Source organism: Arthrobacter sp. Y3225209 (assembly GCF_059090685.1).
The window spans coordinates 1-46,240 of sequence record NZ_JBNHFW010000027.1 but is presented as its reverse complement, the minus strand read 5'-3'; the positions used below and the strand labels follow the sequence as shown (position 1 = coordinate 46,240).

General features: G+C 66.9%; 45 protein-coding genes. 36 read left to right on the top strand and 9 right to left on the bottom strand.

Translation table 11 applies throughout. From position 1 onward, the window contains the following. The 5 genes from AC5RVB_RS13810 to dapF all read left to right on the top strand — a co-directional run. Window positions 1-375, top strand: a 375-nt coding sequence (locus AC5RVB_RS13810) for an aggregation-promoting factor C-terminal-like domain-containing protein (RefSeq protein ID WP_494142935.1), incomplete at its 5' end; no start/stop codon positions are given. Between the two features lie 100 nt (window positions 376-475). Next, window positions 476-1,282, top strand: a complete 807-nt coding sequence (locus AC5RVB_RS13805; protein WP_227904462.1) for an aggregation-promoting factor C-terminal-like domain-containing protein — start codon at window positions 476-478, stop codon at window positions 1,280-1,282. A 55-nt stretch (window positions 1,283-1,337) separates the two neighbouring features. Next, on the top strand, window positions 1,338-2,858 hold the full coding sequence (gene miaB, locus AC5RVB_RS13800) for a tRNA (N6-isopentenyl adenosine(37)-C2)-methylthiotransferase MiaB (RefSeq protein ID WP_494142934.1): 1,521 nt from the start codon (window positions 1,338-1,340) through the stop codon (window positions 2,856-2,858). Window positions 2,859-2,865: 7 nt separating this feature from the next. Further along, window positions 2,866-3,807, top strand: a complete 942-nt coding sequence (miaA, locus tag AC5RVB_RS13795) for a tRNA (adenosine(37)-N6)-dimethylallyltransferase MiaA (protein WP_227904466.1) — start codon at window positions 2,866-2,868, stop codon at window positions 3,805-3,807. Window positions 3,808-3,842: 35 nt separating this feature from the next. After that, window positions 3,843-4,769 carry a diaminopimelate epimerase gene (gene dapF, locus AC5RVB_RS13790; protein ID WP_227904609.1) on the top strand — a complete coding sequence of 309 codons (927 nt, stop codon included), beginning with the start codon at window positions 3,843-3,845 and terminating at the stop codon, window positions 4,767-4,769. Here dapF and AC5RVB_RS13785 read toward each other — a convergent pair. Next, on the bottom strand, window positions 4,766-5,383 hold the full coding sequence (locus tag AC5RVB_RS13785) for a class I SAM-dependent methyltransferase (RefSeq protein ID WP_227904468.1): 618 nt from the start codon (window positions 5,381-5,383) through the stop codon (window positions 4,766-4,768). The two genes, dapF and AC5RVB_RS13785, sit on opposite strands and share 4 nt — an antisense overlap. A 183-nt stretch (window positions 5,384-5,566) precedes the next feature. Here AC5RVB_RS13785 and hflX point away from each other — a divergent pair, with 183 nt between their 5' ends. Continuing rightward, the gene (gene hflX / locus AC5RVB_RS13780) at window positions 5,567-7,150 is read left to right on the top strand and encodes a GTPase HflX (RefSeq protein ID WP_227904471.1); all 1,584 of its coding nucleotides are present in this window, start codon (window positions 5,567-5,569) and stop codon (window positions 7,148-7,150) included. After that, window positions 7,143-9,194 carry an ATP-dependent DNA helicase gene (locus tag AC5RVB_RS13775; protein ID WP_494142933.1) on the top strand — a complete coding sequence of 684 codons (2,052 nt, stop codon included), beginning with the start codon at window positions 7,143-7,145 and terminating at the stop codon, window positions 9,192-9,194. The genes hflX and AC5RVB_RS13775 overlap by 8 nt, the downstream gene beginning before the upstream one ends. 114 nt (window positions 9,195-9,308) lie before the next feature. On the opposite strand, the gene lexA is transcribed toward AC5RVB_RS13775, so the two are convergent. Continuing rightward, entirely contained in the window at window positions 9,309-10,058 is a 750-nt protein-coding gene (gene lexA / locus AC5RVB_RS13770) for a transcriptional repressor LexA (RefSeq protein WP_227929054.1), read from the bottom strand. A 486-nt stretch (window positions 10,059-10,544) separates the two neighbouring features. Here lexA and AC5RVB_RS13765 point away from each other — a divergent pair, with 486 nt between their 5' ends. The 8 genes from AC5RVB_RS13765 to AC5RVB_RS13730 all read left to right on the top strand — a co-directional run bounded on the left by AC5RVB_RS13765 (window position 10,545) and on the right by AC5RVB_RS13730 (window position 16,697). Next, a complete protein-coding gene (locus AC5RVB_RS13765; RefSeq protein WP_227929019.1) occupies window positions 10,545-10,910 on the top strand; it encodes a LysM peptidoglycan-binding domain-containing protein in 366 nt (121 codons plus the stop codon). A gap of 181 nt (window positions 10,911-11,091) precedes the next feature. Beyond that, on the top strand, window positions 11,092-12,192 hold the full coding sequence (locus AC5RVB_RS13760; RefSeq protein WP_494142932.1) for a histidinol-phosphate transaminase: 1,101 nt from the start codon (window positions 11,092-11,094) through the stop codon (window positions 12,190-12,192). A 115-nt stretch (window positions 12,193-12,307) separates the two neighbouring features. Beyond that, complete coding sequence (gene hisB / locus AC5RVB_RS13755; protein WP_227929021.1) at window positions 12,308-12,925, top strand: imidazoleglycerol-phosphate dehydratase HisB; 618 nt, start codon at window positions 12,308-12,310, stop codon at window positions 12,923-12,925. Further along, complete coding sequence (hisH, locus tag AC5RVB_RS13750) at window positions 12,922-13,560, top strand: imidazole glycerol phosphate synthase subunit HisH (protein WP_227904481.1); 639 nt, start codon at window positions 12,922-12,924, stop codon at window positions 13,558-13,560. Before hisB ends, hisH begins: the two co-directional genes overlap by 4 nt. Window positions 13,561-13,565: 5 nt before the next feature. Beyond that, complete coding sequence (locus AC5RVB_RS13745) at window positions 13,566-13,724, top strand: hypothetical protein (protein ID WP_227904483.1); 159 nt, start codon at window positions 13,566-13,568, stop codon at window positions 13,722-13,724. Window positions 13,725-13,747: 23 nt separating this feature from the next. Further along, entirely contained in the window at window positions 13,748-14,497 is a 750-nt protein-coding gene (priA, locus tag AC5RVB_RS13740) for a bifunctional 1-(5-phosphoribosyl)-5-((5-phosphoribosylamino)methylideneamino)imidazole-4-carboxamide isomerase/phosphoribosylanthranilate isomerase PriA (protein ID WP_227904486.1), read from the top strand. A 2-nt stretch (window positions 14,498-14,499) separates the two neighbouring features. Continuing rightward, window positions 14,500-15,348 (top strand): SseB family protein, encoded by an 849-nt coding sequence (locus tag AC5RVB_RS13735; RefSeq protein ID WP_227929022.1) that lies wholly within the window; start codon window positions 14,500-14,502, stop codon window positions 15,346-15,348. 35 nt (window positions 15,349-15,383) lie between these two features. Further along, complete coding sequence (locus AC5RVB_RS13730; RefSeq protein WP_227904490.1) at window positions 15,384-16,697, top strand: MFS transporter; 1,314 nt, start codon at window positions 15,384-15,386, stop codon at window positions 16,695-16,697. Window positions 16,698-16,783: 86 nt separating this feature from the next. Here the strand turns inward: AC5RVB_RS13730 and AC5RVB_RS13725 are convergent, their stop codons facing one another. Then, a complete protein-coding gene (locus tag AC5RVB_RS13725; protein WP_423723770.1) occupies window positions 16,784-17,212 on the bottom strand; it encodes a DUF1844 domain-containing protein in 429 nt (142 codons plus the stop codon). 409 nt (window positions 17,213-17,621) lie between these two features. Between AC5RVB_RS13725 and infC the strand changes: the two genes are divergently transcribed. The 4 genes from infC (at window position 17,622) to AC5RVB_RS13705 (ending at window position 20,617) form a co-directional block, all read left to right on the top strand. Next, window positions 17,622-18,617 carry a translation initiation factor IF-3 gene (gene infC / locus AC5RVB_RS13720; protein WP_494142931.1) on the top strand — a complete coding sequence of 332 codons (996 nt, stop codon included), beginning with the start codon at window positions 17,622-17,624 and terminating at the stop codon, window positions 18,615-18,617. Window positions 18,618-18,722: 105 nt separating this feature from the next. Next, a complete protein-coding gene (rpmI, locus tag AC5RVB_RS13715) occupies window positions 18,723-18,917 on the top strand; it encodes a 50S ribosomal protein L35 (protein WP_146363238.1) in 195 nt (64 codons plus the stop codon). Window positions 18,918-19,038: 121 nt separating this feature from the next. Continuing rightward, window positions 19,039-19,686, top strand: coding sequence for a 50S ribosomal protein L20, sunset domain variant (gene rplT, locus AC5RVB_RS13710; RefSeq protein ID WP_227904492.1), 648 nt, complete (start codon window positions 19,039-19,041; stop codon window positions 19,684-19,686). A 22-nt stretch (window positions 19,687-19,708) separates the two neighbouring features. Beyond that, entirely contained in the window at window positions 19,709-20,617 is a 909-nt protein-coding gene (locus tag AC5RVB_RS13705) for a TrmH family RNA methyltransferase (protein ID WP_494142930.1), read from the top strand. Window positions 20,618-20,632: 15 nt separating this feature from the next. On the opposite strand, the gene AC5RVB_RS13700 is transcribed toward AC5RVB_RS13705, so the two are convergent. Continuing rightward, window positions 20,633-21,847, bottom strand: a complete 1,215-nt coding sequence (locus AC5RVB_RS13700; RefSeq protein ID WP_227904497.1) for an MFS transporter — start codon at window positions 21,845-21,847, stop codon at window positions 20,633-20,635. A 195-nt stretch (window positions 21,848-22,042) separates the two neighbouring features. On the opposite strand from AC5RVB_RS13700, the gene AC5RVB_RS13695 reads away from it, so the two are divergent. After that, on the top strand, window positions 22,043-22,540 hold the full coding sequence (locus tag AC5RVB_RS13695) for a (deoxy)nucleoside triphosphate pyrophosphohydrolase (RefSeq protein ID WP_494142936.1): 498 nt from the start codon (window positions 22,043-22,045) through the stop codon (window positions 22,538-22,540). On the opposite strand, the gene AC5RVB_RS13690 is transcribed toward AC5RVB_RS13695, so the two are convergent. Both AC5RVB_RS13690 and AC5RVB_RS13685 read right to left on the bottom strand, forming a co-directional pair. Further along, window positions 22,537-23,568 (bottom strand): Rv2578c family radical SAM protein, encoded by a 1,032-nt coding sequence (locus tag AC5RVB_RS13690; RefSeq protein ID WP_227929025.1) that lies wholly within the window; start codon window positions 23,566-23,568, stop codon window positions 22,537-22,539. The two genes, AC5RVB_RS13695 and AC5RVB_RS13690, sit on opposite strands and share 4 nt — an antisense overlap. A gap of 34 nt (window positions 23,569-23,602) precedes the next feature. Next, complete coding sequence (locus AC5RVB_RS13685; protein ID WP_227929026.1) at window positions 23,603-24,028, bottom strand: hypothetical protein; 426 nt, start codon at window positions 24,026-24,028, stop codon at window positions 23,603-23,605. A 177-nt stretch (window positions 24,029-24,205) separates the two neighbouring features. Between AC5RVB_RS13685 and pheS the strand changes: the two genes are divergently transcribed. Next, window positions 24,206-25,282: a phenylalanine--tRNA ligase subunit alpha gene (gene pheS / locus AC5RVB_RS13680; RefSeq protein ID WP_227904504.1), complete on the top strand. Its 1,077-nt coding sequence runs from the start codon at window positions 24,206-24,208 to the stop codon at window positions 25,280-25,282. Next, on the top strand, window positions 25,283-27,823 hold the full coding sequence (gene pheT / locus AC5RVB_RS13675) for a phenylalanine--tRNA ligase subunit beta (protein WP_494142929.1): 2,541 nt from the start codon (window positions 25,283-25,285) through the stop codon (window positions 27,821-27,823). 81 nt (window positions 27,824-27,904) lie between these two features. On the opposite strand, the gene AC5RVB_RS13670 is transcribed toward pheT, so the two are convergent. Both AC5RVB_RS13670 and AC5RVB_RS13665 read right to left on the bottom strand, forming a co-directional pair. Next, a complete protein-coding gene (locus AC5RVB_RS13670) occupies window positions 27,905-28,249 on the bottom strand; it encodes a TfoX/Sxy family protein (protein WP_227904508.1) in 345 nt (114 codons plus the stop codon). Between the two features lie 71 nt (window positions 28,250-28,320). Next, on the bottom strand, window positions 28,321-29,283 hold the full coding sequence (locus AC5RVB_RS13665) for a quinone oxidoreductase family protein (RefSeq protein WP_494142928.1): 963 nt from the start codon (window positions 29,281-29,283) through the stop codon (window positions 28,321-28,323). A gap of 109 nt (window positions 29,284-29,392) precedes the next feature. Between AC5RVB_RS13665 and argC the strand changes: the two genes are divergently transcribed. The 11 genes from argC (at window position 29,393) to AC5RVB_RS13610 (ending at window position 40,441) form a co-directional block, all read left to right on the top strand. Further along, window positions 29,393-30,424: an N-acetyl-gamma-glutamyl-phosphate reductase gene (gene argC / locus AC5RVB_RS13660; RefSeq protein WP_494142927.1), complete on the top strand. Its 1,032-nt coding sequence runs from the start codon at window positions 29,393-29,395 to the stop codon at window positions 30,422-30,424. Then, the gene (argJ, locus tag AC5RVB_RS13655; RefSeq protein ID WP_227929029.1) at window positions 30,424-31,608 is read left to right on the top strand and encodes a bifunctional glutamate N-acetyltransferase/amino-acid acetyltransferase ArgJ; all 1,185 of its coding nucleotides are present in this window, start codon (window positions 30,424-30,426) and stop codon (window positions 31,606-31,608) included. Before argC ends, argJ begins: the two co-directional genes overlap by 1 nt. A gap of 13 nt (window positions 31,609-31,621) precedes the next feature. After that, complete coding sequence (argB, locus tag AC5RVB_RS13650; RefSeq protein ID WP_227904519.1) at window positions 31,622-32,548, top strand: acetylglutamate kinase; 927 nt, start codon at window positions 31,622-31,624, stop codon at window positions 32,546-32,548. Beyond that, on the top strand, window positions 32,541-33,806 hold the full coding sequence (locus AC5RVB_RS13645; RefSeq protein ID WP_494142926.1) for an acetylornithine transaminase: 1,266 nt from the start codon (window positions 32,541-32,543) through the stop codon (window positions 33,804-33,806). Before argB ends, AC5RVB_RS13645 begins: the two co-directional genes overlap by 8 nt. Continuing rightward, window positions 33,803-34,768, top strand: a complete 966-nt coding sequence (gene argF, locus AC5RVB_RS13640) for an ornithine carbamoyltransferase (protein WP_227929032.1) — start codon at window positions 33,803-33,805, stop codon at window positions 34,766-34,768. The genes AC5RVB_RS13645 and argF overlap by 4 nt, the downstream gene beginning before the upstream one ends. Continuing rightward, complete coding sequence (locus AC5RVB_RS13635) at window positions 34,765-35,301, top strand: arginine repressor (protein ID WP_227904528.1); 537 nt, start codon at window positions 34,765-34,767, stop codon at window positions 35,299-35,301. The genes argF and AC5RVB_RS13635 overlap by 4 nt, the downstream gene beginning before the upstream one ends. Window positions 35,302-35,399: 98 nt before the next feature. Then, a complete protein-coding gene (locus tag AC5RVB_RS13630) occupies window positions 35,400-36,608 on the top strand; it encodes an argininosuccinate synthase (protein WP_227904530.1) in 1,209 nt (402 codons plus the stop codon). 4 nt (window positions 36,609-36,612) lie between these two features. Further along, window positions 36,613-38,070 carry an argininosuccinate lyase gene (argH, locus tag AC5RVB_RS13625; RefSeq protein WP_494142925.1) on the top strand — a complete coding sequence of 486 codons (1,458 nt, stop codon included), beginning with the start codon at window positions 36,613-36,615 and terminating at the stop codon, window positions 38,068-38,070. 84 nt (window positions 38,071-38,154) lie between these two features. Further along, entirely contained in the window at window positions 38,155-38,673 is a 519-nt protein-coding gene (locus AC5RVB_RS13620; protein ID WP_494142924.1) for a pyridoxine/pyridoxamine 5'-phosphate oxidase, read from the top strand. A 145-nt stretch (window positions 38,674-38,818) separates the two neighbouring features. Further along, entirely contained in the window at window positions 38,819-39,682 is an 864-nt protein-coding gene (locus AC5RVB_RS13615) for an SRPBCC domain-containing protein (RefSeq protein ID WP_494142923.1), read from the top strand. 111 nt (window positions 39,683-39,793) lie between these two features. Then, the gene (locus AC5RVB_RS13610) at window positions 39,794-40,441 is read left to right on the top strand and encodes a DNA-3-methyladenine glycosylase (RefSeq protein ID WP_227929036.1); all 648 of its coding nucleotides are present in this window, start codon (window positions 39,794-39,796) and stop codon (window positions 40,439-40,441) included. 71 nt (window positions 40,442-40,512) lie between these two features. Here the strand turns inward: AC5RVB_RS13610 and AC5RVB_RS13605 are convergent, their stop codons facing one another. Further along, window positions 40,513-41,505, bottom strand: coding sequence for an aldo/keto reductase (locus AC5RVB_RS13605; protein WP_494142922.1), 993 nt, complete (start codon window positions 41,503-41,505; stop codon window positions 40,513-40,515). A 228-nt stretch (window positions 41,506-41,733) separates the two neighbouring features. On the opposite strand from AC5RVB_RS13605, the gene AC5RVB_RS13600 reads away from it, so the two are divergent. From AC5RVB_RS13600 to tyrS, 3 genes are all read left to right on the top strand, one after another. Beyond that, on the top strand, window positions 41,734-42,288 hold the full coding sequence (locus tag AC5RVB_RS13600) for an adenine phosphoribosyltransferase (RefSeq protein WP_227929038.1): 555 nt from the start codon (window positions 41,734-41,736) through the stop codon (window positions 42,286-42,288). A gap of 158 nt (window positions 42,289-42,446) precedes the next feature. Further along, window positions 42,447-44,714 (top strand): HelD family protein, encoded by a 2,268-nt coding sequence (locus AC5RVB_RS13595; RefSeq protein ID WP_494142921.1) that lies wholly within the window; start codon window positions 42,447-42,449, stop codon window positions 44,712-44,714. 13 nt (window positions 44,715-44,727) lie between these two features. Beyond that, window positions 44,728-46,050, top strand: coding sequence for a tyrosine--tRNA ligase (gene tyrS / locus AC5RVB_RS13590; RefSeq protein ID WP_279326972.1), 1,323 nt, complete (start codon window positions 44,728-44,730; stop codon window positions 46,048-46,050). The last annotated feature ends 190 nt before the right edge of the window (window positions 46,051-46,240 follow it).

Genomic DNA, 46,240 nt, shown 5'->3' with positions numbered 1-46,240 from the left:
CCCGTCGCGCCTTCGCCGGCCCCGGTGGCGCCGGCTCCGGCGCCTCCCGCACCCGTAGCACCGGTGAACGATCCGGCGGGAGCACAGAACTACGCCGCGGGCAGAATGGCGAGTTTCGGGTGGGACGGGAACGAGTTCCGTTGCCTGGTCAATCTCTGGAACCGCGAGTCGAACTGGCGCACCAACGCCGCCAATCCCTACAGCGGCGCCTACGGCATTCCGCAGTCCCTGCCCGGCAGCAAAATGGCAACCCACGGTGCTGACTGGCAGACGAACTATCGGACGCAGATTAACTGGGGGCTGGACTACATCAAGTACAGGTACGGATCGCCCTGCGCCGCCTGGGCTCATTCCGAAGAGGTCAACTGGTATTAACCCCGGCGTTCTGCCCCGCCCACGCCAGCCGGATGTTGTCAAGAGCTGCCGTTACCGTTTTGAGACTATTCCCAGAAAACTCCGGTAGCGTCCAGCGCTTGTGACTTCACTTGATTCTTCACGCCGCGAACAGACCCGTATCCGCCGCGCCCTGCGCCGGCGCCGCCGCCTTCGGGCGGGAGCCGCCGCCACCCTCGGATCGGTAGCCGTACTCGGGGTGTCCGGTGCGGCCCTGGGAACGGCTGCCGGCGCCAGCCTACGATCTTCGGCCGGGGTGCAGCTGGTGAGCCTGGCTGTACCGCTGCTTGCTTCCGAAGACACCCCGGACCCCGCCGGCTATGGCCCGGCATCCGGCTCCGGGCAGAGCGAGCCATCGGACGACCGCGGGAACGACGGCGGCGCCCCCGCCTCCGGGGACGAAGCCGTGGAGACCGGTGCTCCGGCGGCTGAAGCTGCCGGGGAACCCGGCACGGGAAATCCCGGCACCGACCAGACTGAGGCAGCGGCGGCAGCGGCGGCAGCAGCCGCCGAGGCAGAAGCAGCTGCAGCCGCGGAAGCTGAAGCCGCGGAGGCCGCGGCCCGCGCCGCCACCCCCGTGGATGATCCCGCCGCCGCGAAGGCCTATGCCGCCTCCGCCCTGGCACAGCGCGGCTGGGAGGCATCCCAGCTGAGCTGCCTGGATACGCTCTGGACCAAGGAATCGGAATGGCTCACTAGCGCCACCAATGCCAGCAGTGGAGCGTACGGCATTGCGCAGTCCCTGCCGGCGGAGAAGATGGCATCGGCCGGAACCGACTGGCAGACCAGTTACCGGACGCAGATCAACTGGGGCCTGGACTACATCTCCTCGCGCTACGGCACACCCTGCAGCGCCCTGAATTTCCACTACGCCAACAACTGGTACTGAGAATAATCCGCGGCGGTATTCGGGGCCGGAGCATGGGTGGACGTACCCTAGGAGGGTGAGTGTGACTGTTTCTTCCCCTGCCCCCGATGCACTGCAGCCAAGCCCGCGCACCTATCAGGTCCGCACCTTCGGCTGCCAGATGAATGTGCACGATTCCGAACGTATCTCCGGCCTGCTCGAAGACGCCGGATATGTTGCCGCCGACGGCGACCAGGCGGACATCGTGGTCTTTAACACCTGCGCAGTCCGCGAGAACGCAGACAACAAGCTCTATGGAAACCTGGGGCTCCTGGCGCCCGTCAAGGAACGCCGCCCGGGGATGCAGATTGCCGTGGGAGGGTGCCTGGCACAGAAGGACCGCGAGACCATCCTGCGCAAGGCGCCCTGGGTCGATGCCGTCTTCGGCACCCACAACATCGGCTCGCTGCCTGCCCTGCTGGAGCGGGCCCGGCACAACGCCAAAGCGGAACTGGAAATCCTGGAATCCCTGGATGTCTTCCCCTCCACGCTGCCCACCAAAAGGGACTCGGTGTACTCGGGCTGGGTGTCCATTTCCGTGGGCTGCAACAACACCTGTACGTTCTGCATTGTCCCGTCCCTGCGCGGCAAGGAACGCGACCGCAGGCCGGGGGAGATCCTGGCTGAAATCAAGGCACTGGTGGACGACGGCGCCATCGAGGTGACCCTCCTGGGCCAGAACGTGAACTCCTACGGCGTGGAATTCGGCGACCGCGGCGCCTTCGCGAAGTTGCTGCGTGCCTGCGGCGAGATCGAGGGCCTGGAACGGGTCCGGTTCACCAGCCCGCACCCGGCAGCCTTCACCGATGACGTCATCGAGGCGATGGCCGAAACGCCCAATGTTATGCCCCAGCTGCACATGCCGCTGCAGTCCGGCTCCGACAAGGTCCTCAAGGACATGCGCCGCTCCTACCGGTCCAAAAAGTTCCTCGGGATACTGGACCGGGTCCGTGAACGCATGCCGCACGCCGCTATCTCCACCGACATCATTGTGGGCTTCCCCGGGGAAACCGAAGAAGACTTCCAGGCCACCCTGGACGTGGTGGAGCAGTCCCGCTTTGCCACCGCGTTTACCTTCCAGTACTCCAAACGCCCGGGCACCCCGGCGGCTGACCTGCCGGACCAGCTGCCCAAAACGGTGGTGCAGGAACGCTTTGAACGGCTCACCGCCCTGCAGGACCGCATTGCCGCCGAGGAGAACGCCAAGCAGGTTGGCACCACCGTTGAGGTCATGGTGACCGCCGGTTCGGGGCGCAAATCGGAAGAAACCGGCAGGCTTTCGGGCCGGTCCCGGGACCAGCGCCTGGTGCACTTCTCCGTGCCCGAGGGCGCCCCGGTTCCCCGTCCGGGTGACCTGGTAACGGTTCCGGTCACCGCGGCCGCTGCCTTCCACCTGATTTCAGACCCGGCAACCGCGGCGGATTACTCACTGCGCCGGTCCCGGGCAGGAGACGCATGGGACAGGGTCCAGGCGGATTCCTGCGGTGTTCCGGCAGGGCCCGCGGGCACCCGCAAGGGCGTGTCGCTGGGCATGCCTGTCCTGCCGCCGCGTTCCTGAGGCACCCATGAACTCTGCGCAGCCGGCCGGGCTGCCGGTCATCGCCGTCGTCGGACCCACCGGATCGGGGAAATCCGATCTGGGGGTGGCCCTGGCACTGGAACTGGGCGGCGAGGTGATCAACGCCGATTCCATGCAGTTCTACCGTGGTATGGACATCGGCACCGCCAAAATCACCGAAGCCGAACGGCGCGGCGTGCCGCACCACCTGCTGGACATCATGGACGTCACTGAGGAAGCCAGTGTTTCGGCGTTCCAGACGCAGGCACGTGAGCTCATCCGGGACATCAGTGCCCGCGGCAGGTTCCCCATCCTGGTGGGCGGTTCCGGGCTGTATGTCCGCGCGGCTCTGGACGTGCTGGAATTCCCCGGCACCGATCCGGCAGTCCGTGCCCGGATTGAAGCCGACCTGGAAACGCTGGGACTGCCGGCGCTCCGGGCCCGGCTGCAGGAAGCGGACCCGGTTTCGGCAGAACGGATCAGTGACGCGCGGCGGGTGGTCCGGGCGCTGGAAGTCATCGAACTGACCGGCCGCCCGTTCAGTTCCTTTATGCCGGTGCGCGAGTACGTGCGGCCAACCATCCAGCTCGGACTGCGGGTGGAGCGTCCCGTCCTGCATGAGCGCCTTGCCCGCCGCGTGGATGCCATGGTGGAGCAGGGCCTGCTGGAGGAGGTCCGCCGGCTGGAGCCGCAGGGACTGCGCTCCGGCCGGACCGCGTCGCGGGCCCTGGGGTATGCCCAGTTCCTGGCGGTACTGGACGGGAAGTTATCCGTGCCGGACGCGGCAGACGCTACGGTGGTGGCCACCAGGCAGTTCGCCCGCCGCCAGCTCACCTGGTTCCGTGCCGATCCGCGTATCACCTGGCTGGACCATGACGACCCGCAACTGCTCCACCGGGCAACCGAGGCCGTCCGCGGGTGGGGCCGGCCCAGTATCCTTGGTGAGTGACCAATACTTCTGCTGCTTCGAGCCCTGCCGCTTCCCTGTCCGCTTCCGGCCTCCCGGCGTCCCTCGCCGGACTTCCCTTCGCGAAGGGGCACGGTACCGGAAACGATTTTGTCCTCATCGCCGACGTTGACGGTTCCCGGAACCTGACGGCTGACGAGGTTGCAGCGGTCTGCGACCGGCACCGCGGGGTCGGGGCCGACGGGTTCATCCGGGCGGTCCGCTCCGAATTCGTCGCCGAGGGCCGAGCCCTGCTGGAGACGGCGCCGGAGGCGGAATGGTTCATGGATTACCGCAATTCCGACGGCAGTGTCTCGGAGATGTGCGGCAACGGAGTGCGAGTATTCGTCCACTTCCTGCTTGAAGAACACCTGCTGGAACTCGGCGAGGGGGAGAGCCTGGCCATCGGCACCCGTGCAGGGCTGAAGACGGTGAGCCGCATCTCCGGCGGCTACGCCGTGGACATGGGACCGTGGGAATTCATCTACCCGGACCACGCCGCTGCGAAGGCCATGGACGCCGTCGTAAACGCCGGGGGACTCGAGGTGCCCCGCCCGGGGCTGTCGGTGAATATGGGCAACCCGCACACCGTGGTTGCCCTCGCCGAACTCAGCGAACTTGCCGGCACCAACCTGACCGCGCCGCCGTCGGTACAGCCCGAACCGGAGCACGGCACCAACGTGGAATTCGTAGTCCCCGCGGAGCCGCTGGTTGAAGACGGCGTGGGCCTGGTGACCATGCGCGTACACGAACGCGGCGTGGGGGAGACCCTGTCCTGCGGCACCGGTGCCTGCGCGGCTGCCGTGGCCGTCCGTTTCTGGGCCGGCGCCCAGGCTCCGGACAGCTGGGCAGTAACCGTCCCGGGCGGCGTCGTCGGCGTCCGGTTCCTGGCCGGCCCGGAAGGCCGCGAACACGTGGAACTCAGCGGTCCGGCAGTGCTGGTGGCCCGGGGGATGCTGCTCTAGGCAGCGTCGGAGCGGTGCACCTTCAGGATCCTGAAGGTTTTTGCGGTGCTGTGCCGGGTTACGGCGAACCCGGCCGGCAGCGCTTCGGCCAGCCAGCGCTGCAGCGAATCCGACCCGAGGTTTTTCTGCACCACCAGCCAGGCAGTGCCGCCGGAAGCCAGCCGCGGCAGCCAGAGCATCAGCAGGGCATGCAGCTCTTCCTTGCCAATCCGGATGGGCGGGTTGGACCAGATGGTGTCGAAGCGGACGTCCGGGTCCACGTCCTGCGGCAGGGAAGTAAGGACGTTGTCGCAGCCCAGCGCCGCCGCATTGTCCCGTGTGAGGCCGAGGCTGCGTTCATTGACGTCCACCGCGTAGATCCGGGCCGCGGGGGAGCGCAGGGCCAGCGTCAGGGCTATGGGGCCCCAGCCGCAGCCAATATCCAGCAGGTTGCCCGTGGCCGGGGGCGCGGGGACTTCCTCCAGGAGGACGGCGGTGCCCTTGTCAATGCCGTCGGGACTGAAGATTCCGCCGGCGGTCTGCAGCACCCGTTCGGACCCGGCAAGGGTGACGCGCAGGGGCTTGCGGACCTCGGGTCCGGACGGAGTGGAAGAGAAATAGTGGTCTGAACCCATAACAGTCCAGATTAGTCGCTGTGCGGGTCCGCTGCGGAATTTCCGCGGCTCCGCAGCCGTTGTAAGGAACAGTGCAGAGGCTGGAAATCCATTGCGGTGCCGGCAGGTTTCTGCTGAGAATGGTGGCCCGGGAAATGTCCGTTATCTGGCCTACCATGTTAAGTACATCCTCATAAGGAGATTATGACCATCAACAACTCCCGTGCCCTGAATTCCGGGGACGGCTCCGCAGCAGGTTCCACGCCGGAACTGAGTCCCGCGGACATCCAGGGCGTCATCGACAGGATCCTCTCGAAGGAAAGTGCGGTTGAAACCAAAACCGCGTCCGGCAGCGACCAGCGCCGCGGACGCGCACTGGCACTCGCGGAATCCGGTGAAGAACACTCCGTCCACGACGGTGAACAGCAGGATCTGGAGGAACGCCGCGCACTGCGCCGCGTCGCCGGCCTTTCCACCGAACTCGAAGACGTTACTGAAGTCGAATACCGCCAGCTTCGGCTGGAACGGGTTGTCCTGGCCGGACTGTGGAGCGAAGGCACCGCTGCCGACGCCGAAAACTCCCTGAAGGAACTCGCAGCACTGGCAGAGACCGCCGGCTCCGAGGTCCTGGACGGGATCATCCAGCGGCGCCTGAAGCCGGACCCCGGCACTTTCCTCGGTTCCGGCAAGGCACAGGAACTCAAGGACATTGTGATGGCCACCGGTGCCGACACCGTGATTGTGGACAGCGAGCTGGCCCCGTCACAGCGCCGCGGCCTGGAAGACATAGTCAAGGTCAAGGTCATTGACCGTACCGCCCTGATCCTGGACATCTTTGCCCAGCACGCCAAGTCGCGTGAGGGCAAGGCGCAGGTGGAACTGGCACAGCTGGAATACCTGCTTCCCCGCCTGCGCGGCTGGGGCGAGTCCATGTCCCGCCAGGCCGGCGGCCAAGTGGGCAGCGCAAGCGCCGGCATGGGCTCGCGCGGACCCGGTGAAACCAAGATCGAACTGGATCGGCGGAAGATCCGCACCCGCATGGCCAAGCTCCGCCGCGAAATCGCCGGCATGAAGCCGGCCCGGGAAACCAAGCGGGCCAACCGGCAGCGCAACGCCGTCCCCTCCGTGGCCATTGCCGGCTACACCAACGCAGGCAAGTCCTCCCTGCTCAACCGGCTGACCGACGCCGGGGTCCTGGTGGAGAACGCCCTGTTCGCCACCCTGGACCCCACCATCCGCAAGGCCCAGACCGAAGACGGTATCGGCTACACACTGGCGGACACCGTCGGTTTTGTCCGGTCCCTTCCCACCCAGCTGGTAGAGGCTTTCCGCTCCACCTTGGAGGAAGTGGCAGACGCCGATCTGATCCTGCACGTGGTGGACGCATCGCACCCGGACCCTGAAGGACAGATAGCCGCGGTCCGCACGGTGCTGGCCGAGGTGGATGCCCGCAAGGTGCCGGAGATCATCGTCCTGAACAAGGCCGACGCCGCCGATCCGTACGTGCTGGAACGGCTGCGCCAGCGCGAGAGCCGCCACGTGGTGGTTTCCGCACGCACCGGGGAAGGGATCCCGGAGCTGCTGCAGGCTATTTCCGAAGGAATTCCCCGCCCCGGAGTGGACCTGGAACTGCTGGTGCCCTACGAGCGCGGCGACGTCGTCTCCCGTCTGCACCAGCAGGATGCGGAGATTCTTTCCATGGAGCACGGGGAAACGGGGACCCGGCTGCACGTTATGGTTCGTGAGGGCCTGGCTGCCGAACTGGAGCCGTTTGTCGCCCATGCGTAAAAAGGGCGACACTCAGGGGCCGGAACAGGTCCTGGATCTGCTGGACACCGCAGTCTCGGCCATGGGCGGCCAAAACCGCCCGGGCCAGCATGAGATGGCCCGTCAGGTGGCTGAGGCCATCGAGACGGGCGATCACCTGCTGGTCCAGGCCGGAACCGGCACCGGCAAATCCCTCGCCTACCTCATTCCGCTGATTGCGCACGCGCTTGAAAGCGATAAGCCGGCGCTGGTTTCCACCGCCACGCTGGCCCTGCAGTCCCAGATTGTGGGACGGGACCTCCCGCGACTGCTGAAGACCCTCGAGCCCAAGCTGCCCCGTGAGGTGGACGTAGCGCTGCTCAAGGGCCGCAGCAACTATGTCTGCGTTCATAAGACCGGCGGCGGTTTCCCGGACGAGGACGACGACGCCGGCACGCTCTTTATGCTCGGTGAGGACCAGGCCGTGCCGCACCCTGCGCCTGCTTCCGGACCGACGTCGGCCCTGGGCCGCGATGTTGTCCGGTTGCGGGAGTGGGCCCAGGAAACAGAGACCGGGGACCGGGACGAGCTGCTTCCCGGTGTCAGCGACCGCGCCTGGCGGCAGGTTTCAGTGACTTCCATGGAATGCCTGGGCGCGCAGAAATGCCCGGTGGCTGAAGAGTGCTTTAGCGAACGGGCGCGGGCCAAGGCGGCAGTAGCTGATCTGGTGATCACCAACCACGCCATGCTTGCCATTGCCGCCTTCGAAGGCCTGGCCGTGCTGCCCGACTACGACGTAGTGGTCATTGACGAAGCGCACGAACTCCAGGACCGCGTCACGGGAGCCGTCACCGGACAGCTCTCCGGCACCATCATCGCCGCAGCGGTAGCGGCCGCCCGCAAACACACCTCCGCGAGCCTTGAGCCTCTTGCTGCGGCCGGGCGTGCCTTCGACCAGGTCTTTGCGCCGGTACCCTCGGGCCTGCTGGCCGCCGGCCTGTCCGAGGACCAGGAAATGGTGCTCGGCCATGTCCGAGAATCCACCCGGACGGCGCTGTCGGATTCCAAACCCGAAGGCCCGGATGCAGTGGACGGCGGGCGGCAGATGGCCCGCTCACGGCTGCTGGCTGTGCAGGAAATGTGCGAACGCATCCTCGATGCCGGCAATTCCGGCGAGGTCGTCTGGGCATCGCGGACGAGCACTTTTGCGCCCGGCGCCGGCTACACCGCGCCCGAAGAGGATTCGCCGCCCGTCATCAACGTGGCCCCGTTGTCCGTGGCAGGCCGGCTGCGGGAGGGACTCTTCGACGGGCATACCGTGGTCCTGACCTCGGCGACCCTTGCCATCGGCGCCGAGTTCGGCCCCGTGGCCGGCGCGCTGGGACTCCTGGGTGCCGGTGCCCCGAAATGGACGGGCACCGACGTCGGCAGCCCTTTCGACTACCCCCGCCAGGGTGTGCTGTACGTGGCGAAGGACCTGCCCAAACCGGGACGTGGAACCTCGCCGGAACAGCTCGACGAGATTGAGGCCCTGATCAAGGCCTCCGGAGGCGGTGCGCTGGGACTGTTCTCCTCCCGCCGGGCGGCCGAGGAAGCCGCCGAGGCGCTGCGTTCCCGCGTGGATTTCCCCATCCTGTGCCAGGGTGAATCCACCATGTCCGCCCTGGTCAAACAGTTTGCGGAGGATGACGAGACCTGTCTGTTCGGCACCATGTCCCTCTGGCAGGGTGTTGACGTTCCGGGAGCCTCCTGCCGGCTGGTGATTATGGACCGGATCCCGTTCCCGCGCCCGGATGATCCGCTGATGACCGCCCGCACCCGTGCCGTGGCCAAGGCGGGCGGCAACGGCTTTATGAGCGTTTCCGCCACCCACGCCGCCGTGCGGCTGGCACAGGGCGCCGGCCGGCTGATCCGGGCTTCCGGCGACAAAGGCGTGGTTGCGGTGCTTGATTCCCGCCTGGCCACCGCCCGGTACGGCAGCTTCCTGCGGGCAGCCCTGCCGCCCTTCTGGGCCACGACCGACCGGGCCGTGGTCCTGCAGGCACTGCAGCGGCTCGCCGGGCAGCCAGCGGACGCGGGAAGATGACCCGGCTGGACCAGTCGATATGCGCGCGGATAAACACGTGCCGTTAAACAGCAGTGCCCCGGCCGGTAGCCGGGGCACTGCTGTTTAGTCCCTGTGGGTATTTCGGTCTGGAGCCTAGAGGGAACGCATAACCGATACGACTTTGCCCATGATGGTCGCTTCGTCGCCCAGAATCGGTTCGTAGCGCGTGTTCTGCGGCAGCAGCCAGGTGTGCCCGTTGCGCTGGCGGAACGTCTTGACCGTGGCCTCGTCCTCCAGCAGGGCCGCGACGATGTCACCGTTCTCGGCGGTGGGCTGGCGCCGCACCACCACCCAGTCGCCGTCGCAAATGGCCGCATCGACCATGGAGTCACCGGCAACCCGGAGCATAAACAGGTCACCGTGACCCACGAGTTGGCGGGGCAGGGGAACCACTTCTTCAACCTGCTGGTCGGCAAGGATGGGCCCGCCTGCGGCGATCCGTCCCACCAGGGGCACCATGGCCGTGTCGATTGCCGTGGTGAGGTCTGCCACCGCGCCGCCTGAGCCGGCCACGCCGGTAGCGGACCCGTCCTGCGCGGAGCTTTGACGTGTGACGGCATTGCCGGAACCGGAGGTGCCTGCGGACTCAGCGCCGGGGGCCTCGCCGTTACGGGAGGAACCGGCATCGCGCAGCAGCAGCGGAACCAGGATCTCCATGGCCCGGGGGCGCTTGGGGTCGCGGCGGATGTAACCGAGTTTCTCCAGCTGGCTCAGCTGGTGGGTGACGCTGGAAAGGCTCGCCAGACCGACAATGTCGCCTATCTCGCGCATGGACGGCGGGTAGCCGTTGGTGCTAACCGAACGCTGGATGGTTTCCAGGATCTTGGTCTGGCGCGCAGTCAGGCCCTTGGAGCGGCCTGCCGGCGCGGCAGGGGGAGGGGTGCTGCCATTGGAAACAGTCCTGCGGGCCACGTCGGCTTCCCTTCACGGACGGCCCGCGGTTGCGGGCCGGTTGGTTCTGGCGGTTCTGGCGGTTTGAATCTGGCGGTCTGGTTCTGTCCGGGCGGTGCTGCAGCCCGGTCTTTGTCCGGTCCCGGCCGTTTTGTCAGAGGCGGATGGTTAGTTGGTTCCAGCCGCTTCCGATGGGTTCAACGCTAGGGGAGCGCAGCACGTTTATCAAACATATATTCGAGCGAGTCTCGACATTGTTCGTAGATAAGTGCTAGAAATGTTCGAGTACAACTTAGAACATACGTTCGAGTCCGGGCTGCCGACACCTCGGTGGCTCCACCAGATGTTCGAATGCAGTTTCGAGCCGCAGTGTTTCCTCCCGTGCTTATTGCGGGCGGACGGCGGCAGCTCTGCGCTTCGGACCGGAAAGGTATTGACATGTCAGTACACGTACTTCCCGCTGTTCCTTCTGCAGCCGCACCCGCTTTATCCCAGGCACCTCTGCGCCTCACCCGCCGGGGCCGGCTTCTCCTGGTTGGAGCACCGCTGATGCTGACCTCGGCCGCCCTGCTGGTCTTCATTGGATTCTTCACCGCACCCGCCATGGCCTCGGGCAACTCCCCGGAGCAGACCCGCACTATCCAGGTGAGCGTTTCGAACGGGGAATCCCTGTGGTCTCTCGCCACGGAATTCGCCCCTGACCGGGATCCCCGCACCGTAGTTGCCGACATCGTGGAACTGAACAACCTGGATGATGCCACTGTGCCGGCCGGCCGCCAGCTCTACATCCCGGTGACGCGCTGACCTTCGGGAACCGGGCTCCTGCGTGCTGCATGCGGGAGCCGTCCCCTGCCTCAGGCTCGCGGACTGGTCTTTATCCGGGGACCGGTCTCCGCCTAGGGAGCGTTCTTCATGGAGGGACTTAGAAGTGCAGGCAGGCGGCCCGGATTCCGGAACTGTCCCCGCAGCGCCTTAAGCTGTACTGGTGAGTGAACAGCTGGAAAACCTGAACCGACTTCCCCTGCGCGATGACCTCAGAGGCCTGACGCCCTATGGGGCCCCGCAGCTGGATGTGCCGATCCTGCTGAACGTCAACGAAAACACCCATGGACTGCCCGAGCACGTGCGCCGGGCCATCGTTGCCGAAGTGGAGTCCGCCGTCGGCGGGCTGAACCGCTACCCGGACCGAGAATTCACGCAGTTGAGGGAAAACCTGGCACGGTACCTCGGCCACGGGCTGGTGCCGGAGAACATCTGGGCAGGCAACGGTTCCAATGAGGTTCTCCAGCAGATCCTGCAGGCTTTCGGCGGTCCCGGCCGGACGGCCATGAGCTTCCCGCCCACCTACTCCATGTACCCGTTGCTTGCCAGCGGTACCGGCACCGCCTACGTCACCGGCACCCGGGAAGCGGATTTCTCCCTGACCCCGGAATCGGCCGCCGCGCAGATTCGTGCCCAGGCACCGAACATCATCATTTTGTGCACGCCGAATAATCCCACGGGAACGGCCCTTGGCCTGGACGTCATCGAAGCTGCCTACGAAGCGGGCGAAGCGTCCAACGCCATCGTGGTGGTTGATGAGGCCTACGCGGAGTTCTCCCACGCCGATACCCCCAGCGCCCTGCAGCTGCTGCCGGGACGGGAACGCCTGATCATTTCCCGCACCATGTCCAAGGCCTTTGCCCTGGCCGGGGCTCGGATCGGATACCTGGCTGCAGCACCCCAGATTGCGGATGCCCTGCGCCTGGTCCGGCTGCCCTACCACCTCTCGGCCATCACCCAGGCCACGGCCAACGCCGCGCTGACCCATGCCGATGCCCTCCTTTCCAATGTGGAGGACATTAAGGGCCAGCGTGACCGGATCGTGCGGGAGCTGACGGACCTCGGACTGGACCCCGCACCCTCGGACGCAAACTTCGTGCTCTTCGGCGGCATGGAGAACCCCCGCGCTGTCTGGGAAGGCCTACTGGAAGCCGGCGTCCTGGTTCGGGACATCGGCATTGAGGGCCATCTCCGCGTCACGGCCGGTACGGAAGCTGAAACGGATACCTTCCTTACCGTGCTGCGGTCCCTGCTTCCGGCCTGAACGGCCCGCCGTCCGCGGCGGCCACGATTCCGGGACCCGGCCGCACCGGGACTAAACTGAGAACCTGCCGGAGCTTTGTCCATTGCTCCGACCCCGACCTTCCTGAAGGAACCCCATGACTGTGGAGACCGCTACCGGACGCACTGCCCGCCTTGAGCGGACCACGAGTGAATCGTCCGTCCTCGTTGAACTGGACCTGGACGGCACCGGCCGCGCAGACATCAGCACCTCCGTGCCGTTCTACGACCACATGCTGAACGCGCTGGCCAAGCACTCCCTGATGGACCTCACCGTCCGGGCCACCGGCGACACGCACATCGATGTCCACCACACGGTCGAGGACATTGCCATCAGCATCGGCGAGGCACTCAAGACCGCCCTGGGCACCAAGGCAGGCATCCGCCGGTTCGGCGAGGCTACTGTTCCGCTGGACGAGGCGCTGGCCCACGCCGTCGTCGACATCTCCGGACGCCCCTACCTGGTGCATTCCGGCGAACCGGCCGGACAGGAATACCACCTGATCGGCGGGCACTTCACCGGCTCGCTTACCCGGCACGTGTTTGAAGCCATCACCCTGCACGCCCAGATCTGCCTGCACATGCGGGTGCTGGGCGGGCGGGACCCGCACCACATTGTCGAAGCGCAGTTCAAGGCCTTCGCCCGCGCCCTTCGCGCCGCCGTGGAATCGGATCCGCGGGTAGAGGGAATTCCGTCCACGAAGGGCGCCCTGTGAGTGCCCGCAACGTCACGGTCCTGGACTACGGCTCCGGAAACATCCGCTCAGCCGTCCGCGCCCTTGAGCATGCCGGTGCGAACGTTACCCTCAGCGCCAGGCCCGACGACGTCCTGAACGCGGAAGGGCTCGTGGTCCCCGGCGTCGGTGCCTTCGCGGCCGTGATGCAGGGACTCAAAGACGTGGATGCCCTCCGCATGATCGGCCGCCGGGTTGCCGGCGGGCGCCCGGTGCTGGGTATCTGCGTGGGCCTGCAGGTCCTCTTCGAGGAGGGCGTGGAACACGGCGTCCGCACCAAGGGCATGGGCGAATGGCCCGGAGTGGTGGAGCGGCTTGCTGCCGACGTCGTGCCCCACATGGGCTGGAACACCGTGACACCGCCGGAAGGTTCAGCGCTGTTCGAGGGCCTCGAGGACGAACGGTTCTACTTCGTGCACAGCTACGGCGTGCAGAAGTGGGACTTCGACGTCACCCAGCCTGCCATGCGCCCGCCCCAGGTCACCTGGGCGGACCACGGCGGACCCTTTATTGCCGCCGTTGAGAACGGCGCCCTGTCAGCCACCCAGTTCCACCCGGAAAAGTCCGGCGAAGCCGGCGCTGCGCTGCTGAACAACTGGCTGAAGACACTGGGCTAGCGGCTATGTGGAGCATTGTTCTTATGGGCCTGGCCGGTCTGCTGATTGGCGGTGCGGTGTCCTTCCGCAGCCAGGGCATGTCCAAAATTATTGTTATCAGTTTCTGGGTTTTGGCCGGAATGGCCCTGCTGGGTGCCTACCTGCTGACCCTTAACCTCTCCTGACCCCACCACCGAAAGCACAAGAGATGCCCTTCAGCGAAACCCCCGTCCTTGAACTCCTGCCCGCCGTTGATGTGGCTGACGGCCAGGCCGTGCGCCTTGTGCAGGGCGAAGCCGGCAGCGAGACCAGCTACGGCGATCCGCTGGATGCCGCCCTTGCCTGGCAGAATGACGGCGCGGACTGGGTCCATCTGGTGGATCTGGACGCCGCCTTCGGCCGCGGCTCCAACCTGGACCTGCTCAGCCGCGTGGTGAAATCCCTGGACATCAAGGTGGAACTGTCCGGCGGCATCCGCGACGACGAGTCACTGGACAAGGCCCTGGAACTCGGTGCGGCACGCGTCAACCTCGGCACCGCTGCACTGGAGAACCCCGAGTGGACCGCCAGCGCCATTGCCCGCTACGGCCAGGCCATCGCCGTCGGCCTCGATGTCCGCGGCACCACGCTGGCGGCACGCGGCTGGACCAAGGAAGGCGGCGACCTCTGGGAGGTGCTGGCCCGCCTGGAGGAAGCCGGCTGCCCGCGCTACGTGGTCACGGACGTGACGAAGGACGGCACGTTGCGCGGACCGAACATCGAGCTGCTGCGCGAGGTGCTGAAGCGTACCGACCGCCCCGTGGTGGCTTCCGGCGGCATCTCGAGCCTGGATGACCTGGCAGCCCTGCGCGAGCTGGTTCCCCTGGGCCTGGAAGGAACCATTGTGGGCAAGGCGCTCTACGCCGGTGCCTTCACCCTGCCGCAGGCCTTTGACGTCGCCGGGCACCCGGACCGCTGAGAATGGCTGCTCGCGAACTGCCCGGACATATCGCTGCGGCACTGGCCGGTGCCGGCGGCCCCACTGATTCGGCGGGGCAGCCGTGGGCAGGCCGGGACCTGGCCGGTGAGGGAAATCCGCTCCACAATTTCGACAGCGATGACGGACGGGCCAATCCCGGTTACGTGGACGCCGTCGCCAAGCTGATCGCCGGCACCGGCAGTGAAGCGGAGGTGGTGGCCTCCCTCGCCACCGCCCGCGTGTTTGTCCCGATTGTGGCCGTGCTCGGCGAGGAAACCGAATCCGAGCACGGACTCACGGCCGATAAACAGGCGGACATGGCGCTGGTCACCCTGACCGCGCCGGACGGGCGCAAGGCACTGCCGGTATTCACGTCGGTTGAGGCACTGGAACGCTGGCACTCCGAAGCCCGGCCGGTGGCCGTGTATACGCCGCGGGCAGCGCTCTCCGCTGTTTCGGAGGATGCCCAGCTGCTGGTGGTCGACCCGGGAGCGGATTTCACTTTTGTGGTCCGCCGCCCGGCCATGTGGGCGCTCGGCCAGCAGCGCGACTGGGTGCCGTGTTACACCGACCCCGCCCTGGTGGAGATGGCCGAAGCGGCCGCCGGGCCGGACCCGCAGATCCTGGCGGTAACGCTGCAGCAGGGGCAGGGCACCGCCTCCAGGACCGCCGACGGAACACCGGTGGGCGGGGGAGGGGCCGGCCCGGAGCTTAGAATGATTCTCCAGCTTGCGCCCGGACTTGGTCCGCAGGACATCCAGGCCATTGTGGCCGCCCTGCAACAGCGTTTGACTGCCAACCCCGAGTTTGTTGAGCGCGTGGATTCCCTGGACATCAAAATCACCCGCTGACCCGTCAGGCGTAACCCCGCCGGAAGAGAACTGCCGTGAATTTTGGTCTGTACCGCGAAATGCTGCGGATCGCACCGATCCGCCGCCTGCTGATAGTCGGAATGATCGCCCGGTTTCCGCATTCCGCGGCGGGCGTCCTGCTCACCCTGCATGTAGTGAACACCATGGACCGGGGCTATGCGGCCGCAGGTGCCGTGGCAGCCGTGGTCACCATCGGCATCGCCGTGGGCGCTCCCTGGCGGGGACGGCGGGTGGACACCATTGGGCTCCGGAAGGCCCTGATCCCGTCGGTCATCGCCGAGGCAGTGATCTGGAGTACGGCCCCGCACGTGAGCTTTGAGTGGCTGCTGGTCCTTGCACTGGTGGGCGGAGTGTTCACCCTCCCGGTCTTCAGTGTGGTCCGCCAGTCCCTCGGTGTGCTGGCCACCGGCGAACAGCGGCGTACCGCCTTTGCGCTCGACTCCATCGCCACCGAGCTCATCTTTATGATGGGCCCCGCGCTGGGGGCCGTGATTGCCACGCAGATATCCTCCGTGATCGGGCTGACCGCGGTGGGACTTTCCGCGGCCGTGGCCGGGCTCCTGCTGATCTGGTTCAACCCGCCCACGCGTTCCCCGGAACCTGAGAAGGCTGTGACCGCAGTTGACGAGCAGGAGGCTGCGGCGGCCACCGCTGTGGCGGTGGCGCCGGCAAATATCCAGGAAGCGCCGATGGAGCTTACCGGTGCGGGCCTGCCCGACGGCCCGCAGAATATGTTCGAGCGGCTGCGTCACGGAGTGGCCGGGAACTTCACCTGGTTCAGCCCGGCAGTGGCCGTGGTGTTTGCCGTTGCCATAGGTGCAGGGCTTTTGCTCTCCAGTACCGACGTCGGGATTGTGGCCTCGGTGGAAGCCGGCGGAAATCCCTCCGAGGTCGGCATCGTTTTCGTGGCCTGGTGTGCCGCCTCAGCCATTGGCGGGATTGTCTACGGCGCCATGAAGCGCCGCTTCTCGCCGATGTCCCTGCTGCTGACCATGGCGGTGCTGACCATGCCGATGGCCTTCGCCACGGACACCCTGAGCCTGGCCCTGCTATCCATTCCCGCAGGCCTGCTCTGCGCCCCGGTACTTTCTGCAGCCTCGGAGCGGGTGGCGGATCTGGTGGCCGAGAACCGGCGCGGTGAAGCCATGGGCTGGTACGGCTCCTCCATGACGGCCGGTACCGCACTGGGTGCGCCCGTGGCGGGCCTGGCCATTGACGTGATCGGGCCCTGGTCCGGTTTCCTGCTGGCCGGCGGCGCTGCAGCGGTGCTGGTGCTGGCAACGCTGTCCGCCCGCCGGCTGTTCCTGCGTTCCGCACCCGTCCGCTAGGCCTGCCATGCCGGCCCGGGCATAAAAACGCCCGAAGAGCTTCACCAGGTGAGGCTCTTCGGGCGCGCTAAGGGGTGCGGAGCGGGTTAGCTGACGGGGCCGGTGAATTTCTCGCCCGGGCCCTTGCCCGGCGCGTCCTGGATTACCGACGCTTCGCGGAAGGCAAGCTGCAGGGAACGCAGGCCGTCACGCAACGGTCCTGCGTGCTGGCTGCCGATTTCCGGCGCGGCAGCCGTGACAAAGCCGGCCAGGGCGGTGATCAGTTTCCGTGCCTCGTCCAGGTCCTTGAGGGCCTCGGCGTCGTCGCCTTCGGCCAGGCCGCACTTGACGGCTGCTGCGCTCATCAGGTGGACCGCCGCCGTCGTAATGACCTCGACGGCCGGAACCTCGGCGATGTCGCGCATCTGGTCGGCGACTTCCTGCTGTGCAGCTGCAGCGGTTTCGGACTCTTCGGTTGTTCCGGGGAAGGAGTGGCGGGTTGCTTCCCCTGCCGGATTGCTCTGTGGGGTACTCATACTGGTAAGCTTGTCACAGACCGACTGGTTGTCGTTACTTTCAATGCCCTCTACGGGCGGGATGAAAATCACACTTTCTCCTGAAGGCGGCGTAACCGGTATGCAAGCGGAGTCCCCTCCCACCCGCGTCAGCCTGACTGCCTGTAAAGGCCGCAGAGTTGCCGGGTTCAGGTCGGCCCCGACGGGCCAGCAGCAGGAAAGTCCACGGACTTCCCGAAGCGGCTGAACCGTTCCGGGAGCTAACTGCCTCGAACCGGCTTCGAGACAGTTACCGCCGACCCTCCTACGGGCCTCCGATTGCGCTTGCAATTGGGGGCCTTCTTCAGTTGCAGGCGGTAGCCGTTTTGAACAACACAGGAGCTGCAACATTAGCGAGCCAAGAATCAATGATCGGATCCGCGTCCCCGAGGTGCGGCTGGTAGGTCCGGCAGGTGAGCAGGTAGGCGTGGTCCGCATTGAGGACGCACTCCGCCTTGCAGCCGAGTCCGACCTGGATCTTGTTGAGGTAGCACCGCAGGCAAAGCCCCCGGTGTGCAAACTAATGGACTTCGGCAAGTACAAGTACGAAGCCGCCGTCAAGGCACGCGAAGCCCGGAAGAACCAGACGAACACCGTTCTGAAGGAAATCCGGTTCCGCCTGAAGATTGACACCCACGACTACGAAACCAAGCGTGGCCACGCCATGCGGTTCCTGGGCGCAGGTGACAAGGTCAAGGCCATGATCCAGTTCCGCGGCCGTGAGCAGCAGCGCCCCGAAATGGGCATGAAGCTGCTGAACAAGTTCGCCGAGGACGTCGCCGAGGTGGGTGTGGTTGAGTCCACGCCGCGCATCGACGGCCGCAACATGGTCATGGTCATCGGCCCGCTGAAGAACAAGGCCGAAGCCAAGGCGGAAGCACGCCGCGCCACGCAGCGTGCAGATGCCAAGGCTGCCAACGAGGCTGCCAGGAACGGTGAAGCACCTGCACGGGTGGACACTTCCGCGGATAAGGCTCCGATGACTCAGAGCCTTGCCGACCTCCTGCCGGACGGTCTTCGTCTGGGCTCCTCCGCTGCCGAGGCCGATAAGGCCCGTGCAGAGCAGGAGCAGGCAGAGAAGGAGCAGGCCGCCAAGCGCGCCAAGGCAGCTGCTGCTGAAAAGGCCGCCACCGAGGCCCGCCGCGTTGCCGCTGCCAGCAAGCCGGCCCCCGCGCCGGCCGCTGAAGCCGCTCCCGCCAAGCCGGCGGAGGTTGCCAAGCCTGCTGCTGCTCCGAAGCCCGCAGCGGTCCCGAAGCCTTCCGCGGCAAAGCCTGTGGCACCGCCCAAGCCGGCTGCCCGGCCCAAGCCTGCTGCGGCCCCCAAGCCTGCCGGCAAGTCGTCCCCGCGGGGAACGTCCGGCTCGAACAAGCCCGGAACTGCAGAGTAGTTTTCCTGCACGCTGTCCTGGCACCAGTAATAAAGCCCTGACACCTGCCCAGGTGTCGAAAGCCCCGCGGGCCTGCCCGCGGAAACCTAAAGGAGATCGGTAGACATGCCGAAGATGAAGACCCACAGTGGCGCCAAGAAGCGCTTCAAGCTGACCGGTACCGGCAAGCTCAAGCGCCAGCAGGCCAACCGCCGCCACTACCTGGAGCACAAGCCCTCCACGCTGACCCGCCGCCTGGCCAACGACAAGCTCGTTGCACCGGCTGACGCCAAGGTCATCAAGAAGATGCTGGGCATCTAACTAATCCCCGACAGCCGTCCCGTTCGGGCCGGTTTCACCCCATCAAAACTTTCCCCGCTCCTGGGCCGTCCAGGCGCAGTGACTTACCAAGTCGGGGAGATTTACCAAAAGGAGTACGCACGTGGCACGTGTGAAGCGGGCGCTTAACGCCCACAAGAAGCGTCGGGTTATTCTCGAGCGCGCCAAGGGTTACCGCGGACAGCGTTCGCGCCTGGTCCGTAAGGCCAAAGAGCAGCTGCTGCACTCGTTTGTGTACAGCTACGGCGACCGCCGCAAGCGTAAGGGCGACTTCCGCCGCCTGTGGATCCAGCGCATCAACGCTGCTTCCCGCGCCAACGGCCTGACCTACAACCGCCTGATCCAGGGCCTGAAGCTCGCCGAGATCCAGGTTGACCGCCGTATGCTGGCCGAACTGGCCGTCAACGACGCCGCTGCCTTCGCTGCGCTGGTCCAGATTGCCAAGGACGCCCTGCCGTCCGACACCTCGGCTCCGGCCGCCGCCCAGGCTGCTCCGGCTGCCAAGGCTGCTCCCGCCGCCAAGCCGGCCGCTGCCGTAGCCTCCGCCAAGGGTGGCTTCAAGGCTTCCGAGGGCGACGCCCCCGAAGGCTTCGTTATCAAGGGCAACCTGGGCTCGGGCAAGTACCACGTCCCGGGTTCCACCTGGTACGAGCAGACCGTTGCTGAATACTGGTTCGATTCCGTGGAAGCAGCCAAGGCTGCAGGCCTGGAGCCGGCTGGCGGCGAATCCCGCCAGAAGTTCCAGGGCTAAGGGAATCGGTCTCTAAAAGACGATGAACCACGAAGGGCGCCCGCAGGCACCGCTTATGTCCAACCCCCGAGCTGATCGGGTCCGAGATGTGGCGAAGCTTGCCGGGCGCTCTTCGCGCTTAAAAACCGGCCGCTTCCTGGCTGAAGGGCCGCAGGCCGTCCGGGAAGCGCTGTCCGCGCACCGGGCGGCTGCCGCTGCCGGCGGCCCCGCCGTCGTGCACGAAGTGTATGCAACACAGGCATGCCTTGACCGCCTGCCGGAGCTGGCCGATCTGGCCCGCGGGACCGTGCTGCGCCTGGCCACCGACGAAGTCCTGGCCGCGATGGCCGACACCGTGACGCCGCAGGGCATTGTCGCTGTCTGCGCCATCTCCACCGCCACCCTTGCCGACGTGCTGGCATCCGGCGCGAAGCTGGTAGCAGTGCTGTGCGAGGTCCGCGACCCCGGCAACGCCGGCACCGTCCTGCGCGCCGCGGACTCCGCCGGCGCCGATGCGGTAGTGCTCACCGCATCCAGCGTGGACATTTTTAATCCCAAGGCGGTGCGCTCCACCGCCGGATCACTCTTCCATCTGCCGGTCATTACCGGTGCAGACTTTTCCGAAACCGTCGCCGCCCTCAAAGACGCAGGCGCGACGGTCCTGGCCGCCGATGGCTACGGGAACGTCAACCTGGACCGGCTCCAGGACCTCAGCGCGGTACGGCGCGCGGGCGGCAGTATCCCGGCCGGCGCGGACGACGGCGCGCTGCCGCGGCTTGAAGCCTCGACCGCATGGCTGTTCGGCAACGAAGCGCAGGGCCTCTCTGACGCAGAACTGGCCGCCGCCGATTACCGGGTGGCCGTGCCGCTCTACGGCAGTGCGGAGAGCCTGAACGTCGGTACCGCCGCCACCGTGTGCCTCTATGCCTCGGCGCGTGCCCAGCACAACTGAGGCGCCTGACCTGCCCTAGCGCTGCAGCGCCTTTTCCGCAGCACCAGGGGCGGGATCACCGGCCATACGACGCCGGTCCAGGGCCCCGCTGAGCAGGGCGACTCCCAGCCCCAGCAGGGCGAGCACGGCACCCACGATGGCCGGTGAACGGAAGCCCCAGCCCCACGCGATTACCAGTCCGCCGGCCATGGCGCCCAGGGCATTGGCCATGTTCAATGCCGCGTGGTTGAGCGACGACGCCAGCGATGCCGCGCCGGGGGAGACATCGAGCAGCCGCGTCTGAAGCGCCGGTGTCAGGGCCGAACCGATCGCACCCACCAGGAACACCAGGATGATCGCTCCGGCCTTGTACTGGACGCCCCAGGCGTAGACGGCCAGGATCAGTACGGTGCCGGCCAGGACGGCGTAGATGCTGCCCATCACCGAGCGGTCCGCGATCCGTCCGCCGACAATGTTTCCCACTACCTGTCCTACGCCGTAGAGGCCCACGATCAGCGGCAGCACTCCCATGGAGAAGCCGGCCACCTCGGTCATGGTGGGGGAGATGTAGGTGTAGACCGCGAAGAAGCCGCCGAAGCCGACGGTACCCACCAGCAGGGCGAGCCACATCTGCATCCGGCGCAGGGCGCTGAGTTCGCGCCGGATGCTGGCATCCGGGTGGGTGGCCTGGAACGGAACGAACCAGGCGACGAGGGCGACGGTCAGCAGGGCTATGGCGCCGACCAGGACGAACATCCAGCGCCAGCCGGCCAGCTGTCCCAGCCAGGTGGCAAACGGCACCCCGACCACATTGGCGATGCTCAGGCCAAGCATGACCATGGAGATGGCCCAACCGCGCCGGGTCGGCGCCACCAGGGACGCAGCGATCACGGCAGCCACGCCAAAGAAGGCGCCGTGGGGCAGGCCCGAGAGGAAGCGGGTGACCAGCAGCCACCCGTAATCCGGCGCGATGAAGGAGGAAAGATTCGCGACGGCAAAGAACGCCATGAGCCCCAGGGCCAGCCACTTGCGCGGCATCTTGGCTCCCGCCGCCGCAAGCAGCGGCGCACCGACAACGACGCCGAGGGCATAAGCGGAGATAACGTGGCCGCCTTCGGGGACGGAGACACCCAGCTCGGCGATCATCTCCTGAAGCAGGCCCATGATGGCGAATTCGGTAGTGCCGATGGCGAAGCCGCCTGCGGCCAGGGCTGTGATGGCCAGGGAGACACGATGGGTTTTAGGCGTCATTACGCGCAGGGAAGGCATTGGTGCGGGGTGCTTTCGGATCAGCGGTTGCGCGGAGCCGGCGAAAGGCGCGGGCGCGTCGGGCGGACCCGTGGTCAGAGCGGAAGAACGGATGCAGCCGTTGGCCGGGGCCAAACGGCCACGGTGCCGTTCCTTCCCAGTCTAGGACAGGCGGCACCGTAGACTCGATCTGTGTCTATTCCAGAACTGAAACAGGTAGTCGGAGCAGCGATAGTTGATGACCTGGGCCGGCCGCAGAGCCTGCTGGCTGCCCGCCGGACCGCCCCGGAGGCGTTCGCCGGCATGTGGGAATTCCCGGGTGGAAAAGTGGAGCCGGGGGAATCCTGCGAAGCCGCCCTGCACCGTGAGCTGGCCGAGGAACTCGGTATTGAAGTGGTCCTGGGCACGGAGGTCGCCGGACCCCTGGACCAGGGCTGGCCATTGAATCCGAAGGCCGCCATGCGTGTGTGGCTCGTTCAGGTGAAAACGGGGGAGCCGCTTCCGCTTCAGGACCATGACGAGCTTCGCTGGGTACCGCTTCACTCCGGTGCCCTGGCCGAGCTGCCCTGGATCCCCGCGGACCTTCCGATCGTCACCGCTGTCCTGCAGGCTGCGGCGCAACCCGCCGCAGGATCGGCCTCATCGGATCCGCTTGCGCCGTACCCGGGCGCCGTTCAGGACATTGGCGGCAACTAAAAAAGCGTTCCGGCCGCCACCGGCAGTCCCGCAGCTGTCTGCGGGGCGGGCCGGGGAGCACCTCGCGTGGCGAGGAACTGGTTGCGCCCGGCAAAGCCGTAGCGCTTCTTGACGAGGGTGATCCGTCCCGCGAGCCACTGCCGGTATTCCTTGGAAGCGTAGGTCCCGCCGTTGTACAGCTTGTCGTAGCGGGCCGAGAGGTGGGGGTAGTCGCGGGCCAGCCATTCCCGGTACCACTCGCGTGCCCCCGGCCGCAGGTGAAGGGCGCCGGCCGTGACCGAGGTGGCTCCGGCCGCGGCCAGTGCGGAGAACAGTGCGTCGAGTGACTCATCACCATCGGTCAGCCACGGCAGCAGGGGCATCGCCATGACATTGCAGTCCATGCCGGCATCGCGGATCCGCCGGATCAGGTCAAGCCGTGCCTTGGGCGAGGGCGTGCCCGGCTCAACCCGGCGGGCAAGTTCCGGATCAAGCAGGGCCAGGGAAATCCCCATGCTGATGCTGGTCTGTTGGGCAGCCTCGGCCAGGAGCGGGAGATCGCGGGCCAGCAGGGTCCCCTTGGTCAGGATCGAGAAGGGGGTTCCGCTGTCCGCCAGTGCCCGGATGATCCCGGGCATGAGCTTGTAGCGGCCTTCGGCGCGCTGGTACGGATCGGTATTCGTGCCCATGGCCACGTGCTCGTAGTCCCAGGAAGGCCGGGCCAGTTCACGCCGAAGCACCTCGGCTGCGTTGGTCTTGACGACCAGTTGGCTGTCGAAATCCGCCCCGGTGTCCAGGTCAAGGTAGCTGTGTGTCTTGCGGGCGAAGCAGTACACGCAGGCATGGCTGCAGCCCCGGTAGGGATTCACCGTCCAGCCAAAGGGCATGGAGGACGTCTTGGGAACCTTGTTCAGCACCGACTTGGCCAGGACCTCGTGGAAAGTCACGCCCGCGAAGCCCGGTGTCTGCACGGAACGGACCAGGCCTTGAAGGGGGAGCAGCGCATCGGAGGACGGCGCTGCCTTGGGTTCCTGCTCCTGCCACCTCATGCACCTATTAGAACATATGTTCGAATCTAAGTGTCTAGCCCCGGCGGGCGGGGTAGCCGCCGTCGGACAGTCCGGCCAGGATCTCGAAGATGTTCGACGACGCCGGATCGCCCGCGCGCAGCCGGGAATACCCGGCAGCGGCAAAGTACAGCGGAAGGAAGGCCGGTCCCAGTACCGCGTATTGGGAGCTGTGCCGGGCTTCATGCTGCAGGAGATCGGAGGCGGGCCCGGCATCGAACGCCCGGGATGCGCGGGAACGGTAGAGGATGACGTTGCCCAGGGTGAATGCCGCGGCGCGGGGAAGGGGAAGCCGCCAGCCTTCTGCCAGCAGCAGTCCGCCGGGGCCGGACCTGACCGGTACCCGGCCCGCCCGGGCAGCGAGCAGCCCTGCCGCCGTCGTGCCGTTGACCAGGTTCAGGATGCGGCGGAGAGCCTGCATGCGGGACAGAGGGGACGTCATGCGCCCATGCTAGGCCAGGGACCTGCCTTCACACTGCCCGGCCGGGGAGCGTGAGTTGGTTAGACTGGTAGCCGCAGGCTTCGTGCCTTTGCCTGCAGCACCTTTGTTGCTCAGCTCTCGCACGTCAGCATCACTTCCATTCACCTCAACACGGCCGGAAACAGGTAAGAACGGTACATGTCGAATTCCATACCGGGGACGGACTCCCCAGACAACGCGGCACCCAATCCGCTTGACGAGACGGCCATTGCGGCTGCCGTTGATTCAGCGCTCGCAGCCATAGGCTCCGCAGCGGACCTGGATGCCCTCAAGGACGTCCGGATCGCCGTCACCGGCGAGAAGTCTCCGCTGTCACTGGCCAACCGGACCATCGGCAAGCTGCCCAAGGACCAGAAGGCTGCGGCAGGCAAGCTGGTAGGCCCGGCCCGCGGCCGGATTAACTCGGCGCTCGCAGCACGCACCGTCGAGCTGGAAGCCGAGCGCGACGCCCGGATCCTCGTCGAAGAGGCCGTAGACGTCACTGCAGCCCCGCGGCGCCGCCACATTGGCGGACGGCACCCCATCTCCACGCTCCAGGACCGCGTCGCAGACGTATTCGTGGGTATGGGCTGGGAGATCGCCGAAGGCCCCGAGGTGGAATCCGAGTGGTTCAACTTCGACGCCCTGAACTTCAAGCCGGACCACCCGGCCCGCGAAATGCAGGACACCTTCTTCGTGGAACCGCCCGAGGCGCACCTGGTGATGCGAACGCATACCTCCCCGGTCCAGGTCCGCTCCATGCTTGAGCGCGACCTGCCGATTTACGTCCTGTGCCCGGGCAAGGTATTCCGGACCGACGAGCTCGACGCCACGCACACGCCGGTGTTCCACCAGTTCGAGGGCCTGGCCATCGACAAGGGCCTGACCATGGCGGACCTGGTCGGCACCCTGGAGCACTTCACCCGGGTGCTCTTCGGCGACGAGGCGAAAGTCCGTCTGCGGCCGAACTACTTCCCGTTCACCGAGCCCAGCGCCGAGCTGGACATCTGGCATCCCGGCGCCAAGGGCGGCCCGCGCTGGATCGAGTGGGGCGGCTGCGGCATGGTCAACCCCAACGTGCTCCGCGCTGCCGGGATCGACCCCGAGGTCTATTCAGGTTTTGCCTTCGGCATGGGCATTGACCGTGCCCTTATGTTCCGTAACGAGGTTTCGGACATGCACGAAATGATTGAAGGCGACGTACGTTTCAGCGAACACTTCGGGATGGAGATCTAAGTGAGAATCCCACTTTCCTGGCTGCGCGAGTATGCCCAGGTTCCGGCGGACGCAACCGCCGAAGACGTCATGGAGGACCTGGTAAAGGTCGGCCTGGAGGAAGAGGACGTTCACCGTCCCGCCGACGAGCTGCAGGGGCCGATTGTGGTGGGCCAGGTGCTCAGTATGGAACCGGAGCCGCAGAGCAACGGCAAGACCATCAACTGGTGCTCGGTCCGCGTGGTGCCCGAAGGCACCGAGCAGACCCTGACCGGCAAGGGCATTGAGCCGTCCGGCGTGCAGGGGATTGTCTGCGGCGCGCACAACTTCACGGTGGGGGACAAGGTGGTTGTCACCCTGCCCGGCGCCGTGCTGCCCGGCGACTTCCGGATCAGCCCCCGCAAGACCTATGGGCACGTCTCCGCCGGCATGATCGCCTCGGTGCGTGAACTGGGCATCGGCGAGGACCACGACGGCATCCTCGTTCTCTCCACGCTGGGCCTGGACCCCGAGGTGGGCACCGACGCCATGGAGCTGCTGGGCCTGTATGACCAGGCGGCGGAAATCAACGTCACCCCGGACCGCGGCTATGTCTTCTCCATCCGCGGCGCGGCCCGCGAGTACGCCCACGCCACCGGGACCCGGTTCACCGACCCGGCTGCCGCCGTCGTTGTCCCCGAGGCTGACGGCAACGGATACCCGGTGCGGCTCGAGGACGCCGCACCCATCTACGGCAAGCCCGGCTGCGACCGGTTTGTGGCCCGCACGGTGCGCGGCGTGGATCCGTCCCGGCCCACTCCGCCGTGGATGTCCGCCCGGCTGCGCCTGGCCGGCATACGCTCCATCTCGCTGGTGGTGGATATTTCCAACTACGTGATGCTCGAACTCGGCCAGCCGCTGCACTTCTACGACCTGGATAAGCTCACCGGTGAAATTGTGGTGCGCCGCGCCGCCGAGGGCGAAACCCTGAAGACCCTGGATGAGAAGGAACGCCGGCTGTCCCCGGAGGACCTGCTGATCACCGACGGCTCCGGTGCCATCGGCATTGCCGGCGTGATGGGCGGAGCCTCCACTGAGGTCTCCGGCGGCACGCAGAACGTGCTGATTGAGGCTGCGCACTTCGAGGAAGTGAGCATTGCCCGCTCGCGCCGCCGCCACAAGCTGCCCTCCGAAGCGTCCAAGCGCTTCGAGCGCGGCGTGGACTGGAATGTCGCCGACGTGGCCGCCCAGCGGGCGGTGGACCTGCTGGTGGAACTCGCCGGCGGAACCGCCGATGAGTCAGTGACCGACGTCGGCACCGCTCCCGAACCCCGCCGCATCGACCTGCCGGCACAGTTCCCGTCGCAGCTGATCGGCCTGGACTTCACCGAGTCCCAGATCACCGGCACGCTTCAGGACCTTGGCGCCTCCGTGGAGAAGACCAAGGGCGGCTACCTGGTCACCCCGCCGAGCTGGCGCCCGGACCTGGAGACGCCGCAGGACCTCACCGAGGAAATCATCCGCCTGGTGGGGTATGACAAGATTCCCTCCACCCTGCCCGTGGCACCTCCCGGACGCGGCCTGACCCGTGTCCAGCAGCAGCGCCGACGGCTGATGCAGTCCCTTGCTGCGGCCGGCCTCACCGAGGTGCTGTCCTACCCGTTTGTCACCGAAGCGGACAACAACACCTTCGGCGCACCGAAGGAGGGCGGCGTGCAGGCACTGAAGCTGGCCAACCCGCTCAGTGCCGAGTACGGCTACCTGCGCACCTCGGTGCTGCCGGGGCTGTTCGAGGTAGCCAAGCGGAACATGTCCCGCGGCTTCCGCGACCTGGCACTGTTCGAATCCGGGACGGTCTTCCTGCCTGGCGATCACCTGGGCACCGAAAGCATCCCGCCGCTGGGCGCCAAACCGTCCGACGAGGTGCTGGATGAGCTGTATGCCGGCATCCCCGACCAGCCGCTGCACGTGGGTGTGCTGCTGGCCGGCCACGAGTCCGCCCCTGGCGCCGGCACCACGCCGCGCACCTGGGACTGGGCTGACGCCGTGGACTTCGCCCGGATGATGGGCGACGTCCTGGGTGTGGAACTGGTGGTGGAACAGGGTTCCCACCAGGCTTTCCATCCCGGCCGCACCGCGCGCATTGCACTGCGCAGCGGCGAGACCGTGGGCTACGCCGGCGAACTGCACCCGAAGCTGCTTGCTGCCCGGGACATGCCGGCCCGGACCGTGGCTGCGGAACTGGACGTGGATGCGCTCTTCGATGCCGCTCCCGATGTCATCGTTGCCCGTCCCATCTCCAGCTTCCCCATCTCCACGCAGGACGTGGCGCTGGTGGTGGCTGAGGACGTGCCGGCTGAGCAGGTCCGCGAGGCCCTGCGGGAAGGTGCCGGCGAACTGCTCGAAGACGTGGCACTGTTCGACGTCTACGCAGGGGCCGGTATTGAACCCGGGTCCAAATCGCTGGCATTCGCGCTCCGCTTCCGTGCACCGGACCGGACGCTGACTGCCGATGAGGCTTCGGAGGCACGGGCCGCCGCCGTCGCGCTGGCCGCCGAACGCTTCGGCGCCGTGCAGCGCTAAGTAGGCACCATCCAGACAAAAGGGTCCCGCCGGATGTTCCGGCGGGACCCTTTTGTGTGAGCGCTGCAAGAGGCTGGGGCGTCAGGCCCCTGCCTCTCCTGAGTCCAGGCCCACCATGACCCACCAGGCGAGATCCTCATCGCTCGCCAGCCGGGATTCGGGCACGGTCAGCCAGTTCCGGCCCATCGGACGGTTACTGCCCATGACGGCTTCTTCCGCGCCGCGTTCAAGCAGGTCCTCATAACGGGCGGGGTCAATGTGCACCAGCAGGTCACCGCCGGCCCCGGCCGCGACGGCCAGGCGCTCGTCCACCATAAAGGACAGCCCGCCGAACATACGCACCTCCCGGACGTTGGGCCGCGGAGCCAGGACCTGCCGCAGCCGCCCTGCCAGGTAGTCGCGGGCCACCGGGCGATTTGTCACCATGCCGGGCCTCCTTGCCTTGCATTTGGCATTCTCCCCTGCGCTGGATATTAGGCCCCGAAGGCAGGGTCCCGCTAGGGCGCCAGCAGCACCTTGCCCGTGGTGCGCCGCCCCTCCAGATCCGCCTGGGCCCGCGACGCTTCCGAGAGCGGGTAGGTGGCCCCGATCCGTACGTCCAGGGTCCCGGCCAGCACGGCATCGAAGAGTTCGCGTGCCCGCCACTGCCGTTCCTCCGGTGTCAGCAGATAGTGCGCCAGGGTGGGGCGGGTGAGGAACAGTGAACCCGAGGAGTTCAACCGCTGGATATCGAACGGCGGCACCTGCCCGGAGGCTCCGCCGAAGAGCACCATCATGCCCCGGGTGCGCAGGCTCGCCAGGGACGCATCAAAAGTGGCCGCACCCACGCCGTCGTACACCACATCCACGCCCGTGCCGCCGGTCAGCGCACGGACCCGGCCGGTGAACCCCTCGTAGCGCAGCACATGGTCTGCGCCGGCGTCGCGGGTCAGGAGCTCCTTTTCCTCCGTGGAAACCGTGGTGATCACGGTGGCCCCCTTGGCCTTGAGCAGCTGGATCAGCAGCAGCCCCACCCCGCCGGCTCCGGCATGGACCAGGGCCGTCTGCCCCTCCTGCACCGGGAAGGTGGAGTTGCACAGGTAGTGCGCGGTCATGCCCTGGAGCATCAGGGCCGCGGCGGTTTCATCGCTGATTCCGGCCGGCACCGGCAGGGCGACGTCGGCATCCATCACCGTGTACTGGGAATAGGTGCCTCCGCCCTCGGCCGTGGCCACCCGGTCGCCTTCCCTGAACCCGGAGTCCCGCCCGGCGGAGACCACCGTACCGGCCGCCTCAGCACCGGGTATGAAGGGATATGACATGGGATAAACCCCGGCGCGCTTGTACGTGTCAATGAAGTTCACCCCCGCCGCGGCTACTTTCACCAGCAGCTGGCGCGGGCCGGGCTCGGGAAGGTCAACGTCTTCATAACGCAGGATTTCGGGGCCGCCCGCCTGCGGGACGACAATGGCTTTGTGCATGGCATGGCCTTTTCTGTGGCTGGAACGTGCCGCTTAACAATGTGCTCCCCATCATACGGTTTGCATAATTATTGGAGCCATTGCATAAATGTGCTGTAGGGTGAATGGCATGACGATTTCCGTAGCAGTATCCGGTGCCAGCGGCTATGCCGGCGGTGAAGTGCTGCGCCTGCTCGCCGGCCATCCGGACGTGAGCATCGGCGCCATCACCGCCCACAGCAACGCCGGCACCCGCCTCGGGGAGCTCCAGCCGCACCTGCACGCTTTGGCGGACCGCGTCCTGGGGGAGACAACGGTGGAAAATCTGGCCGGCCACGACGTCGTGTTCCTCGCGCTGCCGCACGGCGCCAGCGCCGCGATTGCCGCGCAGCTCGATGCAGACACCCTGGTGATCGACGCCGGCGCGGACCACCGGCTGGAGGATCCGCAGGCGTGGGAAAAGTTCTACGGATCCGCCCACGCCGGCACCTGGCCCTACGGCCTGCCCGAGCTTCCCGGCCACCGCGACCGGCTCAAGGGTGCCCGCCGGATTGCGGTGCCCGGCTGCTATCCCACCAGTTCGCTGCTGGCGCTGACCCCGGGGTTCGCGGCCGGGCTGCTGGAGCCCGACGACGTCGTCATCGTTTCCGCCTCGGGCACCTCGGGAGCGGGCAAGGCAGCCAAGCCGCACCTGCTCGGCTCCGAGGTACTGGGCGGCATGAGCCCCTACGGCGTCGGCGGCAGCCACCGGCACACACCCGAAATTGAGCAGGGCCTCTCCGCCGCCGCCGGGGAAACCGTGGCGGTGTCCTTTACTCCCACCCTCGCACCGATGGCCCGCGGCATCCTCACCACCGCCACCGCGAAGGTCCGTCCCGGCACCGACCCGGCCGAATTGCGCGCCGCCTGGGAAGCTGCCTACGCCGGCGAGCACTTTGTCCGCGTACTCCCGGAAGGACAGTGGCCCGCCACCAAGATGGTGGTCGGTTCCAACTACGCCGTGATGCAGCTGGCCTATGACGCCCACGCCAACCGGGTGATCGTCAGCTGCGTCATCGATAACTTGAACAAGGGAACTGCCGGCGGCGCCGTGCAGTCCATGAACATTGCCCTCGGCCTGGAAGAGACCGCGGGACTGACGCAGCAGGGGGTGGCTCCGTAATGAGTGCCGCAGAAAGCAAAACCAGCACCGGCATCACCGTCCCGGCCGGATTCCGCGCCGCCGGCGTCACCGCAGGGCTCAAGGACTCCGGCGGGTCGGACGTAGCCCTGGTGGTCAACGACGGACCCTCCAAGGCGGCAGCCGCCGTGTTCACCCGCAACCGGGTGGCGGCCGCGCCCGTGCTGTGGTCCAGGCAGGCGGTCTCCGACGGGCGGGCCGACGCCGTCATCCTCAACTCCGGCGGTGCCAACGCCTGCACCGGCGCCGAGGGGTTCCAAAACACCCACGCCACCGCGGAAAAGACTGCCGCCCTCCTGGGGATCAGCGCCTCCGATGTCCTGGTCTGCTCCACCGGCCTGATCGGTATGCAGCTGCCGATGGACAAACTGATCCCCGGCGTCGAAGCCGCCGCAGCGGACCTTTCTGCCGACGGCGGTTTGACCGCGGCGCAGGCCATCATGACCACCGACACCGTGGCCAAGCAGGCAGTGTTCACCGGCGCGGACGGCAGCTTCAGCATTGGCGGCATGGCCAAGGGTGCGGGAATGCTCGCCCCCGGCCTGGCCACCATGCTGGTGGTCCTGACCACCGACGCAGACGTTGCCGCCCCGGCACTGGATGAGGCACTGCGCGCTGCCACGGCGGTGACCTTTGACCGCACGGACTCCGACGGCTGCATGTCCACCAATGACACCGTGATCCTGCTGGCCTCCGGCGCTTCCGGAACGGTGCCCGACGGGGACGAATTCACCCGCGGCCTCACCGAGGTCTGCCACTCGCTGGCCCAGCAGCTCATCACCGATGCCGAGGGCGCCAGCCACGACATCGCCATCACCACCGTCAACGCCGCCACCGTGGCCGACGCGGAAACGGCGTCCCGCGCCGTCGCCCGTTCCAACCTCTTCAAGACCGCGATCTTCGGCAACGACCCGAACTGGGGCAGGGTGCTTTCCGCCGTCGGGACCACCGACGCCGCCTTCGAACCGGACCGGATCGACGTGCGCATCAACGGGGTCCAGGTCTGCCGCAACGGCGGCATTGGCGAGCCGCGCGAGTCGGTGGATCTTGCCCCGCGCGCCGTGAGCGTGGAAATCGACCTGCACGCCGGCACGGAAAGCGCCACCATCTGGACCAATGACCTGACCACGGACTACGTCCACGAGAATTCGGCCTACAGCAGCTAACCGGGGGATGAGCATGAGCACACCAGCAGCAGCCGGGGAACGGCTGCGGGCACAGGACAAGGCGGAAACGCTGATCGAGGCACTGCCCTGGATCCAGCGCTTCGCAGGCACCACCATGGTCATCAAGTACGGCGGCAACGCCATGGTCAATGACGAACTGCGCCGGGCCTTCGCCGAGGATATTGTCTTCCTCCACCATGCCGGCGTGCACCCCGTGGTTGTTCACGGCGGCGGCCCGCAGATCAGTACCTTCCTGGACCGGCTCGGTATCGAGTCCGAATTCCGCGGCGGCCTGCGCGTCACTACCCCCGAAGCCATGGACGCGGTACGCATGGTGCTGACCGGCCAGGTGGGACGCGAACTGGTGGGCCTGGTCAATTCCCACGGACCCTACGCCGTGGGCCTCTCCGGTGAGGACGGCGGACTGCTGCAGGCCGTACGCACCGGCACCGTAGTGGACGGGGAGGAAGTGGACCTGGGCCTGGTCGGGGAAGTGGTGGGCGTGAATCCCGCCGCCATCCTGGACCTGGTGGCCGCGGGGCGGATCCCGGTGATCAGCACCGTGGCTCCGGAAGTGGACGCCGACGGCGGTCCTACCGGACAGGTGCTCAACGTCAACGCGGATACGGCCGCCGCAGCACTGGCTGTGGCGCTGGGCGCGTCCCGGCTGGTGGTACTGACTGACGTGGAAGGACTCTACGCGGACTGGCCGGATAAGTCGTCACTGATTTCCTCGCTCACCGCAGGCGAGCTGCGCAGCATGCTGCCCACCCTTGAAGCCGGCATGATCCCCAAGATGCAGGCCTGCCTGGCCGCCGTGGACGGCGGGGTGGAGCGCGCGGCAGTGGTGGACGGCCGGATGGCCCACTCCATGCTGCTGGAAATTTTCACCGCAGCAGGCATCGGCACCCAGGTTGTTCCGGAGGAGGACCATGCATAACACCGAAGCCAGACATGCCGCGGCCCAGGGCTCAGCGGAATGGCTGCAGCGCTACGATTCCTCGCTGATGGGTGTTTTCGGCACCCCGCAGCGGGTGCTGGTCAGTGGCAGCGGCTGCTATGTCGAAGATGCCGACGGCAAGCAGTACCTCGACCTGCTTGGCGGTATCGCCGTCAACGCACTGGGCCACGCCCATCCTGAACTGGTGGCCGCCGTGCAGGAACAGCTGTCCACCCTGGGCCATGTCTCGAATTTCTTCACCAGTCCCGCCCAGGTGCTCCTGGCCGAACGCCTGCTGGCCCTGGCCGGCGCACCGGCGGGTTCCAAGGTGTTCTTCGCGAACTCCGGCACCGAAGCCAATGAGGCGGCGTTCAAGCTGGCCCGCCGCAACACCGATCCGGCCACCGGCCGGACCCGGATCCTGGCCCTGGACGGTGCATTCCACGGCCGGACCATGGGCGCGCTGGCACTGACCGCCAAGCCCGCCTACCGTGAGCCGTTCCAGCCGCTGCCCGGCGGTGTGGAGCATCTTCCGTTCGGGGACATTGCCGCCCTGACCAATGCGGTGGATGAAAGCGTGGCCGCGGTCTTCCTGGAACCCATCCAGGGCGAGGCAGGGGTGCGGATGCTGCCCGAGGGGTACCTGGAGGCAGCCCGTGAGGCCACCCGGTCCGCCGGCGCCCTGCTGATCTTTGACGAGGTGCAGACCGGCGTTGGCCGCACCGGCACCTGGTTCGCGTCCGAAGGCGTCCTGCCCGATGCCATGACGCTGGCCAAGGGCCTGGGCGGCGGCATCCCGGTAGGTGCACTGCTGACCTTCGGCGAAGGCCCGGCGAACCTGCTCGCTGCAGGAATGCACGGGACCACGTTCGGCGGAAACCCGGTGGCGGCAGCAGCCGCCCTGGCCACGCTGTCCGTGCTGGAATCCCGGGATCTGCTGGCCAACGTCCGGGCCACGGGCGAGTTCCTGAGCCGCAGGCTCGCAGCTGTGGACGGGGTGGCGGAGGTACGCGGCAGTGGCTTCCTGATCGGCATCGATCTGGACGGCCCGTTTGCCCCGGCGGCCGTGGCCGCGGCACTGGAGGCCGGCTTCATTATCAACAGCACCGGCCCGGCGACGCTGCGGCTGGCCCCGCCGCTGATCCTCACCGCCGAGCAGGCCGGAACGTTCCTGGACGCCCTGCCCGGGATCCTCCACGCGGCCCGCGCCGCGGCCGCCCCCACCCCGATCACCGGCACAAACGAAGGAAAACCATGACCCGCCACTTCCTGGTAGACACCGACCTGACACAGGCGGAGCAGGCCGAAGTCCTGGACCTGGCTGCCGCGCTGAAGCAGGACCGTTACAAGTACCAGCCGTACGCCGGGGAGTCCACCGGGCGCAAAACGGTCGCGGTCATCTTTGACAAGACCTCCACCCGGACCCGGGTCTCCTTCGCCGCCGGCATCTCCGATCTGGGCGGCGTGCCGCTGATCATCGGGGCAGGGGAGTCCCAGCTGGGCCACAAGGAAAGCGTCGCGGACACCACCAAGGTCCTTGAACGCATGGTCTCCACCATCGTGTGGCGGACCTACGCCCAGTCCGGGCTGGAGGAAATGGCAGCGAACTCATCGGTGCCTGTCATCAACGCACTCTCCGATGACTACCACCCCTGCCAGCTGCTCGCGGATCTGCTGACCATCCGCGAACACAAAGGCACCCTCGCCGGCCTGACCCTGACCTATCTGGGGGACTGCGCCAACAACATGGCCAACTCCTACCTGCTAGCCGGGGTTACCGCCGGCATGCATGTGCGGGTGGCCGGGCCGGTGGGGTATCTGCCGGACCCGAAGATTGTCGACGCCGCCGCGGCCCGTGCCGAGGAAACCGGGGGATCGGTGATGATCACCACGGACGCCGCCGAAGCGCTGGCCGGAGCCGACGTCGTTGCCACTGATACGTGGGTCTCCATGGGCCAGGAAGCCGAGAAATCCGCCCGGCAGGAGCTGTTCCGCAGCTATGCTGTGGATGCCGGGGCCATGGAACAGGCAGCGGATGACGCCGTCGTGCTGCATTGCCTGCCCGCCTACCGCGGCTACGAAATTTCCGCCGATGTCATCGATGGACCGCAGTCCGTGGTCTGGGACGAGGCAGAGAACCGCCTGCACGCGCAGAAGGCCCTGATGGTCTGGCTGATGGCGCGCTCGGGCCTGACCGCAACACCGGAGGCACACTCATGAGCATGCCCGCGACGAAGACCGCACGCCAGGCGCGGATCCGCACCCTGCTGACCGGCCTGTCCGTGCGTTCGCAGGCGGAACTGGCGGCGCTGCTGGCCGACGACGGCGTCCAGGTAACCCAGGCAACCCTCTCCAGGGACCTGGTGGAACTGGGGGCGGTGCGGATGCGCGGCAAGGACGGCGCCCTCGTGTACGCCGTCCCGTCCGAGGGCGGGGAACGCTCACCGAAATCCGGGGTCACCCAGGAAGTGCTCGATGCCCGCCTGGCCCGGCTCTGCGGCGAACTGCTGGTCACTGCCGAAGCCTCCGCGAACATCGTGGTGCTGCGCACCCCGCCCGGTGCTGCGAACTTCCTGGCACTGGCCATCGACCATTCGGTCCTGCCCTCTGTCCTGGGCACCATCGCCGGTGACGACACCGTCATGATGGTGACCCGGGAACCCGACGGCGGCGCCGACCTCGCCGCGCGGTTCCTGCGCATCGCAGATGACGCCACCAACAACGGCACGGCCCCTGAAAGCCGGATCCTGTAACCGTGCAGAAGCCGGTCCCGGACCGCACCCCACCAACTTCATCCTGAACCAACCAGCAGCCCCCAGGGGCTGCGTCCAATGCAAGAGGAGCAAATTTCGTGAGTGAACGTATTGTTCTGGCCTACTCCGGTGGCCTGGATACGTCAGTAGCCATCGGCTGGATCGCCGAGGCAACCGGTGCTGAAGTCATCGCCGTCGCCGTAGACGTAGGACAGGGCGGCGAGTCCCTGGAGACCATCCGCCAGCGCGCCCTGGACTGCGGTGCCGTCGAAGCCTACGTGGCGGATGCCCGTGAGGAATTCGCCGCCGAGTACTGCATGCCGGCGCTGAAGGCCAACGGCCTGTACATGGATTCCTACCCGCTGGTTTCCGCCCTGTCCCGCCCGGTGATCGTCAAGCACCTGGTGGCCGCCGCGCGCCAGTTCGGTGCCACCACGGTCTCGCACGGTTGCACCGGCAAGGGCAACGACCAGGTCCGCTTCGAAGTCGGCATCCAGACCCTGGGCCCGGACCTGAAGTGCATCGCACCGGTCCGGGACCTGGCCCTGACCCGCGACAAGGCGATTTCCTTCGCAGAAGCCAAGAACCTGCCGATCGCCACCACCAAGAAGAACCCGTTCTCCATTGACGCCAACGTCTGGGGCCGCGCGGTGGAAACCGGCTTCCTGGAAGACATCTGGAACGGACCCACCCCGGACGTCTACGAGTACACCTCCGATCCCGCGGCAGCACCTGCCGCCGACGAAGTGGTCATCACCTTCAAGGAAGGCATCCCGGTGGCCATCGACGGCAAGCCCGTCACCCCGCTGCAGGCCATCGAGGAAATGAACCGCCGCGCCGGCGCCCAGGGCATCGGCCGGATCGATATTGTCGAGGACCGCCTGGTGGGCATCAAGAGCCGTGAAATCTACGAAGCGCCGGGCGCCATGGCGCTGATGGCGGCCCACCGCGAACTCGAAAACGTCACGGTGGAACGCGAGCAGGCCCGCTTCAAGAAGACGGTTGGCCAGCGCTGGACCGAGCTGGTCTATGACGGCCAGTGGTTCTCCCCGCTGAAGCAGTCCCTGGACGCCTTCATCGAAGACACCCAGAAGTACGTTTCCGGGGACATCCGTATGAACATGCACGGCGGCCGCGCCGTGGTGACCGGACGCCGCTCCGATTCCTCGCTGTATGACTTCAACCTGGCCACCTACGACACCGGCGACAGCTTTGACCAGTCCATGGCCCGCGGTTTCATCGAGCTGTTCGGGATGTCCTCCAAGGTGGCCTCCGGCCGCGACCAGCGCCTAGCAGAAGGTAAGTAAGCACATGAGCCACGGCAAGCTGCCGGAAGAAGCCACGGGCTCCGGCTCGTCCGGATCAACCGTCCAGGGCGCTTTGTGGGGAGGCCGGTTCGCCGGCGGCCCCGCAGATGCCCTCGCCGCGCTGAGCAAGTCCACCCACTTCGACTGGCGGCTTGCCGGCTATGACATTGCCGGGTCCCGCGCCCACGCCCGTGTGCTGCACAAGGCCGGGCTGCTGGACGACGCCGAGCTGGAGGGAATGCTCGATGCACTGGACCGGCTCGACGCCGATGTGAAGTCCGGTGCCTACGTCCCCGCCGAGTCCGACGAGGACGTCCACGGTTCCCTGGAACGCGGCCTGATCGAGCGTGCCGGTGCGCAGCTGGGCGGCAAGCTCCGGGCCGGGCGGTCCCGCAATGACCAGATTGCCACGCTGGGCCGGATGTACCTGCGCGACCACGCACGCATCATCGGTGCCGGTGTGCTCTCAGTGATCGAAGCCCTGGTGGGCCAGGCGCAGGCGCATCTGGGTGTGGCCATGCCCGGGCGCACGCACCTGCAGCACGCCCAGCCGGTGCTGCTCAGCCATCACCTGCTGGCCCATGCCTGGGCTCTGCTGCGGGATGTGCAGCGCCTGGCGGACTGGGACAAACGGGCGGCCGTTTCTCCCTACGGCTCCGGTGCCCTGGCCGGTTCCTCCCTGGGCCTGGACCCGAACGCCGTTGCTGCGGACCTCGGTTTCGACTCCGCCGTTTGGAACTCCATTGACGGCACCGCCTCCCGGGACGTGTACGCCGAGTTCTCCTGGGTGGCCGCGATGATCGGCGTGGACCTGTCCCGGATCAGTGAGGAAGTCATCCTGTGGGCCACCAAGGAGTTCTCCTTTGTGACCCTGGACGATGCCTTCTCCACCGGATCATCCATCATGCCGCAGAAAAAGAACCCCGACGTAGCCGAACTGGCGCGCGGCAAGGCCGGCCGCCTGATCGGTGACCTCACCGGCCTCCTGGCCACGCTGAAGGGCTTGCCGCTGGCCTACAACCGGGACCTGCAGGAGGACAAGGAACCGGTCTTCGACGCGGCGGACACGCTGGAACTGCTGCTTCCTGCAGTGTCCGGCATGATTGCCACGCTGACGTTCAACACCGGGCGGATGCAGTCACTGGCTCCGCAGGGCTTTGCCCTGGCCACCGATATCGCGGAGTGGCTGGTCCGCCAGGGTGTTCCGTTCCGGGAGGCGCACGAGCTGTCCGGTGCCGCTGTGCAGCTGGCTGAGGGCCGCGGCGTCGAACTGTGGGACCTGACCGACGAGGAATACGCCGGCATTTCTCCCCACCTGACCCCGGAGGTCCGCTCGGTGCTCAGTACCGAAGGATCCCTGGACAGCCGCAGCTCGCAGGGCGGCACGGCACAGTCCGCGGTGGAACAGCAGCTCGCAGAACTGCACCGGCAGCTAGACGCGGTCCGCGGCTACGCCGGCTGAGGCTGCCGGCCGCGGACACGGGCCCCGGGGAGCATGGCTCCCCGGGGCTTATGCGTCCGGAGGCGGACGGTTACCGTGGGCCCTATGAGTACCTTCTTCCGGGCACAGCTGCGTGCCCTGCCAGATTTCCCCGACACCATGCCGACCTTTGATCCGGACGCGGCACCGCAGGATCCGGCGGAGCTTTTCCGGCTTTGGCTGGCGGAGGCACTGGCTGCCGGGATCCGCCAGCCGCACGCGTTCTCCCTGGCCACCGCGGGCAGCGGAGGGCAGCTCTCCTCCAGGATGCTGATCCTGAAGGACATCGACGACGGCGGCTGGCAGTTCGCGACAGCGCGCACTTCCCGCAAGGGCGGGGAACTGGCAGCTCACCCGTATGCGGCCATGAACTTTTACTGGCCTGAGCTCGGACGGCAGATCCGCGTGGCCGGTTCCGTGGACCTGCTTTCCGCTGAGGCATCGGCAGCGGACTGGGATGCGCGGCCGGCGTCGGACGGCACCGCCAATCCCGCCTGGCAGCTCTATTCGCTGGTACCGCGGGAGATCGAGTTCTGGCAGGCCAGCGCGGACCGCCGCCACATTCGTCACCGGATGACGTTCTAGGTGCATGAGGGCCCGGCACCGTCAGCCGCCGGAATACCCGGATTTGTGGTCAAACTGCCTGCCGCCCCCTCCCGGCAGGACTTGCTCCGGCGCTAGCCTTGAACCGCGCCTCCAAGTCCAATCCGGCTACCGAAGAGGGTTCGCCATGACCAGCTCCAGCAGTGCAGGAATCCCGGCTCCCGCCGGGCGGATCGAGCAGCACCCGGACGGATACACGCTGACGTTTGAACGCAGGCTGGACTTCCCGGTGGACCATGTCTGGGACGTGCTCACCAACCGGGACAAGGTGGCCCAGTGGCTGGGCATCATCACTCCCGCCTGGCAGATCGGCAAGGAATACCGGCTGGACATGGGCGAATCAGCCGTGACGGGCACCGTGCTGCAGATGAGTCCGGGCGCGAGTCTGCAGCTGACATGGGAGGACCCGCTGGGGGACGAATCCGTGCTGGACTGGCAGGTGCATCAAAGCGCGGACGGGGCTGTGCTGCAGTTCCGCACCCATGAGAACACTGCCGATTTCCTGACCGAAGGTGCCGCCGGCTGGCAGGGGATTCTGGAGGCCTTCGACGCCGTGGTGGCCGGCATTGAACCGGTCAGGACCGATGATCCCGACCAGTGGCTGGGGCTGCGGGACGCCTACGCCGAGGACTTTGACGTTTCACCCACCATGGGCCGGCTGGATAACCTGCGCACCCCCGCCGAGGTTGTGTTTGAACGCTGGTACAGCGCCCCGGCCGGCGACGTCGGCCCGGCGCTGGAAAGGGCGGCAGCCCGGTTTGGGATCGACCAGGGCGCACGCATCGACATCGGCGAGGACGCAGGACATGTTCGGGTGATCATCCGCGATCCGGTCACCGGCGGTCCCGACGCCGCGGCCGAACGGCTCGCAGCCTGGCACATGGCCCTGGATGCCGCCGGAGCCGGCCTCGCCGGACACGAGGCGAATCCCAGTTCACGCCGGCTCGTGGCCCTGAAGGATTTCTACCGCGGCCCGGCCGACGGCGCCTGACCGCAGGTGGCGCCTGAGCGCTGATCCCCGTCCGCATCCGCCGCCCAACGCCCCGGCGCCCCGGGACCACCCGCGGACAGCGGACCCCGCGCGGCTTGCTACCGTCGGAGTATGGGTTTTTCACGTGACAGAGAACGTCTTGCCGTCCCCGCCACCGAGGCAGCACCACACCTGCTCGGTGCGGTACTGACGCATGAGGCCGAGGGGGAGCGCGTGAGCGTACGGATCACCGAGGTGGAGGCCTACATGGGTGATGTTGACCCGGGATCACACGCCTTCCGCGGCAGGACGGCACGGAACGCCACCATGTTTGGTCCGGCCGGACACCTCTACGTGTACTTCACCTACGGCATGCATTACTGCGCCAACGTGGTCTGCGGCACCGACGGGTTTGCCACCGGTCTCCTGCTGCGTGGCGGCGAGGTGGTGGAGGGCGCGGACATCGCGGCGGCCCGGCGGGGAAACCCGCGCAACAGCCTGGACCTGGCCCGGGGGCCGGCACGTCTGGCACAGGCACTGGGCATTGCACGCGGGTTGGACGGAGCCGATGTGTTTGCCTCCCCGCTGCAGCTGGCCCTCCCGCCGGAGCCAGTTCCGGCCGCGCAGGTTTCCACCGGACCGCGCGTTGGCGTCAGCGGACCCGGAGGGACGGCTGACTACCCGTGGCGGTACTGGCTGACCGGTGACCCGACCGTCTCGAAATACCGTCCCGCCCAGCCGCGGAAACGGCCGGCCGGAGCGACCGCGCGGCGGCCCTAGAACACCGTTCGCCGCCCGGGGGATGAATCCTCCCGGGCGCCGAACGGCGAAGGGTTCCCGGCCCGGGCCGGCTAGGAGCGCGGCAGCGGAGCCTGGGCCGAGATGAGCCGGTTCTCCAGCAGCTCATCCCAGAACGCCCCGGGAATACGGGCCGTGATGGCCGCCATGTCCTCAGCCAGGCGTTCGGGCCGGCTGGAGCCGGGGATGACCGCCGCCACGGCCGGGTGGGCCGTGGAGAACTGCAGGGCGGCTGCCTTCAGGCTGACATTGTGCCGCCGGGCTATCGCGGTCATCTGATCAATCCGGGCCTTGACTGCCGGCGGGATTTCGGCGTAATCGAAGTAGTCGCCGCCCAGCAGTGCGCCCGAATTGAAAGGACCGCCCACCACTATGCCCACGCCCTTGTCCAGGGCGGCGGGCATCATCCGCTGCAGGGCACGCTCGTGCTGCAGCAGGGTGTACTGGGTAGCGGAGAGGTTCATGGTCGGCGCCGCCTGCTCCATGTCCATGGCCAGCTCAATGGGCTCGGTGGTGTTCACGCCCAGTCCCCAGCCGCTGATCACGCCTTCCTCCTGCAGCCGGGCAAGGACGCGGAACGCCCCGGTCCTTGCCTCGTCGAACTTGGTGATCCACTCGTCCCCGAGGAAGTCCCGGGACGTGTCGTGGATGAAGACGAAGTCCAACCGGTCGGTCTTCAGCCGCTTCAGGCTTTCCTCGATGGAACGCAGGGTGGCATCGGCCGTATAGTCCGTTGCAATCCTGTTCGAGCGCCCGTGCGTAAAGAGGCCCTCGCCTTTCTCCTCTTCCTCGTCCAGGATCAGCCGGCCCACCTTGGTGCTGAGTGCGTACTCGTCCCGGTTGTACTGCGAAAGGACCTCGCCCAGGCGGGACTCGGCCAGACCGGCACCGTAGAAGGGGGCGGTATCGAAGTAGCGGATGCCCGCGTTCCAGGCAGCTTCCACGGTGGCAAGCGCCTCGTCCCCGGGAATGTCCCGGTACATGTTTCCCAGCGGGGCGGTGCCGAAGCCGATCTTGATTGCGAGCACGTCATGCAGGTTGGCCATGTGATGAAATCCTTGACTGTTGTCCGGTAAATCCGAAGGGCCCGCAGAACGGACCCTTCCGGACGTGGCAACGGCAGCCCACAGGTCTTTATTCCTTTGCCGGGGCCCTGCGGTGTCCCGCTTTGCTGGCCCTTCCCCTTCGTCCGCCGGGCGCTGCAAGGCGAGAGAAGTGCCACAGCACCCGGTCCTTCCCCGGCTGTCACGGAGGGGAGCGGGTAAGGTGGATGCGTGAAAGATGCCCCGGCAGAACCGGTAAATAACGAGACCATTGCACAAACCATCGACCGCCTGGGCGCCGTAATTCCCGATTACCCCCAGCCCGGAGTCGTCTTCCGGGACCTGACTCCGGTCTTCGCCGACGGTCCGGCGCTGCGCGGCGTGGTGGACGCACTCACCGCTCCCTTTGAGGGCCGGTTCGATTACGTGGTCGGAGTGGAAGCACGCGGTTTCCTGCTGGCAGCCGCGGCGGCCTATGCCTCCGGAAAGGGCGTTATTACCGTCCGCAAGCCGGGCAAGCTTCCCCGCGAGGTCTTCGCGGAGAACTACTCCCTGGAATACGGGGAAGGCACGCTCGAGCTGCACCGCGATGACATGCCCGCCGGGTCCCGGGTGCTGATCCTGGATGATGTCCTCGCCACCGGCGGCACCCTCGCTGCGGCGGCCCGCCTGCTCCGCAAGGCGGGCGCGGAAGTGGCCGGATTCGGCGTCGTGCTGGAACTGGGTGAGCTGGGCGGCAGGGAACGCCTCGGTGACACACCCGTGGAAGCGCTCGTCCGCTACTAGGCGCCCCGCGGCCACAGCCGGATCCTGCCCGGGGCACCCGCTGCGACACGCTAGCGCACAGGCAGAAGCTGAGAGAGAAACCGCATACATTAGTGACCTGCAAAAGTCCAAATGCACTGTAAGATTGACGCTCTGCCTTTGCGAGAGGGAACGCCAAAATGTCTGAAACACCTTCAGCTCCCAACGAGCTGGAACACGAGCGTCAGTACGTGGCCGGTCTGTATCACCGGCTGGACGAACTGCGCGCGGAAAAGATGGAGCAGCTCGCCGCGATCCGGCGCAGCCACTCCGCGGGTTCCCACCAGAACCGGTCCGAGCGGGATGCCTTCGCCACCATGTACGAGGACCGGCTGGCGCAGTTGAACGCCGTGGACGAGCGCCTCGTTTTCGGGCGGCTGGACCTCGACGACGGCGAGAAGCGCTATATCGGCCGCATCGGCCTCTCCACGGAGGACCTGCAGCGGCTGATGGTGGACTGGCGCGCCCCCGAAGCCGGAACCTTCTACCAGGCAACCGCCTTCGAGCGCCAGGGTGTGCGCAGGCGCCGACACCTGATCCTGAAGGGCCGCAACGTCCAGGCCATCGAAGATGACGTGCTGGATTACACCATGCTGGAAGACGAGCCGGAACTGCAGGGGGAGGGCGCCCTGCTGGCCGCGCTGAACTCCAAGCGCACCGGCCAGATGTCCGACATTGTCGGCACCATCCAGGCTGAACAGGACCGCATTATCCGTGCCCCGCTGTCCGGCACGCTGGTAGTACAGGGCGGTCCGGGTACCGGCAAGACCGCCGTCGCCCTGCACCGCGCAGCCTACCTGCTCTACACCCACCGCGAACGGCTGAAGTCCGCCGGTGTGCTGCTCGTCGGCCCGTCCAACGCGTTTATCCGCTACATCGAGCGCGTCCTGCCGTCCCTCGGCGAGACCGGCGTGGTGATGTCGAGCCTGGGCCAGCTGATGCCCGGAATCACGGCAACCCACGAGGAAGACCCCGCTACCGCCGAGGTCAAGGGCCGGCTGACCATGGCCAAGGTTGTGGCCCGCGCCGTCGCCAACCGGCAGCGCCTGCCGATCGGGCCGCGGAAGCTGAACGTTGAAGGCACCATCCTCACGCTGACCCCCCGGCAGGTCCAGCGTGCACGTGACAAGGCGCGCGCCACCGGCAAGCCGCACAATGAAGCGCGCGTCACCTTCGTGAAGATCCTGCTGCGTGAACTGACCGAGCAGATGACGGAACAGCTCGAGGAATCCGCCGGAGCCGGCAACAGCACTGACCGGGCTTATCTGGCTGAAGACGTCCGCAGCGCCCGGGACGTCCGGGTGGCGCTGAACCTGTGCTGGATGCCGATGACGCCGGAAAAACTGATCTCCGACCTGTTCAGCAAGCCCGGCCAGCTCGAAGCCGCGGCGCCGGAACTGACCGACCGCGAACTGGGTCTGCTGCGCCGCAGCGCCGACGCGCCGTGGACCGAAGCCGATGTTCCGCTGCTGGATGAGGCGGCGGAACTGCTCGGAGAGTTGGATGCCTCCGCCGGACGCGAGAACGCCCTGCGCGAGGAACAGCGCAAGCGGGACCTGGCCAACGCTGAAAGCGCTATTGCCAACACCGAAGGTTTCCTTGAAGACTCCGGTGCCCACGGCATCCTGTCCGCCGAGGATCTGGCGGACCACAATGCGGTGGGGGAGGCGCGGCTGACCGCTGCGGACCGCGCGGCAGTGGACCGCACCTGGGCCTTCGGGCACATTGTGGTGGACGAGGCACAGGAGCTGTCCGCCATGCAGTGGCGCCTGCTGATGCGTCGCTGCCCGCTGAAGTCCTTCACCGTGGTGGGCGACATTGCCCAGACGAGCTCCGCTGCCGGTGCCAGCTCCTGGCAGGCCGCACTTGATCCGTTCGTGGGGGAACGGTGGACCTTGGAGGAGCTGACGGTGAACTACCGCACGCCGGCACAGATCGCCGAAGCGGCCGTACGCATGGCCAACGCGGCCGGGCTGGTGGTCTCCGCCCCGAAGGCGGTCCGTGAAGGGCGCTGGGCGCCGTTCATCGACGAAGTCCCCGACGGCGGCCTCGTTCCGCGCCTGCTGCAGACACTGCCCGAAGACCTGGACGCGCTCGACGGCGGCCTGCTGGCCGTCATCGCCGAGGACCACCGGCTGCCGGAAGTCCGCCGTGCGCTGACCGAGGTATACGGCCAGCGTGTGGGCTCGGGTGCCGGCGGGCTGGAACAGGACATCGTCGTAACATCTCCGCGCGAAGCAAAGGGCCTGGAGTTCGACGGCGTAGTCATTCTTGAGCCGTCCGAGCTGCTGACTGCCGCAGCAGGCAAGGTCGGAGACCTGTACGTGGCCATGACCCGGCCCACCCAGCGGCTGCGCCTGATCGCTGCCGAAGGCATACCTGCAGGAATTCCCGAAGAAGAATCCTGATAATTTAGAAAGCGTGTCAGACAACGTGAACCCCCGGGGCCTTGTAGCCCAGCAGAACGATCCGTCCTTTGCCAACATCTGGCAGGAACTCAAGTGGCGGGGCCTGGTCCAGGTCTCCACCGACGAGGCGGAGCTGGAAAAGCTCCTGGCCGGGGGGCCGGTCACCTATTACTGCGGCTTTGATCCCACGGCGCCGAGCCTGCACCTGGGCAACCTGGTGCAGTTGCTGACCATGCGCCGGCTCCAGCTGGCAGGGCACCGCCCGCTCGCGCTGGTCGGCGGTTCCACCGGGCTGGTGGGGGATCCGCGCCCCACCGCCGAGCGCACCATGAACACGAAGGAAACCGTCAGCGAGTGGGTCGGTTACCTGCAGGGCCAGGTTCAGCGCTTCCTCAGCTTTGAGGGGGAGAACGCCGCCCGGATGGTGAACAACCTCGATTGGACGGCGCCCATGAGCGCCATCGACTTCCTGCGCGACGTGGGCAAGCACTTCCGCGTGGGCACCATGATCAAAAAGGAGATCGTCTCCTCGCGCCTGAACTCCGACGAAGGCATCAGCTACGCGGAGTTCAGCTACCAGGTCCTTCAGGGCATGGACTACCTGGAACTGTTCCGCAAGTACAACTGCGTGCTGGAAACCGGCGGCTCCGATCAGTGGGGCAACCTCACCAGCGGCACCGAGCTGGTCCGCAAGGTAGAGGGGAAAACCGTCCACGCACTGGGAACTCCGCTGGTGACGAACAGCGACGGCACCAAGTTCGGCAAGAGCGAAGGCAACGCTGTCTGGCTCGACGGCGAGATGACCAGCCCGTACGCGATGTACCAGTTCTGGCTGAACACCACCGATGCCGATGTAGTTGACCGGCTGAAGGTCTTCACCTTCATGAGCCGGCAGCGGATCGAGGAACTCGAGCGTGCCGTGGCAGAGGCACCGCACAAGCGTGAGGCCCAGCGTGCCCTTGCCTTTGACGTCACTTCCCTGATCCACGGTGTGGAGGCGACCGAAAAGGTCATTGCCGCCTCCGCCGCACTGTTCGGCCAAGGTGAAGTGAAGGACCTGGATGAGGCAACGCTGAAGGCTGCCACCGCAGAACTGCCGGTTGCAGCCGTCCCGGCCGACGGTTTGGGAATCGTGGACCTGCTGGTTGCCAGCGGACTGTCGAAAACCAAGTCTGAAGCTCGGCGGACTGCGTCCGAAGGCGGAGCCTACGTCAACAACACCAAGGTGGCAGATGCGGATGCCGTGGTGGAGCAGAGCGAGCTCCTGCACGGTAAGTACCTGCTGCTGCGCCGTGGCAAGCGGAACCTTGCGATGGTGGAAGTCTCCGCCGTATAGTTTTTAGTGCTTCCTTCGAGAAGCTCGGTTCTTTGTCCAGCCCGTTGCGGGGCCGCCTGGTGCGGTCCCGTGGCGGGTGGGACAGATCACTTCGATCCGGTTTGCAAGGACCGGGCGGGGTGTGTAAAGTAATTGAAGTCGCCGCGGCAGGGACGCTGAAAAAGCGCCCGAGCATGGCGGCCAAACCCCT

Coding starts and splice junctions, on each gene's coding strand:
- miaA (WP_227904466.1), top strand. CDS start 2,866: ATGAACTCTGCGCAGCCGGCCGGGCTGCCGGTCATCGCCGTCGTCGGA.
- AC5RVB_RS13785 (WP_227904468.1), bottom strand. CDS start 5,383: ATGGGTTCAGACCACTATTTCTCTTCCACTCCGTCCGGACCCGAGGTC.
- hflX (WP_227904471.1), top strand. CDS start 5,567: ATGACCATCAACAACTCCCGTGCCCTGAATTCCGGGGACGGCTCCGCA.
- AC5RVB_RS13775 (WP_494142933.1), top strand. CDS start 7,143: ATGCGTAAAAAGGGCGACACTCAGGGGCCGGAACAGGTCCTGGATCTG.
- AC5RVB_RS13765 (WP_227929019.1), top strand. CDS start 10,545: ATGTCAGTACACGTACTTCCCGCTGTTCCTTCTGCAGCCGCACCCGCT.
- hisB (WP_227929021.1), top strand. CDS start 12,308: ATGACTGTGGAGACCGCTACCGGACGCACTGCCCGCCTTGAGCGGACC.
- AC5RVB_RS13745 (WP_227904483.1), top strand. CDS start 13,566: ATGTGGAGCATTGTTCTTATGGGCCTGGCCGGTCTGCTGATTGGCGGT.
- priA (WP_227904486.1), top strand. CDS start 13,748: ATGCCCTTCAGCGAAACCCCCGTCCTTGAACTCCTGCCCGCCGTTGAT.
- AC5RVB_RS13735 (WP_227929022.1), top strand. CDS start 14,500: ATGGCTGCTCGCGAACTGCCCGGACATATCGCTGCGGCACTGGCCGGT.
- AC5RVB_RS13725 (WP_423723770.1), bottom strand. CDS start 17,212: ATGAGTACCCCACAGAGCAATCCGGCAGGGGAAGCAACCCGCCACTCC.
- rpmI (WP_146363238.1), top strand. CDS start 18,723: ATGCCGAAGATGAAGACCCACAGTGGCGCCAAGAAGCGCTTCAAGCTG.
- AC5RVB_RS13705 (WP_494142930.1), top strand. CDS start 19,709: ATGAACCACGAAGGGCGCCCGCAGGCACCGCTTATGTCCAACCCCCGA.
- AC5RVB_RS13700 (WP_227904497.1), bottom strand. CDS start 21,847: ATGACGCCTAAAACCCATCGTGTCTCCCTGGCCATCACAGCCCTGGCC.
- AC5RVB_RS13690 (WP_227929025.1), bottom strand. CDS start 23,568: ATGAGGTGGCAGGAGCAGGAACCCAAGGCAGCGCCGTCCTCCGATGCG.
- AC5RVB_RS13685 (WP_227929026.1), bottom strand. CDS start 24,028: ATGACGTCCCCTCTGTCCCGCATGCAGGCTCTCCGCCGCATCCTGAAC.
- pheS (WP_227904504.1), top strand. CDS start 24,206: ATGTCGAATTCCATACCGGGGACGGACTCCCCAGACAACGCGGCACCC.
- AC5RVB_RS13670 (WP_227904508.1), bottom strand. CDS start 28,249: ATGGTGACAAATCGCCCGGTGGCCCGCGACTACCTGGCAGGGCGGCTG.
- AC5RVB_RS13665 (WP_494142928.1), bottom strand. CDS start 29,283: ATGCACAAAGCCATTGTCGTCCCGCAGGCGGGCGGCCCCGAAATCCTG.
- argC (WP_494142927.1), top strand. CDS start 29,393: ATGACGATTTCCGTAGCAGTATCCGGTGCCAGCGGCTATGCCGGCGGT.
- argJ (WP_227929029.1), top strand. CDS start 30,424: ATGAGTGCCGCAGAAAGCAAAACCAGCACCGGCATCACCGTCCCGGCC.
- argB (WP_227904519.1), top strand. CDS start 31,622: ATGAGCACACCAGCAGCAGCCGGGGAACGGCTGCGGGCACAGGACAAG.
- AC5RVB_RS13645 (WP_494142926.1), top strand. CDS start 32,541: ATGCATAACACCGAAGCCAGACATGCCGCGGCCCAGGGCTCAGCGGAA.
- argF (WP_227929032.1), top strand. CDS start 33,803: ATGACCCGCCACTTCCTGGTAGACACCGACCTGACACAGGCGGAGCAG.
- AC5RVB_RS13635 (WP_227904528.1), top strand. CDS start 34,765: ATGAGCATGCCCGCGACGAAGACCGCACGCCAGGCGCGGATCCGCACC.
- argH (WP_494142925.1), top strand. CDS start 36,613: ATGAGCCACGGCAAGCTGCCGGAAGAAGCCACGGGCTCCGGCTCGTCC.
- AC5RVB_RS13620 (WP_494142924.1), top strand. CDS start 38,155: ATGAGTACCTTCTTCCGGGCACAGCTGCGTGCCCTGCCAGATTTCCCC.
- AC5RVB_RS13615 (WP_494142923.1), top strand. CDS start 38,819: ATGACCAGCTCCAGCAGTGCAGGAATCCCGGCTCCCGCCGGGCGGATC.
- AC5RVB_RS13610 (WP_227929036.1), top strand. CDS start 39,794: ATGGGTTTTTCACGTGACAGAGAACGTCTTGCCGTCCCCGCCACCGAG.
- AC5RVB_RS13605 (WP_494142922.1), bottom strand. CDS start 41,505: ATGGCCAACCTGCATGACGTGCTCGCAATCAAGATCGGCTTCGGCACC.
- AC5RVB_RS13595 (WP_494142921.1), top strand. CDS start 42,447: ATGTCTGAAACACCTTCAGCTCCCAACGAGCTGGAACACGAGCGTCAG.